This window comes from Candidatus Binatia bacterium (assembly GCA_036504975.1).
Lineage (GTDB): Bacteria > Desulfobacterota > Binatia > UBA9968 > UBA9968 > JAJPJQ01.
In genome coordinates this window covers 1-57358 of sequence record DASXUF010000102.1, presented here as the reverse complement: position 1 = coordinate 57358, position 57358 = coordinate 1, and the positions used below count along the sequence as shown (strand labels likewise).

The window sequence follows — 57358 nt, the reverse complement described above, 5'->3', positions numbered from 1 at the left end:
GCTGCATGGCGTCGTGCGCTTCCGCCGAGATATTATGCTGAGCAACTAAGTGGACCATCTCGCCGTCGAAGCGGATGACGCTGCATCCTGAGCCCTCGCATAGTCGGGCAGCGTTCTTGACGATAGTGTCGAATACCGGCTGAACGTCCGTTGGCGAACTGCTGATGACGGAAAGAATTTCACCAGTGGCGGTTTGCTGTTCCAAGGCTTCGGTGAGATCACGGTTACGAACTTCGAGTTCATTGAACAACCGCACGTTCTCGATGGCGATCACGGCCTGGTCGGCGAAGGTTTCAAGGAGCTTGATCTGCGCCGGAGTGAAGGGGCGCACCTCGATGCGACGCGCGGTCAGCATTCCAATGAACTCCCCCTGCTGACGAAGGGGAGCGGCTAACCAGGTGCGGAAGTTGCCGCCGGTACCCACCGTGGGGAAATCGTTCTGCGCGTGGACGTCGGGAATATGGAGCGTGCCATGCTCGCGCATCCAGCGAACCTGTGGCGCATCGATACTGATCTCAACGCGGACGATAGGTATGGAACCAAAATGAGCCCGCGAAACCATAGTGTCGCCCTCGTGGAGTCGCAGCATCACGTCGTCAATTCCACAAACCCGCGCGGCACTCTCGACGATGGCGTCGAGGACCGGCTGCACGTCCGTCGGCGAGCGGCTGATGATGCCGAGCACCTCGGCCGTTGCCGTTTGATACTCCAGCGCCTCCCGCAATTCCGCGTTGCGCTCGCCTAGCTCTTTAAACAATCGCACGTTCTCGATGGCGATCACCGCCTGGTCGGCGAAGGTTTCGAGCAGCTTGATCTGGCTGTCTGTAAATGGCCTAATTTCCATCCGGCGAATTCCGATCACACCAAGGGCGACGCCTTCGCGCAGCAATGGGGTGGCTAGCCGTGTCCGATGTCCGGAGCGCCTGCTATCGGGAAATTCGGCGCCCGCTTCGTCGATGTCGGGGATGTGAATTGTCTTGCGGTCGACAAATGCTCGACTGGCCAATCTGCCGCGGCCGATCGGCATTTCTTCGCTTGCGGGAACGTCCCCATAGTTAGCGGCGAGCCTGAGAATCTTGCCGTCAAAACGAAAAATCTGAGCATCGATCGAGTCGCACAGCCGCGCCGCGTTTGCGACAACTACGTCGAGAACAGGCTGCAAGTCTGTGGGGGAGCTTGCTATCACTCGCAGTACTTCGCTCGTCGCTGTCTGCTGCTCAAGAGCTTCGCTGAGCTGGCGATTACGATCCTGCAATTCCTGAAACAGACGGACGTTCTCGATGGCGATCACCGCCTGGTCGGCGAAGGTTTTGAGGAGAGCGATCTGCTTCTCCGAGAAAGGACGAACCTCCTGTCGGCGAATCGAAATAGCTCCAATCGCAACGCCCTCTCGCAGCAACGGCGTCGCAAGCATCGTACGGACACCACCACCACCCTGTTGCTGAAGGGGCTTGGCGTCCGGATACTCGGTTTCCACTACCGCTGCGAGATCGGGGATGTGAAGTGTCTGACGCTCTAAGATGGCCCGGCTCACCGGCAGGCCCCGAGCTAACGGCCGGCCGGCCTGTCCGAGTGGCACCGGTCCATGATGCGCGACTGGCTGGACGCTTTCACCATCGATCCGATAGATCACAGCGTCCAATGCATCGCACAATCGCGCAGCATTCTCGGCTACGGTGTCCAGCACCGGCTGAATGTCCGTCGGCGAGCTGGCGATAACACGCAGAATCTCACTGGTGGCCGTCTGCTGTTCCAAGGCCTCGGTGAGGTCGCGGTTGCGCACCTGTAGTTCCTGAAACAGGCGGACGTTCTCGATAGCGATCACCGCCTGGGAGGCGAATGTTTCAAGAAGTTTGATTTGGCTGTCAGTGAACGACCGCACTTCCGCCCGGCGAATTAAAATCGCTCCTATGGGAATACCCTCGCGCAACAGCGGCGTCGCCAGCGTGGTCCGATGGCCGAAGCGCCGCGCATAATCGCTGCCCTGCGGAAATTCGGTTTCCTCTGCCGTGAGGTCGTCGATGTGGATCGTTTGCCGGTCGACCACGGAGCGTCCGGTGACCCAGTCGCGATTGATGATCATGCCTTCCTCGAACCCTTCCATTGCCGGCAGCGAGCCGTAGGCCGAGGCGAGTCGAAGCAAATCGCCTTCGATACGAAAGATATTGGCATCCTTTGCGCCACAGACCCGCGCGGCATTCTCCGCCACGGCAGTGAGCACAGGCTGGAGATCGGTCGGCGAGCTGGCGATGACGCGGAGGATCTCGCTGGTGGCAGTCTGCTGCTCCAGGGCCTCGGTGAGATCGCGGTTGCGCGCTTGCAATTCCTGAAACAGACGGACGTTCTCGATGGCGATCACAGCCTGGTCGGCGAAGGTTGAAACCAGCTTTATGTGCGCGTCCGTGAAAGGGCGGACCTCTCGGCGGTGGACCGCGATTGCACCGATCAAATCATTCTCTTTAAGGAGCGGCACAGCGAGGCTCGTACGCATCCCTTCGTCCCTGTAAGGCTCAGGCACAATACACTCGGGGTCAGAAAGCATGTCCGGGATATGGACCGGCCGTTTTTCAAGTCCCACTCGACGCAGGGCGCTCTCTCGCCCCGGCCGAATCGGCGTCTTCTCTATGTAAGCCTGCAATGCGGGCGAAACGTTATTCCATACGACAGCCCGAAAAGCCTCTCCATCAAATCTGAACACCGCGCCGTTTTGCGCCTCGCAGAGGCGAACTGCATTGTCTAGGATCGTCTGAAAGACAGGTTGAGGGTCGGTTGGCGAACTCGCGATGACACGCAGGATTTCGCTCGTCGCAGTCTGCTGTTCCAAAGCCTCCGTCAGATCACGATTCCTCACCTGCAATTCCTGGAACAGCCGCACGTTCTCGATTGCGATGACGGCCTGGTCGGCGAAGGTTTCCAGCAGCTTAATTTGCTTCTCTGAAAAAGGGCGAACCTCCGACCGGCGAATCGCAATCACGCCAATGGCTACACCTTCGCGGATCAATGGGGTGGCAAGTAAGGTTCGATCCCTCTCCGGACTCCTTCTTTCGGGAAAATCGGCCGCAACCGTTCGGAAGTCATGGATGTGAATTGTTTTGCGATCGACGACGGCTCGGCCTCTCACTGTCTGGCGGCTGATTGCATGGTCTCCCGGCGCGGGCAAGGTTCCATACGAAGCTGCGCGCCGAAGCTGGTCGCCGTCAACGCGGTAAATATGAGCGTCGTCGGCAGCGCAGAGACGGGCGGCGCTCACGGCGATCGTATCCATCACAGGCTGCACATCTGTGGGAGAACTACTAATGACACGCAGTATCTCGCTCGTCGCGGTCTGCTGTTCCAGAGCCTCGGTGAGGTCGCGGTTGCGGACTTGCAGCTCTTGGAACAGCCGGACGTTCTCAATGGCGATCACCGCCTGGTCGGCAAAGGTCTTGAGCAGTGCGATATGCCTTTCTGAAAAAGGACGAACCTCCAGTCGCCTAACGTTGATCACGCCGATGGCACTACCCTCTCTGACCATCGGCGTGCTAAGGAAAGTGCGTGCGCCGGTCCGCTTTTGAAAAGGCTCGCTTTCGGGAAACTCCGTTTTGACCGCCGCCGCAAGATCGTGAACATGGACGGCCTGTCGTGTAAGAGCCGCTTGACCCGACGGATTTCTTGGGCTGAGCGGGGTCAAGCTAGGGGCCGGCATGGATCCAAAGGAAGCGACCAATTTGAGACCGCTGCCTTCAACTAACCGAATCTGGGCATCACTTGCTTCGCAAAGCCGTGCGGCATTTTCGGCGACCACGTCCAACACCGGCTGAATATCCGTCGGCGAGCTGGCGATCACTCGCAGGATTTCGCTGGTCGCCGTCTGCTGCTCCAGCGCCTCTGTGAGGTCGCGGTTGCGAACTTGCAGTTCCTGGAACAGCCGCACGTTCTCGATGGCGATGACGGCCTGGGAGGCAAAAGTCTCCAGCAGTGCTATCTGCTTGTCGGTAAAAGGCTTCACCTCCATCCGGCGGATGACGATCACGCCGATCGGTGCCCCTTCCCGCAGCAACGGCGTCACAAGGTAGGTGCGCAGACCGCGCCCCAGGGAGACCGGTCCGCTGTCGGGAAACCTTTCCGCCTCGGCCAGTATGTCCGGAACGTGGACGGTCCTCCGCTGGTGCATGGCCTCGTTGCCCGGCGTGCGCAAAGCCAAGGGTCTCTGTGCCACTCCAGTGGGAATCGTCCCGTAGTGCGCGACCAGCGACACCGTGTCGCCCTTGAGAAGACGAATGGTCGCGTCGTCGGACCCACACACCCGAGCTGCGCTCTGGGCGATGGCATCCAACACCGGCTGTATATCCGTCGGCGAGCTGGCGATGACGCCCAGGATTTCACTGGTCGCAGTCTGTTGTTCCAACGCCTCTTTGAGTTCCTGGAACAGCCGCACGTTCTCGATTGCGATCACTGCCTGGTCGGCAAAGGTCTGAACCAACGCAACCTGCTTGTCGGTGAACGGCCTAACTTCACGCCGCCATGTCGTGACGACACCGATAAGCCTCTCTTCACGAAGCAAGGGAACGGACAAAACCGTCCGGACGTTCTCCTTTCGGTACACTTCAAGCGAAGGGAGGGAGAACTCCGGGTCTGCCAGTAGATCGGTCACATGGACCGTCCTCCGCTCCAGGGCCGCCAGTCGCGTCGGGGTCTCGCGGCTCGGAAGGCGGCTACCCTTGAGAAATTCCGCGAACTCGGGTGTGGCGCCGTGCTGGGCGACGGTCGTCAGCGTCTCGCCATCATAAAGCGTGACTTGAGCGATGTTCGATTCGCACAACCGGGTAATGCTCGAAAGTATAGTCTGGAAGACGGGCTGTAGATCGGTGGGTGAACTGCTGATAACTTTCAGCACCTCACTCGTCGCGGTCTGCTGCTCCAGCGCCTCGGTGAGGTCGCGGTTGCGGGCTTGCAGCTCTTGGAACAGGCGCACGTTCTCTATGGCGATCACCGCCTGGTCGGCGAAGGTTTTAACCAACTCGATCTGACGCTCCGTAAACGCTTCGACAAAGTCGCGCCAAATCGTGATGACTCCGACCGCCGTTCCTTCTCGAAGCAATGGCACTGACAGGAGCGTTCGTGCTCCGGTGAGGACCGCCTGGGGGGGAGGAGGAGTCTCAAGTTGTTCGTCAAGAACCTGAAAAGATCTTCTCTCAAGAAATGCGCGACTGGACCTGACAGGGACGGATCGGAGGATAGCGAGCTGTTCAGGGGTTTCGCCGTAATGGGCAACCAGTCGGAAGAACTCACCATCATACTGACGAACATGACCTTGCTTGGCGCCGGCAAGTCTCACCGCATTTTGTATCACCGTATCCAGCACAGGCTGAATGTCGGTCGGCGAGCTGGCGATGACGCGCAGGATCTCACTGGTCGCGGTCTGTTGCTCCAGCGCCTCGCGAAGTTCCGAGTTGGAGGTTTCTAGCTCGCCGGTTTTGTTCTTTAGCTCCTCGAATAGGTTGATGTTGTGGAGAGCGACGCCGATGTGGTCCGACATCGAGCCGATCAGCCGCGTCTCTTCGGGCGTTAATTTTCGCGGCTGCTCGCCGAGGCACACGATCAGCCCGGCAAAAGCTCCTTTGGCCTTTATCGGGAACACCGCAAAGAAAGAAAATCCCGCGTCTTTCGATCCCCTCGTCCGGCTGAACTCCCGATAGCGGGGATCGGTGTTCACGTCCTCGAAGACCATCGGCTCCCCCGTTTCGGCGACCCTACCCATGATCCCTTCCCCGCGCCGAAAGACCGTAGCGCCTAACGCTTCCTCGCCGGCTCCATGCGAGGCCTTTAAAATCAGGCTCTCCGTTCCGGGATCGAACAGGCGGATCCTCACTGCATCGAAACGGAAGATTTCGGTGATTTTCCGCACCACCTCCTGGAGCACGGGATTGATCTCCAATGATTGACTGGCCGCGGCCGTCACGTCGTGGAGCGCTGCAACCTCGCGGTTTCTCGCCTGCGACTCTTGGAACAAACGGACGTTCTCGATCGCGATCACGGCCTGATCGGCGAAGGTTTTGAGGAGCGCGATCTGCTTGTCGGTGAAAGGCCGCACTTCCGTCCGGCGGATATTGATCGCGCCGATAGGAACACCTTCACGCATCAGCGGCACCGCCAAGCCGGTCCGGACACCCATGGCGATCCCGCGGGTCTTGAGTGCGGGGAAGTCGGCTTCGGCTGCCAGGAGGTCATGGACATGGACGGTCTTTCGGTCAATGATCGCACGGCCTGCTACTGAGCCACGATCGACGACATCACCCTCACCCAACGCATGCGCGGTCGGGATCTGTCCAAAGTGGGCGACGAGGCGTGAGATATTGCCATCGAGACGCCGAACAAGGGCGTCATCTGCGTCACATAGCCGGGCCGCAGTCTCTGCGATGGTCATCATCACAGGCCCGAGCTCGGTCGGAGAGCGGGCGATCATGCGCAGGATCTCGCTGGTAGCGGTCTGTTGCTCTAAAGCCTCGGCGAGTTCCTGCTTCAGCGCCTCGACGTCATGTCCCACCACAGCGCGTGACTGCTTCGACGGCGGGCGCTTTTTCTTAAGAGCAGGTTTCCGGGAATTGACGCTGGATTTCTTGGACATCTTCTTGGAAATCGGAGTCCTCCAAAGCAAAAAGCCCGGCTAGGAAAGGCGGCCTAAAAGTATGCGATACAGAGGTAGGCGTCAAGTTCGAAATCCGAAGCCCGAAATCCGAAACAAACCGAAAATACTAAATCCGAAATTTGAATTTCGAAATCCGAAACAATCCGAAAGACCCAAATTTAAATTTTGAACGAGATACCTCCCTCTCCCTCACCCTCTCCCGCTAGCGGGAGAGGGAAGGTGGGAGGGCGCGCCAAGACGCCAAGCACGCAAAGTTTTTAATTCTTAATCTTCTCACTTGGCGGCCTTTGCGCCTTTGCGCGAACGACCCTCTCCCTCACCCTCTCCCGCACGCGGGAGAGGGAAGGGGTGAGGGCACGTGACCTTTGTGTCCTTCGTGGTGAGATAGTATTTTTTGTTTTAGTTCACGCACTCTGCGCCCGCCTGAGGCGCGGGTCGAGCGTGTCGCGGAGCGCGTCGCCCAAAAGATTCGACGCGAAGACCACCAAGCTAATGGCGCTGCCCGGAAAGATGACGAGCCACGGCGCCTTTTGCGCGAACTCCGCCGCCGAGACCGAAAGCATCCGTCCCCAAGACGGCCAGGGCTCCGGCACGCCGAGCCCCAGGAAGCTCAAGGCCGCCTCGACGAGAATGGCGCTGCCGAATTGCGTCGTCGTCAAAACGATGAACGGTCCGACGGTGTTGGGCAGAATATGGCGAAAGGCGATGCTCAGGTGTCCGACTCCCAGCGCGCGCGCCGCCTCGATATACGCGAATTCGCGAATGGCGAGAACGCTGCTGCGGATGACCCGCTGCGCCATGGGAATGATGGGCACCGAGATGGCGACGATAACGTTGCCGACTGAGGGTCTCAGCGCCGCAGTCATCACCAGGGCCAGGATCAATAGCGGCAGCCCCTGTAGAATTTCCATCACGCGCTGCAAAAAGAGATCGAGCCAGCCGCCTGAGTAGCCCGAGAGAAGGCCGATTACCGCGCCGAGCGCGGCGCCGAGCAAGGTCGATCCGAGTCCCACCATGAGCGAGACTCTGGCGCCATGCACGATGCGGCTGTAGATATCCCGTCCGAGATTATCCGTGCCGAGCCAGTGGGCCCGGCTCGGGCGCGCGAGCGTGTGCTCGGCGTCGGTCCGGATCGGGTCGTGGGTCGCGATCGCGTCTGCGAAAACCGCCGTCAGAACCATCGCGAGGATCAGTAACCCGCCCAAAGCGCCCAGCGGTTTCCGGCGACAAGAATCAATGAAATTTTTCGCCGGCATGTTGCTCACCGGGTTCCATAGCGGATGCGCGGATCGAGATAACCGTACAGGAGATCGACCGAGAGATTCACCGCGACCACGACGATGGCGATGAGCATGACGAGATTTTGCGCCACCGGATAATCGCGCCAGAGAATCGCGTCGACGAGGTAGCGCGCCACGCCGGGAAGATTGAACACGGTCTCGGTGACGACCAGCCCGCCGATCATGAAGGCGAACTCGAAGCCGGTCACGGTGATGATGGGAAGCATGGCGTTGCTCAGCGCGTGGCCGAACACCACGGACCGCTCACGCAGCCCCTTGGCCCGCGCTGTTCGAATGTAATCCTCGCGCAGGACTTCCAGCATCGCGGAGCGGGTGATGCGCATGATCAGGGCGGAGCCGCGGTAGCCGACCGCCAGAGCGGGAAAGATAAACTGAAGGAGATGCGCGCGCAGATCCTGAAACGGCGAGACGTAAGTCATTGCCGGAATCCATCCCGCCCAGGAGACCAGAAAGAGAATGATCAGCATGCCGAGCCAGAACGAGGGCATGGAGAGGCCGGCGAGACTGAAGATGCGCAGGACATAGTCTAGGGCGCTGTCCTGGCGCGCGGCGCTCACCACGCCGGTGAAAACTCCCAGGACGACCGCGATCAAAATTGCAAGGACGGCTAACTCGACCGTGACGGGAATGCGCGGCTTGACGATCTGCCAGGCGGGCACGTCATAGCGGTAAGACTTCCCCAAGTCCCCTTTCGCGATGTCCCTGAGCCAGCGGCCGTATTGCACCGCGATCGGCCGGTCCAAGCCCATCTCGCGCGCCAGCGCGGCCTTGTCCGCCGGGTTCACGAAGCCTGCCGCGGAAAAGATGATATCGACGATATCTCCGGGAACGACGCGCAGCATGACGAAGATCAAGACCGACATTCCGAACAGGGTCAGAACGGCGGTGAGCAGACGCTGGAGAAGGTAAAAGAACACGGCGCGTCACTTATCGAGCCAAACTTCCTGCATCCGTCCGTAGTTGTAAATCGACTGGTGCGGCACGACGTTCTTCACGTGCGGCCACATGACCACGTACTCTTTGCTCCAGCCGAGCATCATGCGCGCGCCGTCGAGCTGGAGGCGTTTGTCGATCTCATTGACGAGCTGCAGACGCTTCTTCTGCTCGAGAGTCTGCGACTGCTGCTCGATCAGCCGGTCCATCTCTTCGCTGCAGTAGGCCGAGTAATTGCGGGCCGAGACGCATTTGAAATTCTCGTACAGATTGGCGTCCGGATCGTCCGGGCCGATGCCGGTCGCGTTGACGGCGACGTCGAATTCCCGCCGCGTCATCTTCGCGTGCCACACGCCGGTCTCCACCTGCTCCAGCGTGGCCTCGATCCCCACTTGCTTGAACTGGTCGATGATGAAGCCGGAGATGTCGACGTAAATCGGGATCGCGCGGGTCGAGACGGTGAACTTGAGCGGCTTGGACGGCCCGTAGCCCATTTCGGCCAGGAGTTTTTTCGCTTCGGCTTTGTTTTTGGCCGCATCGCCAAAGCCCGGGATCTTTTTCTGCTCGGCCTCCGGCAATCCCCACACGCCATACGGCTTCGGCAGCATCACGCCGCCGATAATCGCCGCGCCCTGCCTGCCGGCCTGGATGTAGCCCTTGCGATCGACGGCGAGACTGACGGCGTTCCGGATCTTCGGCTCCTTGAACAGCGGCCGCGTGAGGTTCACCAGAATGTGGTCGTTGACGTTGGTGCTCGATTCGACGAGAACGAGCTTCGGCACGGCGCGTTTCGTCGTCTCGGCGTTTGTTTTCGCGACTTCCCAGATAAACGGGATGTCCTGCCGGCCCGCCTGCAGGGCCGCGTAGCGGGTGGAGCGATCTTTGATGATGGTGTAGCGGATGCCGTCGAGATAGGGCCGGCCCTTGACGAAGTAATCGGGATTTTTCACCATCTCGATCAGCTCGCCCTGCCGGTACTCCTTGAGCTTGAACGGGCCGGTGCCTAGGCACTTGGAGCGCAGCTCGGTGACCGGAACGTGAGCGGGATAGATCGGCGCGTAACCGGAGGCCAGCATGAGGATGAGCGACTGCTGCGGACGCTTGAGCCGGAAGACCACCGCGTCGGGCGTGCTCGCGTCGATCGACTCCACGTTCTCGTACCAGAGCTTGCGCGGGTTCACACGGAGCTTGGCCGTCACTCCTTCGACTTCCCGAATGGTATCAAAGGTATGTTTCACGTCTTTCGAACTAAAGGGCCGGCCGTCGTGCCACTTCACGTCCTTCCTGAGAAAAAAGACCAGGCTCCTTCCGCCGTCCTGTAACGTCCATTTCTCCGCCAGCTCCGGGATGATCGTCTCCATGCTCTCCTGCTTCTTTAATGGATCAAAGAGAATCAGGTTGTTGTAGCAGGGCATCATCGGCCAGACCGTCGAGATCGTGACCTCTTCGTGGAGTGAGAAGCTGGGCGGCGCCTCGGTGAGCGTGGCATTGAGAACGCCGCCCGCCTTTGGCACCTGAGCGGCAGAAGCCGCTCCCGCAATCAGAACGGAAAGGAGTCCGACAAAAATTAGCTCGGAGATTCGCTTGCCCATGACGTGACCTCCTGGCAAAAAATTTTCTCGTCTTGGCTGATCTACTCAAACGGCTATTTGGGTTGTAGCTTGTACGGGAGCCTCTCCATCACGGCGCGGCGTCGATGATCATGGCGATCACGGCGTCGTTCTTGATGAGAATTCGTCTCCATGATGCCTGCGCCTCTCTCGCGACTAACACAGACAAATTTGGGATGTCAAACCGACGGCGCCGGTCCGAAAAGCTGAAACCCGGCGCGCTTTCTGATACACATGGTTTGACAGCGACTCCTTTTGAGGGTAGCTACGAACTCATATCACGCGCGCTGGAGAGGAGAAAACGTGGCACGAGTCGGTTTTGCGCTAGGCTACGGCAAATTTACCAACGTGAGAGAGATCGCCGCCTTGATGCGGCAAGCGGAAGAGCGCGGCTACGAGATGGCTTTTTTCTCGGAGACCATCGAGATCATGCGCGACTCGGTAACGGCGCTGGCCGCCATTGGTTTGGCGACGAAGAAGATGATTCTCGGCTCCACTCAGATCGTCCGCCTCCGCAGCCCGCTCGTCATGGCGCAGTCACTGGCGAGCCTGGACGAGCTGACCGGAGGGCGGATGACGATGGCGCCGGGCGCCTGCACGAAAAGTCACCAGCGAGTGCACGCCCTCGATCCGGACGTGACCGCCACGCCGGCACAAGTGCTGAAGGAATACATCGAGTCGATGCGCCTGCTTCTCACCGGCGAGAAAGTTTCCTACCACGGCCAGTACGTCAACTTCGACAACGTAGGATTAGGCTGGAAGCCGATTCGCACGTTCATTCCGATTTACGCTCCGGCGACGAGCACGACCGGCCTCAAGCTCGCCGGGCAAGTCGCCGACGGCGTCGTTCTGAACGCGGTCTGCTCGCCGGAATATACGGTGAACGCGCTCAAGATCATTCGCCAGTCGGCCGAAGCCGCGGGCAGAAATTTCTCCAAGTTCGAGGTCGCGCAGATCATCAACTGCTCGGTCGAGGACGACCATAAGAAAGCGCTCGATCAAGTCCGCTGGGAAGTGGCGACAAAGCTCGATCCGGTCCAGATCTCCTTCATCGCAGGGCCGAAGATGCGCGTCGGCGAGCCTTACATCAGGAAGGAAGACATTCCACTGTTCGAGAAGGCCCACGCCGCCGGAGGAATGGACGGACTCATCAAGGCGATTCCGGATTCCTACGTCGAGGGCATGACCGCGAGCGGGACGCCGGATGAGGTGAAGAAGCGCGTCCAGCAATACCGCGACGCCGGCGTCAAGATCCCGCTGCTCCGTCCCGCCGCCAATCACCAGACGCAGCGGGTGCTCGACCTTTTTTCGCAAAGATGAAAAAAGGCCCATTTTAGATTTTGGATTGCCGATTTTGGATTCAATCTAAAATCGAAAATCTAAAATCCAAAATTTATGTATCGTGTGGGCGTGGACATCGGCGGCACCTTCACCGATCTTCTTTTGATCGGCGCGGACGGCCGCGCCGTCATCGGCAAGACGCTGACGACTCCGGGCGATCCCAGCTTGGCGGTAGAGGCGGCACTCGGGCCGGCGCTGGGCGATGGTTCGACTTCGCTCACCACAGGCGGCACGCTGGTCCACGGCACGACGCTCGTCACCAACGCGATCATCGAGCGCAAAGGCGCACCCACTGCCCTGCTTACAACGTCGGGTTTCCGCGACGCGCTCGAGATCGGCCGCGAGCAGCGCTACGAGCTTTACGATCTCAACCTCGATTTCCCCAGGCCGCTGGTGCCGCGCTATCTACGCTTCGACGTCCCCGAGCGCGTCGCCGCCGACGGCAGCGTGCTCGAGCCGCTGGACGAAGCTTTCGTCCGCCGTCTGGTCGGCGAACTGCGTGACAAAGGCATCCAAGCCATCGCCGTTTGCTATTTGAACAGTTTTCGCAATCCCGCCCACGAGCGCCGCACAGCGGAAATTATCAAAGAGACAGCGCCGGAGATCCGCGTCTCGCTGAGTTGCGAGGTCGTCGCGGAAATCCGCGAGTACCAGAGAACGAGCACCACGGTCGCCAACGTGTACGTGCAGGAGCGCGTCGCCGACTATCTTCAGGAGCTCCGCCGGCGACTCGACCGGCTCTCGTTTCAGGGTAATTTTTTCGTCATGCTCTCGAGCGGCGGCATCGCCACCACCGAGACCGCGGCGCGCTTTCCCGTGCGCCTGCTGGAGTCCGGCCCGGCGGCGGGCGCGCTCGCCGCGGCCCATCTCGGCGCGCGCGCGGGATTTTCCGATCTTCTTTCCTTCGACATGGGCGGGACCACGGCAAAACTGTGCGCGGTGGAAGACGGCAAGCCGCTCAAGGCGCACGAGTTCGAAGTGGATCGCGTATATCGCTTCAGAAAAGGCAGCGGTCTCCCGGTAAAAATTCCCGTGATCGACATGATCGAGATCGGCGCGGGCGGCGGCAGCGTCGCGCGCGTGGACGCGCTCGGCTTGCTGAAGGTCGGGCCGGAAAGCGCCGGCGCCGAGCCGGGTCCGGCCTGCTATGGCCGCGGCGGCGAAGAGCCGACGGTGACCGACGCCGATCTGGTGCTGGGTTATTTGGACGCAAATTATTTTCTTGGCGGCCGGATGAAACTCGATCTCGAGGCTGCGCGCCGTGCGCTGTCGCGTTTGGCGGAAAAATTAAGATTGAGCGTCGAGCAAGTCGCCTGGGGCATCCATCAGATCGTCGGCGAAAATATGGCCAACGCGGCGCGCGCCCATCTCGGCGAGCGCGGCAAGGACCCGCGGCGCATGCCGCTCTACGCCTTCGGCGGCGCCGGCCCGGTCCACGGTTATCGCGTCGCGGAGATTCTTCACCTACCCGCGCTGATCTCGCCGTTCGGCGCGGGCGTCGGCTCGACCTTTGGACTCCTCGCCGCGCCGCTGGCGTTCGATTTCGTGCGCAGCTCGTACAGTCGTCTCGACAACATGGAATGGACTTCGGCCAACACGCTGCTGGCGGAGATGGCCGATGAAGGCCGCGCGATCCTGGAAAGCTCGGGGCTATCGCCGTCGGACATTCACTATGAGCGCACGGCGGACATGCGTTACGTCGGCCAGGGACATGAAGTATCCGTGCCTCTGCCGGACGGCCGGTTGAGCGACTGGCACATGGGAAATATTCAAAGCGCGTTCGAGGAAGTCTATCGCAGCCTGTACGGACGCAAAGGACCGGAGGTTCCTCTCGAGGTAATCAACTGGCGCGTCGTCGCGGGGGGACCGAATCCGGCGATGGACTTTCGTTTGCCCCGCGAGACTAACGGCGGCAAACGCGCGCTCAAAGGAAACCGGCGCGCCTATTTCCCCGAACAGGGCGGCTACATCGAGACGCCGGTGTACGATCGCTATGCGCTCGGGCCCGGCGCAACTTTCAGCGGCCCCGCGATCGTCGAAGAACGCGAATCGACCTTGATCGTCGGCGCGCGCGGACACGGCCGCGTGGATGAGCATCTCAACGTCATCGTGGAATTTGCCCATGGTCGGTAACTCCATAGACCCGGTTACTCTCGAAGTCATCTGGAACCGGCTGCTCTCGGTCGCCAACGAGCAGCAGGACGCGCTGATCCGCACCGCCTTTAGTACAATTGTCCGCGAGAGCCAGGACCTCGCCTGCGGCGTGTTCGACACGAAAGGGCATATGATCGCCCAGTCGATCACCGGCACGCCCGGCCACATCAACGCCATGGCGAGCTCGATGCCCCATTTCCTCGCAGCGTTTCCGCGCGAGAAGCTCGCGCCCGGCGACGTACTTATCACCAACGACCCCTGGATGACCGCGGGACAGATCAACGATATCACGATCACGACGCCGATTTTTAAAGACGGACGGCTGGTCGCGTTCTTCGCCAACACCTGCCACGCCGCCGATATCGGCGGCCGGATTCTTTCCGCCGAAGCGCGCGAGGTCTACGAGGAAGGCCTACGGCTGCCGATCATGAAGCTCTTCGAGCGCGGCGAGGCGAACAAAATTCTGCTCCAGATTATCCGCGCGAACGTGCGCCAGCCGGACGAAGTCGTGGGCGACCTCTACGCGCAGACCGCGTGCAACGACGCCGGCGGCCGGGCGTTGCTCGAGATGATGAAAGAATTCGGGCTCGAAAGCATCGATCCCGCCGCCGAGGAGATCATCCGCCGATCCGAGGCCGCCGTGCGGGAAAAAATCCGCGCGCTGCCGAAAGGAGAGTGGCAAAGCGAGACCTGGAGCGACGGCTTCGAAGAGCCGATAGTGATTCGCTGCCGCGTGGCGGTCGAGGACGACGAGATTCTAATCGACTTTGCCGGTTCATCGCCCGAGAGCGCGCACGGCATCAACGTCGTGCTGAACTACACGCATGCCTACGCGAGCTTCGCCGTCAAGGCGGCGATTTATCCGGACGTACCGCACAACGAGGGAAGCTTCCGCCCCGTCCGCGTGAGCGCGCCGCCGGGGAGCATTCTGAACGCGCTCGAGCCCGCGCCGGTGGCGAGCCGCCAGGCCGTCGGCCATTTCGTGCCGAGCGCGATCTTCGCCGCGCTGGCAGACGCCTTGCCCGGGCGTCTCCTCGTGCCGGGCGCCGATCCGATCTGGCTCAGCGTGTGGCGCGGGCAGAATCCGCCGTTTACGATGACGATCTTCCAGGTCGGCGGCACCGGCGCGCGGCCGACGAAAGACGGCCTCAGCGCCGTCGGCTTTCCCAGCGGCGTGGCGGGCGTGCCGGCTGAGGTGATCGAAAGCCTTTCGCCGCTGGTGATGCGGCGGCGCGAGCTGCGCGCCGATTCCGGCGGCGCCGGCGGCTGGCGCGGCGGTTTGGGGCAACTCACGGAATTTACCAGCCGCGGCGAAGGAGGATGGAGCGTCAGTTCGATCGTCGATCGAACGAGATATGCCGCGCCGGGTCTGCTCGGCGGCAAGCCGGGCTTGGCCGGCGAGCTGGCGCTGGATAACGGCGCGCGTCCGAATCCCAAGTCACAGATCGAGCTTGCGCGCGGCCAGGCCGTTCATCTGAATCTTCCCGGCGGCGGCGGCTACGGCGACCCTCTCAGCCGCGATCCTGAGCGGGTGCGTCAGGATGTGATCGCGGGTTATGTGACGGTGGAAGCCGCGGCGCGGGACTACGGCGTGGTTATTCGCTTCACCGGACGCGATGACGAGCTGGTGCGTTTGCCGGAGCAGTGGGTGATCGACGTAGAAGAAACGGCGAAAGTCAGAAAAAAGATGAAGGATGAGGGCTGAAGGATGAATTCCGGATTCCGAAGTTTCAATTCAATCCAAAATCCAAAACCTGTCCTGAGCCAAGTCGAAGGATCTAAAATCCAAAATGGGGAGGGGCGATGGAGTTGAAGGGGAAGGTGGCCCTGGTGACCGGCGCGGCGACGGGAATCGGCGCGGCCACCGTGCTCGCGTTAGCGAGGGCCGGCGCCGCCAGCGTCGCGATCAATTACCGGACGGCGAAGAAGGAGGCCGAAAAAGTCGCGGCGCAGGCGAGTAAGACCGGCGCGCGCACTTTCTGTGTGCATGCGGACGTGAAGAACGATGACGAAGTGCGGCGCATGTTCCGGGAAGTTAAAAAGCATTTCCGCCGCCTCGACGTGCTCGTCAACAACGCGGGCGTGACACACTGGGTTCCGGTGAAAGATTTGGCGAGCTTAACCGACGAAGTCTGGGACGACATTCTCGACGTCAATGTGAAAGGCGCGTTCCGCTGCGTTCGCGCCGCCGCGCCGCTGCTGGTGAAATCGGGCGGCATGATCATCAATGTCGCCTCGATCTCCGGCGTTATCGCGCCCGCGACGATGTCGTCCCTCGCCTACGGCACGGCCAAAGCCGCGTTGATCCATCTCACGCGCGGTCTCGCCGTCGCACTGGCGCCCAAGGTGAGAGTCAACGCGGTGGCGCCCGCGTTCACCGACACACCCTGGATGAAGAAACATTACGCGGCCGACTACGATCGGGTGAGGGCGAAAGCAGGTTCGGGTTATCCTCTGAAGCGCATCGCCAGGCCGGAAGACGTAGCGTCGGCCATTGTCGGCCTCGTGACGGGCGGCGACTTCGTTACGGGACAGACATTGATCGTGGACGGGGGCTTGAGCCTAAGCTAGGATACGGGAGTCATCGTACTCATTCTCTCCAAGGCCTTTGTCCCTCACCCTTCCCTCTCCCTCAGGGAGAGGGTTAGAGTGAGGGGTTCGTAAGACTGAAGATTAGCCGATGGGTAGAACCGACCTGATCTCCGAGATGCACCGCCACAGGCTCGTGGCCGTGGTGCGTTCGAAGAGCGCCGAAGAAGCGTTGGAGACGGCTCGCGCGGCGGCCGACGGAGGAATTAAATTCATCGAGATCACGTTCAGCGTGCCCGGCGCGGTCGGAGTCATTGCCGAGCTCGCGAGGCGCAGCGACATATGCGTCGGCGGCGGCACCGTGCTTTCACCGGATGCCGCGCAACAGGCGATCGCCGCCGGAGCGCAGTTCATCGTCTCGCCCACGCTGGAGCTGAACCTCGTCCCGATCTGTCGCGGGGCCGACGTCGCGTGCATCAGCGGCGCGGCGACGCCGAGCGAGATCGTTTCCGCCATGCGCGCGGGAGCGGACCTGGTGAAAATATTTCCCGCCGATTGCGTCGGCGGCCCGCACTTTATCCGCCAGATCCTCGGCCCCTTCCCCGACGTGCGCCTCATGGTCTCCGGCGGCGTGGACGAGAGCAACATGAAAGAGTATGCCGCCCTCGGAGTCACCGGAATCTGCCTTGGGAGCGCCGCGCTGCACGCGTGCCTGCTTGAAAAAGGGCGTGACGGGCTGGCCAAGTATGCACGGAAATTTGTAACCTTGGTGGATGAAGCGAGCCGCGCGCAGAATGCTAAATGATGAATGTCGAATTTTTGAATTGGAATTCAAAACTCAAAATTCATAATTCAACATTGGTGTAATTATGCCCGACATCACACTCACCCTCGCCTGCGAAGATTACGACCGCACGCGCGCGCTGCGCGACGGGACGATCAAACCGGAAGGCATCGATCTTAACTACTTGACCCTGCCCGTCGAAGAGATCTTCTGGCGCATGTGCCGTTACGAAGAGTTCGACGCGGCGGAGCTTTCGATGGGGGCGTTTCTGGTCGCCGCGGCTCAAGGCCGGTGCTCGTTCGTCGCGATTCCGGTTTTTCCATCGCGGACTTTTCGCCACCGCTGCGTTTTCGTCAACACCGCCTCCGGCATCGAGCGGCCGGAAGATTTGCGCGGCAAGCGCGTCGGCGTGCCGGAGTACACGATGACCGCCGCGGTCTGGCTCCGCGGCCTCTTCCAGCACGAGCACGGCGTTAAGCCGGAGGAGATCCTCTGGTTTCAAGGCGGCGAGGAGCAGCCCGGACGCAAGGACCGCGTGGATTTCGAGATCCCGCCGGGAATTCGTCTGGAATCGATTCCGAACGACAAAACTCTCAACGACATGATCGAGAGCGGCGAGATCGCTGCCTTGATGTCTCCGCGCATGCCGTCCTGCTTTCTCCGCGGCTCGCCGCGCGTCGCCCGGCTGTATCCCGATTTCAAGCAGGCGGAGATGGACTACTTTCGCCGCACCGGGATCTTTCCGATCATGCATGTCATCGTAATCCGGAGGAAGATCTACGAGGAGCATCCGTGGATCGCTCAGAGCCTTTACAAGGCTTTCTGCGAAGCGAAGGATCACTCCTTCAGCCAGCTTTATGACTCCAACGTTCTCCGCATCAGCCTGCCGTGGACGGTCGCGGAATACGAGGAAACGCGGGCGCTGATGACCGAAGACTATTGGCCGTACGGCTTCGCGCCGAACCAGCGCGTGCTGGAAATTCTCCACGGCTATCTTCTGGAGCAAGGCTTGATCAAACAGAAGCTCGACCTTCAAAGTCTTTTCGCGCCGGGCACGCGCGAAGCGTTCAAGATCTAAGCGCAACCGCTCGATGCAGCCATGAACTCAGAGCAACCGCGCTTTGCCGACAATCAGCAGCATCCGTGGGTGGCGGTGGATGTCGTCATTTACACGCTGAGCGAAAGTGCGCTTCACTGCCTGCTCGTCCAAGTCAAAGAAGGTTCCTTCGCCGGCAAGTGGGCCTTTCCCGGCGGCCTCGTCGGCGCGGAAGAGTCGCTCGACCAGGCGGCCGAGCGCGAGATTTTCGAAAGGACCGGAGTCAAGCAGAGCTACATCGAGCAGCTTTACACGTTCGGCAAGCCGGAGCGAGATCCGGCGCTGAGAGTCGTGTCCGCTTCCTATCTGGCGCTGGTGCCGAATTCGAACGTCGCTCTCAACCCGGCGCCGCGCTACGCGGACATCAAATGGTTCGCCGCCGACCGTCTGCCCGAGCTTGCCTACGACCACGACCAGGTCGGCCGCATCGCGCTCCAGCGCCTGCGCTCCAAGCTGCAGTACACGAACATCGTCTACAGCCTGCTGCCGAAAGAGTTCACACTGGGAGAGCTTCAGGAAGTTTACGAGACGATCCTGCACCGCCGCTTGGACCGGCGCAACTTCCGCAAAAAAATTCTGGCTCTGGGCCTGTTGAAAAAATTGCCGCAGAAGCGCCGCGGCACCCACCGCCCCGCCTCGCTCTATGCTTTCCGCCAAAAACGGCCGATGGTTATTGAGATGGTGTAGCAGGCTCTCTGCGTCTAGCTTTGGTCAGCGGTTGGATCGTATACGCCTGATTTCGATCACAAGCAACCCCTCTTCGGGATCATTGAGAAAGGCATCGACCGTTTGGCGGCGAGCTTCGAGCTCCGAAGCTATGACATCCGTCCCGGCGTTCCCCACTGACAACCAGATCACCTTCGGAGGGGGGCCGAATAAAAAGCTGAGCTGGCGAAAGTCGTTATCCTTGGAGACAATAACAAGCCCTTCACGGCCAGCATACTTCCAGATTGCTTGATCGGGATGGCCGCCGAGGCCGACAATATCGACGTGCTTGCTTCCCCGATAGAGTTACGAAGCAGCTTGATTAACCGCTCGCTGAGGTTTTCGTCGAAAAGAAGGCTCAATCAGCAGGAGGAACCGCCAGGCGACGCTCGCGCGCTGCCGCAAAGGAAAGACAGGCGTGAATGTCGTCACGGGTGAGTTTGGGAAAGTCCTTTAGAATCTGATCTTCCGTCATGCCGCCAGCTAAATACTCCAACACATCATAAACAGTGATCCGGGTACCCTTGATACAGGGCTTACCGCCGCGAATCCTCGGCGTAACGGTGATGCGATCCTTCAAGTCCATGCGCGTACTTTAGCCTCACGCTCTCCAATGTGCAAGCGCGCCTAAATTCTCTCTAGCCATACGGCTTGCGTTCGTGTCAGGCGTGTCAAAGTACCGCAGCGTCTTCGTCGTTTCCTCCAGGTTTCAGCCTGCAAAAAAACTTGTCGCCACGCCGGTCTTACCTTCGCATCGGATAAATCTGAAAACGGATAGCGGACCAGGATGATGTCATTCTTTGAGGAGCTGGGCATAGACATCATCCTCGGGATTGTCCCAGATTGTATCGAGTGGAGCCTCGCTTGCCTGCAGCCAGAACTCAACCTCCTCGTCGGGCAAGAGCGTCACCAGAACTCTGGAACCTTCAGGAAGGTTGACCTGCTCCAACGGCTCGATTTTCCCCTTATGGATGACGGCTCTCAATGTCTTCGACATGGCATGTCCTCTTACTCTTATAGGAAGATGTCGGCGCAATAATTCAAGTATATCTGAAACACCGTGTCGCCGCAAAACACGTCAGACGCCGCGGCACCCACCGCCCCGCCTCCCTCTACGCCTTCCGGCAAAAACGGCCGATGATTATCGAGATGGTGTAGGTTTTTCACGCAGCGTCATCTGGCGGGCGCTCTCGGACGCGCCAGCCGATCGCTTGCGTGAAGGTCGGTCTTTGTGGAACGGGCATCGCCATCGCGACGGCCGGCGGCAATGGCGGCTGCCAATCTCCTAAACGGAGGTGATGCTTTGCCTTTTCGCGAAGGCGCACGGCTTTTCGCTTACTTCCTTTTTCGGTATGGTAGTCGGCAAGACGCCAGTAACGGTCGCCGAGAAATAAATGCACTTCAGGTTTGGGCTCGCCGCGGCGTCCGGCAGTTAAAATACGCAGGAGAACGAGAACCCAAACAACATCTAGGCGCAGTTGCCAAACAGATGCCGGATTCACAATAACCCCCTGCTATTCGCCCCAACTTCCTCTGGGTCTCAACACCACGATCTCCGTCTTCTTGGGAAGCGTGGCCTTGCTGACGAGAAGCGTGTCAGTGTTAAGCCTACGCGTCGCTAGACCCTGCACAAATGATTCGAGGATATAGCTGCTGTCGCGGTAGTGCATCGGAATGGCGATCTTGGGGTTGAGCTGCGCCAGCACTTCGCGCGCGGTCTCGGGCGGCATGGTGAAGACGCCGCCGATCGGAATCAGTGCGACGTCCACGCGCCCCATCTGCTTCACCTGCTCCGGCGTGAGCGTGTGGCTCAGGTCTCCCAAGTGGACGATGCAAAGCACGCCGAGATCGAACATGAAGGCCGCGCCCTTGAGCGCGTTGCCGAACGCTTGCTGATAAATGGGCAAGTTGTAAATAAAAACATCCCTCACGTTCAGACTGGTCCGGTTCCATTCGGCGCCGTAGTGGGAAAGGCCGCGCAGGATGATCGGATTGCCTTGCGCGATTTCCACGGCATTATGGTTCGGATGCTCGCGCCCTACGGTGACCACGTGCGGCGAGACGTTCGGCGTCGGGTACATGCCCGGCGCGAGCGGGTCGGTGACGATCTTGGTGCCCTTGCTCGTCGTGATCTGAAAAAAGTTGTGGCCGAAGTATTGAATGACGGCGTCGGCCTCGGCGGCGTAGGCGAGTGCAGAGCCGCGGCGCGTGAGATCCAGGTCGCGGCACGCGGCGCCGGCCATTGCGTCCCAGCCCAGCATAAGCCCGAAAATGATAACGAAAAAGACGGCCGATTTTTTCATGGCCTTTGACGGGAAAAAGGCTCTTTAAATCTCGGCTCCGACGCCTTGAAAAAATCGGCCACATACTCCGTATCGGGCTCGCGCAGCAAATTCTCGGCCGTGTCCACCTGCTCGAAGCGTCCGGCCCTCATCACGGCGATGCGATCGGCCAGGGCCATAGCGTCGGAAAGAGTATGAGTGACGTAAAGTGTGGTCAGGCGGTTCTCGCGGTGAAAGCTCAAAATCTCCCCGCGCATCTTAAGCCGGTTCGGCGGATCGATATTGGAGAGCGGCTCGTCCATGAGCAAGATACGCGGCGAAGTCGTCATGGCGCGGCCCAGCGCCACGCGCTGTTGCTCGCCGCCGGACAGCTCGCCGGGCTTGCGCTGGAAGAATCGCTCGTCGATGCCCAGCTTCCGGGCCATCGGCCGGATGAAGTCGCGGATCTTTTCCCTGGACCATTTGCGCACTTTTAGCGGCAAGGTGAGATTCGTGTAGGAACGCTCGTCGAAAACCCTCATGTGCGGCCAGAGCGCGAAGTTCTGGAAGATCATCTGCACGTTCCTCTTGCCCACGGGAACGTCGTTGACCGGAACCCCGCCCATGTAGATGGTTCCGCTATCGGGCGTCTCGAGGCCGGCGATGAGCCTCAGCGTCGTCGTCTTACCGCAGCCGCTCTCCCCCACGATCGCCAGGAACTCGCCGTCGTGGACGGTGAGATTGGCCTCATCGACCGCCACCACCGAGCCGAACCGCTTCGTCAGGCCGCGCAACGCGAGGGAAAGCATCGCCCCAATCGTAGTAAATGAAAGCTGAAAAGACAATGTCCCGTCCTCCCGTTGCTTGGAATCCGTCTTTTGGAATCCGAAACTTGAGACCTGCCATGCCGCCGCAAGCGCGGATAACTTGACTCCCAAGCTGTTTACGGGATAGTTTTCGAGCATACTTTCTACATCGACTGATTCGTGCGCTGAGCCGCTGATTAAGGCGAGGAGGTCCTATGGGACGAGTGTTGTCGCCTGAAGAATTGATCTCTGACTTGCAGGACACTTTACAAAAACGCCACCCGAGGCCGCATCCGGTCCGGCAGCTCCTACTCACCGGCAGGCTCACGAAGGACCAACTGCAGGGATGGGCGAGAAACCTGTTCCACGAGTTTCGCAACATTCATCGTTTCTTCGGCGTCCGCTACCAAAAGTGTCCGGTGCCCGAGCTGCGCCGGGCGCTGCTGGAAAATATGATCGAGGAAGAAGGCGAAGATCTCATTGGCCGCAAGTATCCGAGCCATGCCGAGCTTTGGGTGAGGCTCGGCGAAGGGCTGGGGATTCCGCGCGAGGAGATGCTGAGCTACGAGCCGCTGCCGGGCATTCGCGCCGGCCTGGAGATGTACGTGCAGCTCGTCCAGCAGAGCCACTGGGCGGTGGCCATCGGCACCGGGCTCGTCTTCGAGGGCGGCGGGCCGAAGCGAATGAAAGAGGAGCGCGAGGCGCTGGAACGATATTACCCGTGGATTCCCAAATCCGCGGTCGATTTTTTTCGCGTGCACGAATATCACGACGAAGGGCACGGCGATTTCTGCGTCGACGTGATCCGGGCGCACTGCATGGAGGAGCATCTCCAGAACGAGATGCGTGCCGCGGTGAAAACCCGCGCCGACATCATGTGGCTGCAGAACGAATCGATCTACCAGGCGTTCGTGCGGCCGAGTCTGTCGCCGGAGACGATCAGGGAAGTGGAAGGCAGGTTGGAGTAGCGCAACGGTTGAATTTCAGGGCGGCTTCGTAAATAAAAAAACATGGCAAAGACACCCATCGACCTCAGAAGCGATACCGTCACCAAGCCTTCGCCGGAGATGCGCCGGGCGATGGCCGAGGCCGAGGTCGGCGACGACGTTTTCATGGAAGACCCGACGGTGAACCGTCTGCAGGCGCGCGCCGCCGAGATCTTCGAACGCGAGGCGGCGCTTTTCGTCCCTTCGGGCAGCATGGGCAACCTCGTCTGCCTGCTCGCGCACGCGCGGCCCGGCCAAGAAGTCATCTGCGAAGAGAACTCCCATATCTACACCAACGAGATGGCATCGATGGCCGGAGTCGCAGGACTTCTGCCGCGCTTGATCCCGACCGAAGACGGCATCATGACCTGGGAGCAGGTCGGCCGGATGATCCGGCCGAAAATGTACGCGCGCGCCCAGACCGCCTTGGTGTGTTTGGAAAATACTCACAACCTTGCCGGCGGCACCGCTTATCCGACGCGCCTCGCCCGCGAGATTTGCGACGGCTCTCACACCGCCGGGCTCCCCGTCCACCTCGACGGCTCGCGTATTTTCAACGCCGCTGCCGTCCTCGGCGAAGCCGTGGGCGAGATGACCAAGAAATTCGATTCGGTTCAATTCTGCCTGAGCAAGGGATTGGGCGCGCCGGTGGGATCGATGATCGTCGGATCGGCGGCTTTTATCGAACGCTGTCGTCCGATACGGAAAATGTTGGGTGGCGGCATGCGCCAAGCCGGAGTCCTGGCGGCGGCGGGCCTGGTCGCGCTGGAGAACGGTCCCAGGCGTTTGCATGTGGATCACGAAAACGCCAAATTTCTCTCCCAGGAGCTTGCGCGCATACCCGGCATCCGGCTGAACCCGGTCAAAGTTCAAACCAACATTGTGATCTTCGACGTGCGCGAAACCGGACTCTCTTCGGCCGATTTTCTCGCGACGCTTGCGCAACGGGGAGTGTTGGGCGTGCCGCTCGATCAAGAAAAAATCCGCATGGTGACGCACCTGGACGTCGATCACAACGACGTCGCAGAAGCCGCCGCGGCCGTCCGCCAGCTGGTGGAAGAACTTTCTTTCCGTCGCGCCAGCTTAAAACGCGCGACATAGCTTATCGTCAGTGATCCGATTTGAGCGGCCGAGGCGCGTAGGCCAACCCGTCTAAAAAAAGGGCAGAACGAGCGCGCTGCTCGATCTGCCCCCTCCAAGAAGAGATAAAAGTTTAACTAATTAAGGGCTGCTCGGCGGGCTCGGCCTGCGGTGGGGCTTGTTCGTCGCGCCGACCCCGAGCAACAGATCATGATTCGGCTCCAGATAGTTCCGCCGCGAATCCTTCAGCGTCGTTGTCCCGCGGCCGAAGAAAACCTCCAAGCCGCTCATCACGCGATATCTCGACCGGTGATCGAACGTCCCGCGAACCACGTTCACCGCTACCCCCGGCATCGGCAAAAACGACAGTCCGAATACCGGCCCGACGCCGGTCTTGAGATCGCCGCCGCCCGCGAACGAGTTCGCCTGGATGCCGATCATCATTTCCACGTTGTCTTTGCGTAAAAACGGGGCCCAGTCCGACGCCGAAAAAAAGCTCGCTGTCGCCTGCAGCTTGTTCACTCCCCACTCCGCGTGTCGCCCGTCTCTCTGCGCCGGTGACACCGGATGAGCGTACCACAAATTCAAATTCGCCTGGGGCAGATAGATCGCCACCGACGGTATCAAATGCACAAAGTGATTCTGCCGCAAATCCCTGTACTGATAGCTCACGAGCCCGCCGAGCTTTCCGCCGTCCCAACCCAGCACCGGACCCGCGGTCGTGCCAACTCGCCCGCCCTGTCCTCCCATGAAGCTCAACGTGCCCTGAACGCCAAAGTTTCCAATCAAGGGCAACACTCCCAATCCTTCGGCCAGGAACCGCCCGCCGGCAGGATGCCCCTGCTCTTTCTCAGCCCCACCGGATAACTCCACTTTCCCGAAGGGCTCCAACCCCGCAACGTTCGCCGTCGGCGCAAGAAGAAAAACACAGATGCTTATGACAGCCAGATTCGTGAGAAAATTTTTCATGGCCCCCCCTGACTCAAAGTCCCTATTTTTTAGCATCGAGACCTCTTCCAAGTCAAGTAGAATGCGGGGAAGGCGCTGCGCATTGACAGTTTTCCGCATCGTAAGATACAACAGGGACGTTTCAGGACACCTGCCGATAAATTCTCTCGAAACTGGCATGCACCGAGCCCGAATATCTCCGGCACTACTCGCTTTGATCGCGGTCGCTTTGCTGAGCATGATCGCCTACGCCAACAGTTTGTCGAACAGCTTCCAGTTCGACGACTACGAAGGCATCGTCGATAACTTCGCCTTACACGATCTCGGGAATATTCCTTCCTATTTCACCAATCCTAATCTCTTCCGCTTTACCAAGGCGGATTGGCGGCCGGTGCTACAGATCACCTACGCCGTGGACTATGCCATCGCCGGTCCCGCTCCGACGATGTTCCACGTCACGAACATTCTCTTCCACGCGGGAGCCGCCTGGTTGATTTTTCTGATTGTGGCTGAAATCGCGCGAAGTCGGCCGCTGCTCGCAGCGGACGCCGCGCCGATTCCGGCGGGCTGGCTCCCCTTTACTGCGGCGGCTCTATTCGCCGTTCACACCGTCAACACACAGACGGTCAACTACATTTGGGCGCGGAGCTCCCTGCTCGCGGCTTTCTTTTATCTGCTCTCTTTCTACTGTTACCTGCGCGGGCCTCTGAACACCGAAGGCAAAAGTGGCCGACCGTGGCACCTGGGCGGCTTTTTTACTTTTGCTCTCGGCATGGCGACCAAGGCCACCATGGCTAGCCTGCCGGCGATGCTCGTAGTTTATGAGGTCCTGTTTCTCAATCCCGCAGGGCGCAATCCCTTGATGCTGTATCTTAAGGAGCCGCGCCGATTGCTGAAATATTTGCCTCTGGCCTGTATTCTTCTCGCGTACCTCGCCATACGGTCGAACCTTTTGCCGAATACGGTAAGAAATCTCGTCGCGCCGCCGTGGGTCAGCCGCAGGAACTATCTGCTCACTCAATTTCGCGCCTGGATCTATTACCTCAAGCTCTATGTTTGGCCGGATCCCTTGATCCTGGATTATCCCGGATTTGGTTGGTCTTCATCGCTCGGGGATTTGCGGGTTCTCGCGTCTCTGGCGCTCATCGCGGCGATTGTCATCGTCGCCTGGCGGGCGCGTCGGAGCGCGCCGATTTTAACTTTCTTCACGTTGTGGTTTTTCATCGCCCTATTGCCGGAAGCCAGCATCGTGGTGCGGGCGGACAAGGTTACCGGTCATCGGCCTTATCTAGCCTATGCGGGCGTATCGGTCGTGGCGGCCGTTCTCAGCCTCCTGACCGCCGGTTGGCTTTGGCGCCAATGGAAGCGGTCGCGTCCGCGCGACGGCAGCTTTCGCGTGGGTTACGCAATTGCGATCGGGATCGTGCTCGTCGCTCTCACCGGAGCCACGATAAGACGCAATCTGGATTGGCGCGATCCGATGACCCTATGGACCGACGCGCTGCGGAAGGATCCGACCAATCCACGCGCCTATACGACGCTCGCGCTTGAGTACATGGATAGCGAAAACTACGACAAGGCGCAGCAATTGCTCGACAAGGCCATCGCAATTTCCCCGAAAAATTCGTCCGTCTACTTTTACCGCGGTTATCTGAACTCGTTGTTGGAAAGAAACGAAGCTGCGCTGGCGGACTTCACGAAGTCCATCAATATCGGGCGGCGCGCCCGTCCTTTCGTATACCGCGGCGACGTTTATCGGAAGCTGGGACGTCACGACGAAGCTCTAGAGGATTACCAACACGCGCTGCGGCTCAATCCCCGGATGTGGGAGGCCTATTTCGGCGTCGCCATGGTCCATTGGGAAAGAAAGGAGCTGGATCCGGCCACCGCGGCTTGCAGAAAACTGAACCAGATGAATCCACGGGAGAGGCAAGGTTACACTTGCCTCGGCAGTCTGTTGATGCATCAAGGCCACTTTGACGAAGCCTTCAAGGTTTATCGCAGCGGCGTCAGCCGCTTTCCCAACGACGGCGCGCTCTGGTACGGACTGGGGACCGCTTACGAAGAGTTGGGACTCTACGGCGAGGCACAGAACGCCTTTGCCAACGCCGGGGCGCTCATGCGCCGACCGCCCGCAGAAAAACAGCGGCAACGCACTCAGGCCGCGAACTAAGCTTAAACAGGATTGCCTGTTGTAACGGAATTTTTTCCTGTCCTCCATTTCCCTACTTCCAAAACGGTCCAAAAGTTTCAAACTGTGTCATCCATGGTCTCGTTTAACCATATCCAGCCTGGGTACACTCGATCCGGCATTTAGATATATGAACGCGACATTCACAAAAACTCAATTTAATCGGTAAGTTATATTGCTATCGCCGCATTTGGCCCCGCCGTTGCTCTAAAGCCTCCTCAGAATGTCCAAAAAAACACAGAGCATCGCCGATAAAGGCAAACCATCCGAAAGGATGGGACGCAAAGCTACTGGCCTAAGTCCTGAGCGTTCAGGATACGGCAGCAGGGTTACCGAGCGGATCGCAGTTCCTCCTGGGAGCAGCGCGTCCCTCACTGACGCGGACATGCTTACAGGAGGTATCCGATGTTTTATTCCAATGTTTCGGCCAAGCTTCTAGCCGCGCTTTTTTTCTTAGTTATAATGCCGCTGGCATGGCCCGCGGAATCCCGCGCCGCCCTGTTGCTGTTGAGCTGGGGCGACAACTCCAACAACGAAGACGGCTTTAAGGTTGAGCGCGCAACCGGCTCGAGCGGAACGTTCGCTCAGATCGCGCTCGCCGGAGCCAACGTTACTTCTCTCACCGATTCCAACGTCACGGCGGGAACGAATTATTGCTATCGCGTGCGCGCCTACAACACCGGCGGCGACTCCGCGTATTCCAACACGGCCTGCGCCACGGCTGCCGTCACCACGGTGAACCTCTCAATCGCTAAGTCGGGAGCCGGCAGCGGAACGGTGACGAGCGCGCCTTCGGGAATCAACTGCGGCGTGACCTGCGCGGGAAGTTTTGCCACGAGCACGGCGGTGACGCTGACCGCGACCGCGGCGGCGGGATCGGTCTTTACCGGCTGGAGCGGCGATCCCGACTGCTCGGACGGCTCGGTTACGATGAACGCCGGCAAATCTTGCACGGCGACTTTTCAGGTTCAAAGCTCCACTCTGTCGGTTAATCTCATAAACGCGATCACGAGCGCAGGAACCGGGAGCGGCTCCGTTACAAGCTCGCCTGCCGGCATCAACTGCGGCGTGGATTGCTCGGAAACTTACTTGAACGGCACTTCAGTGACTCTCACGGCCGTTCCCGCCTCCGGCTCGGCCTTCACCGGCTGGAGCGGCGCCGGTTGCAGCGGCACGGGAACCTGCACCGTAACGATCGCGAGCGCGACCTCTGTCGCTGCGACCTTCGTCCGGCAGGGCTTCACCTTGACCGTAATTAAATCCGGCAATGGTACGGTAACGAGCGATCTTTCGGGAATCGATTGCGGCTCGGCCTGCTCGGCCAGTTACGCCGGCGGCGCTTCGGTTACCTTGACGCCTACCCCGGTCTCAGGCGCGAGCTTTCTCGGCTGGACTGGAGCCGGCTGCAGCGGGACCTCGAGCTGCACCATCATCATGACGGCCGATACTGCGGTTACGGCCGCTTTCTCGGGTCATATTGCCGCGTCGATCGGCGTGTTCCGCCCCCAGACTGGAGAATGGCTGCTTGACCTCGACGGCAACGGCGCTTTCGGCGGCTGCAGCGTGGATCGTTGCGTCCAAGGATTCGGACAGCCGGGGGATCTGCCCCTCGTCGGATCGTGGACCAACACTGAGACAACGCTCCTCGGCCTCTTCGACACGAACACCGCCGCCTGGCACTTGGATTTCGACGGCAGCAACGCCCTGGACGGTTGCGAGCTCGATACCTGTGGATATATCTACGGTCTACCTGGAGATCTTCCGGTAGTTGGCAAATGGACCAAAAGTGGACAGACAAGAATCGGGTTTTTCCGCCCCAGCACACGCCGGTGGTATCTTGACATCAACGGTAACGGCAACGTTGACGGCTGCAAAAAGGGCGATCGTTGCACCAGAGTTTTCGGTCAGGATGGAGACCTGCCGGTGGTCGGCGACTGGAACGGCAAAGGCAGAACCAAGATCGGCGTCTACCGGCCGAGCACGGGTCAATGGGTGCTCGATAACGGTAATGGTAGGGTCAACCAGTGCGGCCAGGACCGTTGTGCCATCTCGTTCGGCTTGCCGGACGACCTTCCGGTCGTCGGCGACTGGAACGGCGACGGCAAGGACAAAATCGGCATCTTTCGTCCGACCACCGGAGAATGGCTGTTGGACTTCAACGGCAACCGGGAATGGGATGGCTGCGATGTGGATGCTTGTCTGACCTTCGGTCAGGCCGGCGATCTGCCGGTGGTGGGAAAGTGGTAGCAGCGCGTAGATAGCTCGGCTCTCTTTATCCGGAGGGCCAAAGCTCCTATGCTGTGACCATGAGGAGCGATGATCAAAAAACGAGACGGGGCCGGCCCCGTCTCGTTTTCGTTTGGCCTCTGGGAATTAGGCAACTCAGCGGCGAATAGAATTTCGTTGGGACGGGCGATGGCGCCGATCTTCTTGGCCGCGTGGCCCTTCAGCTCGTCTGCCAGAGCAGCGGAATTCTCGTCACCAGCCTTAAGCGAGACAAAGGCCCAGATCGCCTGGCCCTTGACCCTTCGAGGGTCTCAGGGTCATGGTGAGCAAGTCGAACCATGATCTCGTGCTGTTTGCCGATGACTGCTGCCCCGCTTCTTCTATTTGATCACTTTGTCCGCCCGGTAGAGCACCGACTGCGGAATCGTCAGGCCGATCTGCTTGGCCGCTTTCAGGTTGATGATGAACTCGAACTTCGTCGGCTGCTCGACAGGAATGTCGGCAGGCTTGGCGCCTTTGAGAATCTTGTCCACGTAAGTAGCGGCGCGCCGGTCCAAGTCGAGAGAGGTCACGCCGTAGGACATAAGCCCGCCGGCTTCCACAATTGATGGCGCGCTGTATATCACCGGCAGCCGGCTCTTTACCGCGAGTTCTAAAATCTGTGTTTGGTGGGCCGTGCCGACGGCGCCCGCCACCATCATAAGGACTGCCTCAGCCCGCCCCTTGCTTGCGGCTCGGAATGCGGTCTCAACATCCTTGGGATCTCTGGGATCTCGTATGTCTAGGTATTGAAGCTTCACTTTCAACGCCCCTGCGGCGAGCTCCACTTCTCTTAACGACTGTGTGTTGTCCGGGCTGGTCGAAGTCCCGAAGACGGCCACACGCGAGAGCTTAGGAACGATCTCCTTCAAAAGCTCCAGTCGTTTTCCGCTTAGCTCCGGGGCAAGGCTTGACAATCCAGTGATGTTTCCACCAGGTCGTGCCAGGCTGTCGACGAAGCCGCTTCCAACAGGATCGCCAACGTTCATCATCACAATGGGAATCGTGACCGTTGCTTCCTTGGCGGCACGGGCTGCCGGCGGACCAACTGTGATAATGATGTCTACCTTGAGACGCACTAACTCGGCCGCGAGCGCGGGGAGGCGATCGAGTTTCCCCTCATGATGTCGCCACTCAATGACAATGTTTTTGCCCTCGACGTACCCAAGCTCACGCAGTCCCTGGCGGAATGCCTCGATGCGGGCCGGGTTAACGGAAGGGGAGATGCCGCCTAGGTATCCTATCCGGGGGATTTTCGCTGGCTGCTGCGCCTCGGCGATTGCGCCCACACCCAGGACAACTACGATGAGAAGAAGCGTAAGAGTTTTTCTCATAGCTCCTCTCCAACTTATGACGCATTGAGGACCTTGAGTCACGTATTCAGGCATTTCCGACAAGATTCTTCCCCCAGGCTAAATTGTTCCGAGGAGTTCAAAGTATCGCTCTCTGCTCATTCTTGCGGAGCGGAGATTGTTCCGGATAATGAAGACCGGAACTTGGTCGTACATGGGGATCACTATAGGTCTTGGAATGCCGGGCTTTGTGTAGACGAGATGATCGCCGTGCGTTCGCTGAAGCTGGAACCCGTCCTTCTCAAATACTCTGACGAGGGTTTGATAAGGAACGGGCGTGATTTTCGGCATGTCAGCGCATTAGAGCCAGCCGTGTTTTTTCCTGCACGACAATCTCCGGCGCCTTCCAGCCTGTCGCTTCCTTGGTATACCCCGCTTCCTCCAGGATATCCTGGAGGGTCCCCATGCGCTGTGCCTCTTCGATGAACAATGTCACCGCCTCCGCAAGATGAGCTTTGGCCTCCTGGATGGTCTTACCGCAGCTTGAAAGATCAAGCTCGGGCGCATAGGCCACGAAGGTATCCCCCTCTTTAAGGATCTGAGTGGTAAACTGAATGTCCATCTTCCCTCACTTTTCTGCAAGCTCGGGCGACATAGCTCATTTGTAACACGCTCCTTTTGCGAACTTCAACAAGCATGGTTCGACTAAGCTCACCGCGGAAAGTGGCACAGCGCCACCCTCATTTGATCACCTTGTCCGCTCTCGCCAGCACGTTCTCCGGAATCGTCAGACCGATTTGCTTAGCCGCCTTCAGATTGATGAAAAACTCGAACCTCGTCGGCTGCTCCACGGGGAGATCGGCGGGCTTGCTGCCTTTCAGGATCTTGTCCACGTAAGTGGCGGCGCGCCGAAACAAGTCGGTACTGCTCACGCTGTAGGTCATGAGGCCCCCGTCTTCCACAAATTCTTGCCTGTCGTATATCGCCGGCAGCCGACTCTTTACCGCGAGCTCTACGAGCTGTTTTCGATGAGAAGTGAGGACCTGGCTCGTCAGCGGGAGAACTGCGTCCGCACGCCCCTTGCTTGCGGCTCGGAATGCAGTTTCAATATCCTTGGGACCTAGTACGTCTAGATATTGAAGCTTCACTCTGAGTGCCCCCGCGGCGAGTTCCACCTCTCTTAACGATTGCGCGTTGCCCGGCCGGGTCGAAGTCCCGAGGACGGCCACGCGCGAGAGCCTGGGAACGGTTTCCTTCAAAAGCTCCAGTTGTTTTCCGCTTATCTCCGGGGCAAGGGTTGACAATCCAGTAATGTTGCCGCCAGGTCGCGCAAAGACTGGCGACGAACCCGTTTCCAACAGGATCACTATCCGTCGCCATGACAATGGGAATCGTAGAAGTTGCTTCCTTGGCGGGACGGGTTGCTGCCGGACCAGCCGTGACGATGACGTCCACCTTGAGACGCACGAGTTCGGCCGCAAGCGCAGGGAGGCGATCGGGTTTTCCCTCTGCATATCGCCACTCAATGACAATGCTCTTCCCCTCCACGTACCCAAGATCGCGCAGACCCTGCCGGAATGCGTCCATGCGAGCCGACACAGCTGCAGCGGAGAGAGAAGTTAGGAATCCTATCCGCGGGATCTTTGCCGGCTGCTGCGCGGCGGCCATTCCCACACACCCCACAAGCAAGACAAAGACCGCAAAGAGCCTAAGAATGTTTTTCATAGGCGGTCTTTCCCTCTTTGCTTCTTTTCGGGGTTTAGTGCGAGTGTATTATTCACCCTCTCCCTGCCAGGGAGAGGGTAGGGGTGAGGGTCTCTTAGGGCCTCAACGATTTTTTCCAGCACCGCGTCGATATCTTCCAGCACTTGATTGTCCCAAAAACGCAACACTCGGAAGCCTCGGCGTCCCAGGAAGGCAGACCTTCTCTGATCCACTTCGGCTCGCATCGCGTGCTGACCTCCATCGAGCTCGATCACTAAGCCATATTCCAAGCAGCAAAAGTCAGCAATGAACCGGCCGATAGGATGTTGGCGACGGAACTTCGCACCGCGGAGCTGTCGTGCACGCAACCGGGCCCATAGTCTACGTTCTGTCTCAGTCTGGTCGCGGCGCAGTCGGCGAGCCTGGTTCCTCGGTGTGGAGGCGTTTAGTTGCATTCCGGTTCTCCCTCACCCTAGCCCTCTCCCTCTGGGAGAGGGGAATACACCAACTTAATCCAAAATCTAAAATTCTTTTCTGTTGCCTATCGCCTTCCTTTCCTATTCTACCGCTCCAAACCGCTTGATTTCTTCCAGCACCTCTTTGGGAAGGTCCTTTGGAACCTCTCCGCGTTTAGCCTTTTCCGTTTGCACCATTTTCCGTATGGTTTCTACTACCTCCGGGTTGGCCAGCGTCGTGACGTCGCCCACGTCCATGAAGTTAGAGACAGCGGCAATGACCCGACGCATGATCTTTCCCGAACGGGTCTTGGGCATGTCGGGGACAAGCCAAACGTTTCGCGGACGGGCGAATTTACCGATGATTTTGTCGATCGCGTCTTTGACCTTTTCGTCTACTCCCTTGCCGGGGTTGTAGCCCGGTTTGAGAGCAATATACATCTCAGGGATCCGACCCCTTAACTCATCTATCGCCGGCACCACCGCTGCTTCGGCCACTTCTTCTACGGTAAGAGCTGCCGCCTCCAGCTCTTTGGTGCCCAACCGGTGACCCGCGACATTTATTACGTCGTCCACTCTGCCTAAAATCCGGAAGTATCCATCGGCGGCTTGCGTGGCGCCATCTCCTGCGAAGTAAGGCCAGTCGCGCCAATCCTTGCTATTTTTATTTTTGCAATATTTTTCGTAATAGGTCTTTACGAAGCGCTCCGGGTCCCCCCATATGGTCTGGAACACCCCTGGCCACGGATTCCTAATACAGATGTTGCCCGCCTTACCGCTCCCGGCCTTAAGCTCATTCCGTTCCTCATCATAGATTACTGGATAGATACCGAGCACACCGGGGCCACAACTTCCAGGCTTCATCGGTCGCAGCGCCGGCAACGTGCTGCCAAGGAAGCCTCCGTTTTCCGTTTGCCACCAGGTGTCCACGATGATCGCTTCTCCCTTACCCACTTCGTGGTAGTACCATCGCCACACCTCCGGCTCTATCGGCTCTCCCACGGTGGTCATGTGTTTGAAATGATAATGGTACTTCTTGGGCTCCTCAGGACCCGCTTTCCTTAGCATGCGTATCGTCGTGGGCGCCGTGTGGAATATATTCACGCCCAGTCGCTCCGCTATTCTCCAGGGCCGCCCGGCATCCGGGTAGGTGGGCACGCCTTCATACATGACGCTGGTGGCGCAAAGAGCCAACGGACCGTAAACAATGTAGGAGTGGCCTGTGATCCATCCTATATCGGCGAAGCACCAATAAACGTCCTCCGGGTGAATGTCCTGATAATACTTCGACGTGCCTGCAACATAGGCCAAATATCCCCCGGTGCTATGCTGACACCCCTTCGGCTTCGCCGTTGTACCGCTGGTATACATCATGAACAGAGGAGCTTCGGCCGGCATCGATACGGGATCGACTCCTTTGCCGCGAAAGTCTTTGAGCAAATCATCAACGAAGTAATCACGACCCTTCACCATGGGCGTCGGGGAGGAATACTTTCCGGGATAACGCCTCCACACCAGGACTTTATCCACACGAACGCCGTCCTTCGCTGCCACTTCAACCGCTTCGTCGGCTTTGATTTTTTGATCGAGCAGCTCACCATTTCGGTAGTAGCCATCCATAGTGACGAGAATATGACTGCCGGAGTCCGCTATTCTGCCCCCGCAGGCGGCGCCGCTGAATCCGCCAAATACCTGAGAGTGGATGACGCCAAGCCTGGCGCAAGCGAGCATCGAGACCGGCAGCGCCGGCACCATCGGCAAATGGAACGTTACCCTATCGCCGGCCTTGACTCCGCAAAAGTCTCTGAGAAGCGCAGCGAACTCATTCACTCTTACATAAAGCTCCTGATAAGTTATGGCCTCGGTAGTCTCCTCCTCCAGCTCCGGCACCCAGATAAAGGCGGCTTTGTTTTTATTCTTCTCCAAGTGCCTGTCCACACAGTTGTAACAGGCGTTTAACTTTCCGCCGACAAACCACTTCCAGAAAGGGGGGTTGCTGGTATCAAGCGTCGTATGCCAATACTCATCCCAGGAGAGCAGATCAGCATACTCCTTGAAGCATTCAGGGAAATTCTTCTCGTTAAAGCGCTCGAAAATTTCCGGATCAGAGGCGTTGGCCTGACCAATAAACTTCGGCGACGGGTAGTAATAGTCTTCTTCCTTCCAGTGCACTGCAATCTGAGCTTCGGTGACCTCAAGCCCTTCGTTTCTTTCGTCTGCCATAACTCCGTCTACCTCCTTTACTAAAATGGAAGCGAGATATATAATTTTTTAGCCCCGGCCTCGTTACATAGACATCGTAAAACATGGCAAGTCTGTCAAGTCCCTCCGAAATAGACGGGTCTTTCCTTTTATAGAGCGAAGCGGATTTTATTCAAGCGGGGTATGATTGGCAAGCTCCATCGCAAGCGTCCACCTGGGTGTTTCTTGAAGGGCCGATGCGCGGGACAAGGAGCATCAAGCATATGAAAGTGAGACTCTCAGCATTTTCGTTGAGTGTAGGACGGCTGTATCGCATCGGCCCGGAAAGAGACTCCCGGGTGGATCGATGCTGTCGGCGTTTTTCAGCACCCTCAGGTCTCGCTGAGGGCGACACGGGCAGACTTACGGTAGACCCTCAAGCTCAGGACCACCGCCGCGCAGGCAAAAAGCGCCAGGAGAGTCGCGGCCATGAAGATGCTCTGCGGCGACAAGAAGAAGCTGGGGCTGGCCACGATGGCCGGGGTGGCTTGCTGGGGAATCATCCAGATACGGTGCACGACGTTGAAGCCGGCGAAGAGACCCAGGAGAGAACCGAGCAGGCCACCCAGCAACGCGGGCATCAGCAGATCGGCGAGAGAGACGCCGACGAGATGGCGCGGCATGGCGCCCCTCAGGCGGAGGAGAGCGTAAATGCGCCGGCTCTCGGTAAAATTGATCGTCGAGATCGAGACCAGCGCCAGCAGCGCGATCAAGAAACCTCCCAGGACGTAAAGACGCATGTTCTCCTGCGACAGGGAGACGAACATGTCCCCCTTCATCTTTTTGACTTCCTGATCGAGCAGACGCAGCGGCGCGCCGGGAAGCAACGCGCGCACCTGCTGCTCGACCTTGGCCGTGGAGTAGCCCTCTTTGACTCTGATCAGTAAGATTACCCGCGAGACAAAGCCGCGCAGCTCGCGCGCGATCGGGTTTTGAACGTCGCTCACGACAAACGGATAGATGGCAAAGAGGTCGGTGATGTAGCTGAGATTGGTGGTGCCGGCCTCGCTGAAGGAGCGCAATGCGCCGGGCAGAGTGTTCACGACTCCGGTCACGGTGCTCGGCACCGGCTTCGGCATGAGCTCCAGCATGATGGGGTCGCCCGGCTTCGCTTTCAGCTCGTCCGCCACGTCCTTGGAGAGGACCACGCCCTCGGCGGCGCTGCGAATCGATTGGCGGAAGCCCGCATGCACACCGATCTCATTTTCATAGTAGCTGGTGTTGAGGTAAGCATCGGTGTCGAGGTAATAAATGACCGCGTTTTTCGGCAGTACGGCGGAAGTTATAAATTCATAGACCGGCGCCGCGGAACGCACTCCGTCGAGCCTGGCGATTTTCTCGATCAACGGTTTCACGCCCGCGATGGATTGAGCCAGGTCGGGTTTATTCTCCGCGCCGAAATCGGCCGGTTCGGCCATGACGTTTAAATCCGAGCCGACGCGCATCTTCACGGTCCTCAGCGTCGTGTCGGAAAAAATATCGAAGGCCGATTGCGGATAGAGCGTGGCGCTCAACACCAGCGCGGCGATCGCCATAATCGAGGCGACACGATGCGGCTTCAACTCGATGTTTCTTTGCGCCAGCTCGCTCATTCGACCGGCGGTGCGATGCATGACGGCGGAGAGCGCTTTAACGCGCGGCACCAGATAAGCCACGACGGATGCGAAGCCGTAAATAAACAGCGCGGGGGCGGAGAAGCTAACGACAAAATCGACGAAGCCGGCCTTGCCGGAGAATTTGAAAAGCCACGAGGCCAGGCCGTAAACGCCCAAGAGCAGCGACAGCAGCGGCAATACGCCGATCCGCGGCTGGATCGTGCCGGCTTCCGAGGAGGCGACGCGCGCGACCGCCTCGCGCGGGCCGATGGACTGGACGTAGCCGACCGCTCTTCGGCCTGCCAGCCAGGCCATGAAGACGCTCACCAGAACGTAGCCCAACAAGGTCGATGGATCCAGGATGACGCGGAACAGCTCGCCGATGCCGCCGCCGGTTTCCGGACGGCGCAGGGCGAGAAAGACCAGCGGCCCGAGAAAATAGCCCAACAGCCCGCCGAGGAGACCGCCGCAGATGATCGCGGCCTGCATGCAGTTGCCGAGGATTTTTCCCGGCGCGCCTCTCAGCCGCAGCAGGCCGAGGAGCCGCCTTTCGTTCAGCGCGACGAGACGGGCGATGCTCGAGCCAAAGATCCAGGTGACCCAGAGAAGCGGCGCGGAAATGAGGAGGCTCACCCAGCGGAGGAAGCCCGCGACCTCGACGCCTTTGGTGAAAAGCGCCAAGAGGTCGCTCTCGATGGCGATCCTGTAGGGCGCGCCGCGCTCGGAGAATTGCTCGACCAGAGATTGGATGCGGCCGAGCGAGCCCTGGAGATCCCAAAAGGAGAGCAGCTTGTCCCGTTGAATCGACGCGAGATAAGTTACGAAGGGAAGCCAGTAGCCGGCGGTCTGGGGATTTTTTTCAAAAAATCCGACAAACGCATCGACGACGTTTTTCATCTCTTCGGGCGAGACGACGATCAGAAAGGCGTTCGTTGGAAACGTCGGCGCGGAGCGGGGGCCGAGCTGGTTGACGCTCCATTTGAGGAGCTCCGCCCGCTGGATCTGTCCCAGCTCGGAGACTTTGAGATCGTAGAAAGGCTTTGCCCGGCCTCCCGCCTCTCCCGAAATGAAAATTTTTATCTCGCCGCCGCGCGCGATCGGTGCGAAAGGATAGCCGCCGTCGAGCATGACGATGGTCGCCTGCTTGCCGGACGGGGGAAAAAAGCCGGGCGGCATGAGATCGGGCGAGCTGCTGGCGAGAAAGAAGAGCCAGCTCATCGGCGCGCGCCGGCCGTCGATCTCCACCTCCATGGCTTTCTGAATGCCGATTTTTAGGAAAGTAAATGTCTCTACCTTGCGGATCGTCTCGTGGCCGGCGACGATGTCTCTAAAAACTTGCGCCTGGGACGGATCGGTCCCCATGAAGGCGCGGATGTCCCAGGGCACCTTGGCCACTTCGCCGGAGACATAGCTGCTGAGGCCGTAGAGCGAGGAGAGGTTGAGCGCCGAAAGCGTCGCCAAAGCGAGCAGCGTGGTGAGAAGCATGGCGCGAAAGCCGCGCGCGCCGACGAGCCAGAAAAACTTCATAGATCCCTCACCCTAACCCTCTCCCGCATCCGCCAGAGGCGGATCAGCCTCAGGCTAAAGCGGGCGAGGGAACCGATTCTCACGGTTGTCCTCCGAAAGCGAGCCCGCCGCACTGAGCGATGAGCCTCCATCCTTAAACAGATTCCGTCACCCTCGCCCAGAGGGAGAGGGTAGGGATGAGGGTTTTCAAGTTAACCCCCGTTCAGCCTCCCGTCCTCCATGTGATAGACCTTGTGAACTTTGTCGGCGACTTTGGAATCGTGTGTGGCCATCAGGACGGTCTTGCCGTATCTCTCGGCCAGCGAGACCAGGAGGTCGGTGACGACGATAGTGTTCTTGCTGTCGAGGTTGCCGGTGGGCTCGTCGGCGAGAAGCAGCGGCGGATCGTTCGCCAGCGCCACAGCGATCGCGACGCGCTGTTGCTCGCCCCCGCTCATTTCGTCGGGCCGCTTGCCGGCTTTGTCCTTGAGACCCACCAACTCCAGAAGCGCGCGCGCCCTCTCCTTGCGCTCGGCCGCGGACACGCCGGCGATCATCAACGGCAGCGCGACGTTCTCCTCGGCCGTCAAAATCGGGATCAAATTGAAGAGCTGAAAGATGTAGCCGGTCTTTTTCAGGCGATACTGCTCCAGCTCTCTTTCGGAGAGTGAGTTGATGATCGTCGGGCCCTTGGGCTCCTTCAAGCGAATCTCGCCGCCGCTCGGTACGTCCACTCCTCCCAAGAGGTTGAAGAACGTCGTCTTGCCGCAGCCGCTCGGGCCCATGACGGCGACGGCCTGACCGGCCGCGACCCCGAGATCGAGTCCTCGAAGCACCAGCGCCTCGATGTCGCCGGTTTTGTAAACCTTGGTGAGTCCGGAGACTTCGATCTCGGCGCCGCCCGATGAGAAAAGTCCGTCCTGTCCCGCCATCTCTTCTATTCGCCCCCTGTCTTTCTGAGGATGCGGTTCACGTCCCAGCCGCGCTCGAATTCCCTGGCCCGTCGATCGTCCGCGCCGGCATCGGGCCCCAGGATGTCCGCCTTGATGTTCTGCGCCTTGGCGAAGTCCTTGTGGGCGTAGACCATCTTGCCGCCGATCATGGTCAGAAGCGGCTGCATCTCTTTCAGTTGTTCGGCCGGGACTTTCATGATGTCGCGATCCCAGACGACGATGTCCGCCCACTTCCCCGTTTCGATCGAGCCGAGTTCTTTCTCTTTAAGGACGTAGCGCGCGGCCCAACGGGTGGAGAGGAGGAGAAACGTCTCGCGGTCCAGCTTTTCTTCAGGGGCGTAGACTTTGTCCTTGGAGTCCGGACCGGCGCCGGTCAAGTCGGCCCACATGGAGATGCCGGGCGTGCGCATCGATTCGTTGACGACTTGAAGACCCGCCTTGAGCATTTTGTTCGTGGGTATGGCCCACTCCCGCGCGACTTTTTCTCCATGCATAACCGCGGTCTCGAAGCGTCGGGGTCCGGCCTCCTGTCCCGCGTAGCAGCTCATCATGATGCCGAGCTTCTTGATGCGCGGCCAATCTTTGGGGTTGACCATGCCGCAGTGGTCCATGGTCCATTTAAGCTCGGATAGAGGCCGGCCGCGCTCTTTTTCGATCTGCTCGGCGAGATCGAGAAAAGCGGAAGTCGCCGCGTCGCCCTCGCTGTGCATGCCGGTGATTCTCAGACCCAGCTTGCCGATCGCCATGATCGCGTCGCGGTGATTGAACAGCTCCGGTTTTTTTATTTTGCATTCGCCGTAGGGGCCCCAGGGGGTTTTACGCTGCTGCGGGATCGAGGTGCAGTGCCGGCCCTCGCGGATCGACAGCGAGCCGTCGAGGCTCCCCGGCAGCACGCCGATCATCCAGATCATCTCGCTGCCGTGGCCGATCGGGGCGGTAAGCTTCAAAAAATAATCTTCCGGATGGGGAATATCGCGCGCGTTGGTGTCGGAGTAGGCGAGCCGGTGAATCATCTTTCCCTGGCGGTCGAGGTGGAGATAGCCGTCGAGCTCGAAAGAGAAGATGCGCGTCGAGACCGTCGTAACGCCCATGCTTACCTGCGCCACCATCTGCTTGGCGTAGGGGTCCGCGAGCACGCCGCCGAAATATTTCTGCCGCGGGAGAAAGGTCCACTCGATGATTCCGTCCGCGTAAGAGTCTTCGACGATGAGTCCGGTGTAGATTCCCTTGGCGTCCTTGACCAAGCCGGTGAGCCCCTCGGGAAAGCGCGCCAGGATCATCTCCAGCGCCTTGGTGTTGATAACGAGGTTGTCCTCGACGCCCTTCTTCAGGAGGAAGACCGGATTATTGGCGGAGACGGTGTCGAGGTCCCAGCGGGTCGTGTCCTTCAAAGCCTGCGTCCAGCGGGTGTCGATCCTGACGTAAACCGGCTCGCCGGCTTTGTATTTGGCGACGGCCTCCTTCAGTTGTTTCAATCCGACCGCTTTGCTGTCCCACTCGACCGACGGCACGTAGAGGTCCTTGGGCAAAAAATCGCGCATCGCCGAGTCCTGCATGTGCTTGTGCGTCTCGATCAGTCCCGGCGTCGCCACTTTTCCGGCCAGGTTGATTTTCCGCGTCGCCGGTCCGGCGAGTTTGAGGACGTCCGGGTCCTTGCCGACCCGGATGATGGTCTTGTCCCGTATGGCCACGGCCTGGGCCACGGTGAAGCTCTTGTCGTCTTTGTCCATGGTGAGGATCTTGCCGTTGTAGAGAATCGTCTGCGGATACTGGACCAGCGGGTCCGCGGCCGGCTTGGCCTGGGAGTAAGCTCGCTCGGCGTGAAAAAATAACAGCCCGACCAAGATCGCCGGCAAGATAAATTTTGTTCTCCGTCTATCCATAACGCTTGCCTCCCTTCTCTTCTTTGCCTGGTTGAATCGAACGCGATCTTAGTTTTGCATGCGAAGTTTTGTCAAGGCCTTTCGCGCCTATTGTGAAACCCAATGGCCGCCGGTTTTGCCATTGATCCTTGACGACAAAAACCGTTTCGCAGTATTCAATCGTCGTGCTTCGTTCAACCGACCGCCGCGCGCCTTACGCCCTGCTGCTGACATGTCTAGGCTTGCTGTTTTGGCCCGCCTCGGCCGGCGCGGAGCACGATCAGGACGCGCTCATCGCCTATACCCTGACTCCCGAGCGCGCCAAACTTTTTCTCGACGTCGGCGAGAAAGTTATTTTTATCGATCTGCGGCCGGCGACGGAATTTCGCAAGAAGAGATTGCCCGGCGCCCGCTCGGTCCCCAAGTCGGACTTGGAAAAGCAGTTCGGCAAGATCCCGCGCGCCGGCCGGGTCATCATCTATTGCGATTGCCCGGCGAAAGAGATCGACGCCGCGTACGCCTTTCTCGAAGCCAAGGGATACCGCAACGTGAGCGTGATGGAAGAGGGATTTGCCGGCTGGGTGAAACGGAAATATCCGGTTGAGAGCGGTCTCATAAATTGAATCGAATCCGGCTGAGCTTCATTTGTCTCCTATTGCTTTTCCCGTCGATGGGTTTTGCCCACGCCTACCTGGTAAAATCCATCCCCGCCGGCCGCGCCACGCTGCTGCATTCGCCGTCGAGAATCCAACTCTGGTTCAACGAAAGGCTGGAGCCGCGCTTCTCGAAAGCTTCCGTCGTCGATGCGGGAGGGACGCCGGTCGATCTCGGCGACGCTAAAGTAGCTGAAGAAGATCCGAAGCAACTCTCCATCGGCGTCAAGTCGCTTCCTCCGGGGAAATACGTCGTGCGCTTCCGCGTCCTCTCCGTGGACGGCCACACAGTGGAGCAGGATTTTCCGTTTACGATCCGGGAGAGCCGGTAATTGTGACCACCCTCGCCGCCGCCATTAGGTTTGTCCACCTCGCAGCGCTGTCGCTGCTCATCGGAAGTTTCGCCTTCGATTATTTTGTCGAGCGTCCGGCCTTGACGAAAACGGGCGGCGAGCAACCGGCCAAGGTTGAAGCTTTAGAGCGATTTCGGCGCGGGCTCGTCAGGTGGAGCCTTCTCGCCGCTTTCCTCGTCGGCCTGGCTGGCTTTTTTATTCAGACCGCTTCGGTCACGGGGTCTCTCACACCGGCCGCTATCTGGGGAGTCCTCATCGGCACGCAATCCGGGATGGTCTGGGTTTTTCGCGCCGGCCTGATGCTTTTGCTGGCGGCGCTGCTTTATTTTCCGCGAGAGAAAAACAATTCAAAGTACTTAAACAACAGCGTGCTGGTTATCGCCATGGTTATTGTCATGGCGCAAGCATTTTCCGGACACGCCGCTGCGGGAGAGGGAGGGAAGCTCGCTGTCCAACTTGTAGCTGATAGCCTGCACGCGCTCGCCGCGAGTGTTTGGCTCGGCGGACTGGTTTCGTTCGCGTTTTTTCTTGTTTGGTTGCGGCGAGCCGACGAGCAGTGGAGCAAAGATGTAGGGAAAGAAGCGACTCGCCGCTTCTCAGTTCTCGGCTTAGCGAGCGTTGGCATTCTCGTCGTCACCGGACTTTTCAACGCATGGAACCTCGTGGGCGCCGTACCCCCGCTGGTAGGAACAACTTACGGTAAGCTCCTGCTGGCAAAGCTCGGCCTGCTTCTGCCGCTGATCGTGATCGCGGCCATCAATCTATTGGAGTTAAAACCGGCTATTCTTTCCATGACGACGCGGCGCGGCCTCGAGCAATCGAAGAATCTTTTCCGTCGACTCAAACGGAACGTTGTCGCCGAAGCGAGTCTGGGAGCGTGCATCCTCCTGATCGTCGGCGCGATGAGCGTAACGCCTCCCGCACGCCATATTCAGCCATCGTGGCCGTTCTCCTCTCGCTGGAATTGGAGCGCGGTTGAAAAAAATCCCAAGATTCGCTCCGAGGTCGCACTGGGAAATTGGCTGGCCGCCACGGGATTCATTGGAGTTTGCTTTGCTTTGGTCCGCCGCCGCAAGCGTTACTGGTTGGCGGGCGCGGGACTGGCCGCTTCCGCCTATGGCGGGATCGTCGTCTCTTCCGCACTGTCGATCGACGCCTATCCGACGACGTACGGCAGACCTTCCGTGCCCTATCAGGCGATCTCCGTCGCCAACGGGCTGCGCCTTTACCAGGAGAGCTGCGCGACCTGCCACGGGATTTCCGGATACGGAGACGGCCCCAGCGGCAAAGAATTGAAGCCGAAGCCGGCGGCGGACTTGACCGCCAAGCACACGGCCGACCACACGGTTGGAGATCTTTTTTGGTGGCTCAACCACGGCATCAAAGAAACGGCCATGCCCGGATTTCACCAGAGTCTGAGCGAAGAAGAGATTTGGGACTTGATCAATTTTCTCCGAACTCTCTCAGCGGCCGAGCAGGCCCGCTCCATGGCTCCTCTGGCGGAGCGCCCATGGCTGGTCGCGCCGGATTTCGTTTACGGAACCGCGCAGGTGGAGGGCGAGGCGCTCAAGGACCGCAGAGGACGGAATATCGTTTTGCTCGTGCTCTTCGCGGAGCGATCAAAGACACGGCTGGAAGAGCTGGCCCAGGCCTACGAAAAGCTCCGCAGCCTTGGAGTCGAAGTGCTGGCGATACCTCGAGAACAAGAACAGCGGACCCATCCATCCGTCGGTCTTCTGCCCGTCGTGACGGACGGCGGTCAGGAAATATTTGCCACGTACGCTCTCTTCCGGCGGAGCTTTTCCGCCGACGGAACGCTTCCCGATCCGCCGATCCCCGGGCACGTGGAATTTCTCATCGACCGCCAGGGATACGTGCGCGCGCGCTGGATACAGGGCGAGGATATCGGCTGGTCGAAGATGGAAAATCTTTTGCAAGAAATTGACGGGCTGAACAAAGAAAAACCCTCGGCGCCCGCGCCGGACGATCATGTGCACTGAGGGAACCGGCAACGTGCTTGACTCCGACTCCACCGGCATAGTACACGGCTCAAGCGCATGCAACAGGAATGAACTTCATGTCATCGAAAACCCTCACCCCTTCCCTCTCCCTCTGGGAGAGGGCGAGAGTGAGGGAATTGTCTGAGCTGAAATTCATCGCTTAGTGCTCATGACCGCGCTTCGACGAAACAACATTCCGAACCGAAGGAGATTCCCATGACGCAAAGGGTTCTTCTGGCGCTACTCGTTTTCTTCGTCGGCCAGGCGTCGGCGCAGACTCTCCCGCCGGAGATCGTCCGCTACGCCGACATGATCCTGCACAACGGCAAGATCGTCACCGTCGATGACAAGTTCAGGATCGTCCAGGCGCTCGCCGTGCGTGACGGAAAAATTCTCAAGGTGGGAGCGGACAAAGCAATCCTTGCTCTGGCGGGCCCCAAGACCAGAAGAATCAATTTGTCGGGGCGGACCGTCATTCCCGGCCTGATCGATACGCATTCGCATCTCCACGAATATTCCCTCGACCGCTTCGCCCGCGAGATGAATCCGAGGCTCGTCGAGACCAGCATCGCGGGGCGCACCGAGGAGGAGTTGCTCGAGCGCATCGGGGAGCTGGCGCAGAAGACCAAGCCCGGCGAGTGGCTGATCGCGCGCATCCGGCCGCGCGCCGTCGCCGACGGCTTCGTCATCAACAAGACGCGCTTCGACCTCGACAAGGTCGTCCCCAACAACCCGGCCGTCATCCACGTCACCGACACCAAAGCGATGACCAACAGCAAAGCGCTGGCGGAGCTGCTCAAACGGTACGATGCCAAATTGTTGGATTTGCCCAAGGACGCGAAGGGCGAATTCACCGGGCGGATCGGCTCCGGCGTGAGCCTCATCTTCGACGAAGAGATCATTCCCAAGCCCAAGCCGGAGGAGCTGGCGCCGATCTATCTGAGAGAGCTTCAACTGTGGGGCGCGGCCGGCATCACGACCTGGTCTTCTTCGCTGGGATCGGAAGCGATCTCCGCGTTCAACTATATGGAGAGCAAAGGCCAACTGCCGCTTCGCGTCGCCTACACCAACGAGGCCGGCTACCGCGACAACGTCTACGCCGAAAACTACGTCAAGCGCTCCGGCAATCTCATCGGCCACGGCACCGACCGCATGTGGCTGATCGGCGTCTCCGCCGGCTCGAGCGACTCTTCCTATCCCGGCGTCTGCACGACGCTGTCGCCCGATCCTAAAATCAAGGCGCGCGAGGACTGCCGGCTGACGCTGGACAACGTGCGCGGGCGCGCCGTCTACGAGGCGGTCAAGGCCGGCTTAAGAATTTCCGGCACGCACAACGCGGGCGACAAGGCGGTCGATGTCCTCCTCGACATCATCGAGAAGGCGAGCCAGGAGGCGGGATTGGCGCTGGAGCAAGTGCGGGAGAAAAAGCACGTGCTCGACCATTGCACCATGGTCCCGCGGCCGGACCAGATCGAACGCGCGAAAAAGTTCGGCATCATGTGGAGCTGCGCGCCCAAGTATCTGCTGCGCGCCGACCGGGTCGCACGCGATTACGGCGAAGCGACCGCGCACAACTGGGTGGTCCCGGTAAAAAGCATTCTCGACGCCGGCGGCAGGGTGACGTGGGAGCAGGACGATCCCGACCTTGGAATCAAACCGTTCTCCGGTTTTTATGCGTTGATCAGCCGCAAAGACGAAAACGGCAAAGTCTGGGGCGCGAAAAACGCCGTGGACCGGAAGACGGTGCTCCTGATGGCGACGCGTTGGGCTTCGGAGTACGTGCTGCGGGAAAACCTTCTCGGCTCGCTGGAGACCGGCAAGTGGGCGGATATCGTCGTTCTCAACAAAGATTTCCTCACCGTCCCGGAAGCCGAGATCCCCGGCATCAAGAGCGTCGCCACGATCGTAGGAGGAAAGATTATTCACAGCGAGCTGCCATGATCGCAGTCGCGTCCGGGAGCGTCGGCGCGGCGCTTTGTTGGAGACCGCTTGGCGCGCTGGTTTGTCTTACCCTGTGGCTGACACCCGCGGCGCATGCAGGGCACGACGACGAGTTCATTCCGACCATCCCCGCCGAGCGGGTTAAAGCCCTGCTAGATAGCGGCGAGAAAATTATCTTCATCGATCTGCGTCCGCCGAGCGAATTCCAAAAGGGTCGGCTGCCCGGAGCGCGCTCGATTCCCGTCGGGGAGTTGCAAAAAAGATCCGCCGAAGTGCCGCAGTCGGGGCGGGTGGTCCTCTATTGCGGCTGCCCGCCCGGAGGCGTAGACGAATCCTACGCTTACCTCGCGCTTCGAGGGAAGGGCTACCGGAACGCGATCGTCCTCGAAGAAGGGTTCGCGGGTTGGGTCAAGAAAAAATATCCGACGGAGGCCGGCCGATGAAGCGCTTCATCATCACAATCGTTATGTCCATGATCGCAATGCTGTCGTCCGGCACGGGCGCTTGGGCGCAGAAAAGTCTCACGGCGGTGCGCCTCGGCATCGCCGGCATCAGCGGCACGAACAGCCATCCCTACGTGGACAAACAGCTCGGCCTTTATCAAAAGCACAACATCGACCTGGAGCTGATCGCGTTCCAGGGCGGCACCCAGTTGATCCAGGCCATGCTCGCGGGCGATCTGCCCCTGGCGTTCTCCGAAGGCGTCACGGTCCTCGCGAGCAATATCAAGGGCGTGAATCTTCTCTTCATCGGCGGAATCGTCAATACGTTTCCCTTCACGATCCTGACGAAAGCGGAGATAAAAACGCCGGCCGAGCTGCGGGGCAAAAAAATCGCCATCAGCCGCTTCGGCTCTTCCTCGGACGTCGCGGTGCGGCACGCCGTCGAACGTTACGACTTGAAGCCGGAGAAGGACGTGGTGATTCTTCAGGTCGGCGGCCAGAGCGAGCGCTTCGCGGCGCTCCGGGCGGGCGTCGTGGACGCGGCGATCGTCAGCCCGCCGTTCAATCTCGTCGGCCGCCGGCTCGGCTTCAACGATTTGATCGATATGTCGGAGTCGGGAGTCGCCTATTCGCACCAGCAGATCGTCGCCCGAAAAGATTTTCTCGAACGCCAGCCCGAACTGGTCCTGCGCTTTCTCAGGGGCACAATCGAGGGTTTGGCCTACTGGAAAGATCCGTCGAAGAAGGACGTCGTTACGCAAAACATCGCCAAGTTTTTGAAATTAGACGCGCAAAAAGACAAGGACCAGCTCGACGAAACCTTCCGCTATTACGGGAAAGTCTTTCCGACGAAGCCGTATCCCACGTTGGAAGGTCTGGAGCTCTCGGCGTCCATGCTGAAGAAGGCACGCCCGGACGCGAAGGACTTGCAGCCGAAAGATTCCCTGACGAACCGTTTCATCGCCGAGCTGGAAAAGGAAGGTTTCCTGGCAAAAGTCTTCGGCGGACGCTGACGTTAAAAATTTCGCGATTTTCGTAGTACTGGGGGATTTACTCGCGCCAAGACGCCAAGAACGCAAAGTAAAAATAATTTTTTCTTGGCAGCCCTCGCCTTTGCGCGAGACTATAACCTAGAATCACCAATCTTCCTTCTCGAACTTCATGCCGCTCGTCTCGGCCGCGTACTTGATGTCTTCCATCGACCACGGGTTGCCGCAGGTGACAACGACCGTGCTCGACGGGTCGAACCGGTCGCGGAGCGATTCGCGCGAAAACTTTTTCGGCAGGGCCGGCTTGACGGTTTTTTCCAACGCCGCCTTCGCCTTCGCGGTGTCTCCGCCTTTCGCCGCGATCTCCTGCAAGTCCTGCTCTTCTTTGATCGGCATGCCCAATAGATAGCGCAGCACGTTGTTTGCGCGCCCCGTGCCAAGCTTGGGATCGCCGAGATCGCGCTGGGTCGGCCGGCTGACGGTCGGCACGTAGACGAAATCGAAGCGCTCGGCCGCTTCGAGCGCCAACAAGTCTTGATAGTAATCCAACTCTTCGTAAGTCCGGTTGGTGTGGAGCAGCGTGTACTTGACGGAATCGGTCTTGCCCGATTTCGCCTCAAAGTCGATCTGCTTCACCATCGAGATAAACGGCGCCAATCCGGTCCCGGTGCCGACCAGGATGACGTTCTTAAAACCCGCGGCGCGCTTGTCGAGCGTGAAGTCGCCGGCGATCTTTTCGTAGTAGACCATCTTGTCGTCGCCGCCCGGCTTCATCCGAAACATGGACTCGGTGAGCCGCCCCGGCACGACGCCGTCCATTTCGAGAATGACGTAGAATTCGAGCCAGCCGTTTTGCTCGGTCTCGAACGGCGCCGAGGAAATCGAATAAGAATGGGTGACCGCCCCGCGCTTCGGCTTTCCCTGATCGTCGAGGACGATTGCGTATTCGACTTTTCCGCCGTCCTTGACGATTTTCTTCGTCAACCTGCAGTCGTTCCGCTGCAGCGCCATGTACTGCCCGGCCTTGTAGCCGGGAAACTTGCTATCGGCCTGGGGCATCATGCGAAAGATCGCCAGCACGTCCGAAGAATATTTCCAGTCGGTTACGGTTCCGATCTTCTTATCAGCCATCGCACTACCCAGCTTTCATATTTTCCAGTTTGAGTTTCGAGTTTAATCTGAACCCCGAAAACGCGAAATCTGAAACTGTCTTTTGGAGAATCGTGGCCCAAAGCCCGGAGTGCCGGACCACTCGGCAAGATCAGATGGGAATTCTATTGAAGCTCCTTCGTTCCTTCGAATTCGGGTTCGGTGCCCCTCGAGTCTTTGTGCGTGAAGGAGACAAGCTCCCACAACTCCCCTTCGGCGGGCCCCTTGAGGATATAAAAGTTTCCGTCGTCGCCCAACACGCGATAATAGCTTCCCTGCGGGCTGTACCAACGATCCATGATATCGTCGATCTTGATGGAACGCCCGCCCAGGATAAACCTGACCGGCCTTTCTTCGCCTGTGGAAACGATATCGGTATCTACTTTGACCTGCATGTCGACTCTTTCGCGCACGTTACGAATGCTATATATACAACAAACTTTCTTCAATTCAAGGGAAACGAATGAAAAAGAGGATTTTCGATTTAAAAAAGAACCTGGTTGTAGCGTGTAGAATACTCTCGCAAGAAGAACTCGTCCGCGGCTTCGGCCACGTGAGCGCCCGCATCCCCGGCACGGACCTGTTTCTGCTGACGCCGCGCGTTAGTCTCGCCCTCGTGAAGGAAAAGGACCTGTTGACGCTGGATCTCCATGGCAAGGTCGTCGCGGGGAAATCGGCGGCGCCGTTCGAGGCGGCGCTGCACGCGGCGATCTTCCAAAAAAGAGTTGAGGTGCAGGCGATCGCGCGCATCCATGCCCGCAAGGCCAACTATTTCTCGGTCACGGACAGGAAAATCGAACCGGTTCACAATCACGGCAGCTTTTTCCACGGCGGCGTGCCGCTTTTTTCCCAGACCCCATTGATCTCGACTCCGGCACTCGGCGCGGAGGTCGCGGAAACTCTCGGACAAAATCCGGCGGTGCTCTTGAGGGGCAACGGTCAGGTCACCGTGGGAAGGACGATTCCCGAAGCCGTGATGATGGCGATTTATTTGGAAGAGGCCGCGGACATGCTTTACGGCGCGCTGCAGATCGGCGCGCCAGTGTTTCTTGGCTCAGAAGAATCGGTCTTGGGAAAGAAAGAAACGCTGCCTCCGGTGGATCTCGAGCGCGCGTGGAACTACTACAAGAACAAAATATACCGCAAGTAACAGGACCAAACGGTCTGTTTCGTTGATACTGTAGAATTTTAATGCTAGCGTAGCCCGACCTAGAAAAATAGTTTTGATGACACCATGGATCTCGGTCTCGCCGCTCTTGTCTTTCTCGCTTTAGCCTTCGACTTTATCAACGGCTTTCACGATGCGGCCAATTCGATCGCGACCGTCGTGTCTACGAGGGTTCTTTCGCCTCGGTATGCCGTCGTTTGGGCCGCCTTTTTCAATTTTATCGCCTTTCTCGTTTTTGAACTACACGTCGCCAACACCGTAGGAAAGGGCATCGTCGACCCCGCCATTGTCGATCGGCACGTCATTGCAGCTACGTTGATTGGTGCTTCTGCGTGGGACCTCATCACGTGGTATTGGGGGCTGCCGACCAGTTCATCGCATGCGCTGATGGGAGGTTTTATCGGAGCCGCGCTGGTTAAAGCTGGCACTGGGTCCCTGGTGTGGGCAGGCGTCATAAAGACAACAATCTTCATGGTACTCGCGCCAATTATCGGAATGATCCTAGGATTGCTGTTGGGCGTGATAGTTTACCGGTTATTTCAGCATCAGGCTCCAGGTCGCGTAGACGGGCTATTTCGCAAAGGTCAACTGATTTCCGCTGCATTATACAGCCTAGGGCACGGCGGAAACGACGCGCAGAAAACGATGGGAATCATCACGGTGCTGTTATTCTCAGCGGGTGTATTAGGTGGGAAGTTCCACGTTCCCTTGTGGGTCGTCCTCTCTTGTCATGCGGCCATGGGCCTCGGAACTCTCTTCGGAGGGTGGAGGATTGTCAAAACGATGGGTCAGAAGATTGTCAAACTAAAACCGGTTGACGGATTTTGTGCGGAAACTGGAGGAGCCTTGACGCTTTTTACCACGGGGGCGCTCGGAATCCCCGTGAGCACGACTCACACGATTACAGGATCGATTGTAGGGATCGGATCTCTGAAGCGTCTCACGGCGGTGAGATGGGGAGTGGCCGGCCGTATCGTCTGGGCCTGGATTTTCACGATCCCTGCGTCGGCCGCCATCGCCGCCGTGTCTTACTGGTTGACATCGGGTATCTGGCCGGTCACTCCCTGAGAAAAATTCTCTACTTTTTCCCCATCTCGAAATTGACCTTGGCGTCTTCTTTGGCTTTGACCGTTACCTTCTGAGTCACCGGCTTCGTTTTAGCCGCTTCGTTGGCTAGAGTCTCGTGCCAAACCTGGACCGTGTAGGTTCCGGGCGGCACGTCGGTCAGCTTGAAGCTGCCGCTGTTGTCGGTGACGGCGACGTAGGGACTTTCCGTCGCGACGAGCCAGCCGCTCATCCAGCCGTGCACGTCGCACTTGATGTTGATGATCTCCGGCTTGTCGATTTTCTGTTCCATCGTCTTCTTGAACTTCGGCTGGGCTACGTTGAACGGCGTATTCACCTTGCTGTAGGAGTGAATGTTGTGCAGGATGCCGTCGGGATTGCCGATCTCCAGCGTGCTGCCGGCGGGGAAGGCCAGAACGTGCGGGTGATATTCGCACTCTTTCTGATCCAGTTTCACCTTCTTCTGCTCGATCTTCTTGCCGCTCTTGATGTCGGTGATCGAAACCACGGCGTTGACCAGGTTGCCGCCCGAGACGATGAGAGACGGATCGGTCTTGGCGCTTTTGCCGCAGACTTCTTTGTCCTTGCTGACCTCGAGCTTTTTCGGCGCCGGGGCCGTGCCCGCGAATTTGACCGTGCCCGAAATGCTTCCGCCATCTTTCACGTCGCCGCCCGTATAAGCTGACAGATAAGACGGCGAAAGCGCCAGCAACGTGACCAGCGTCGATGCCAATAGATTAACTTTCTTCATACCCCCTCCTTAACACTTAGATGATAAAGCATAGCAACTTATTCAACTTCTTCAACGCGATGCGACTTTTCCTTTCGGCGCCGGCTTCGCAGGCGCCTTTTCTACCGACGGGCCGGGGCCGCCCTTTCCAAGGGACATAATATAGTCTCTCAGCGCTTCGATTTGGCGGTCGTCCTTGCCGCCGAGGATATTGTCCGGCCCGCCGGGGAAGAACGACGGCATCTTGGTTCCCGGCTGAACTTTTTGCGGGTCTTGCAACCACTTGAGTATCCAGGTCGGGCTCAGACGGCTTCGGGCCAAAGTGAGATCGGGCGCCCAGCCTTCCACCGGCCCTTCGGGCTTTCTGTCGCCCTGCTGATGGCAGCTAAAGCAGTTGAAATAATCTTTCGTGATGAGGACGCGCGCCGCGTCGAGATGTTCTCGGGGTATTTTCCGCTCGTCGAAGTAGGCGTATGGAATTTCCACTTTGGACAGGCCGTTGAAGTAACCGACTAGTTGATTGACCTCGGCGTCGTTCAACTGGAACGTGGGCATGCGGAGCTTGAGCCACGGACGGAGACCGATAGGCTCTTTGATGAAGCCGAAGAGCCAGGGCGATTGAACTTTCTCGCCTTCGCCGTTGAGCACCGGCGGCGCCAACGCGGGATTCTCCTCGTAGTAGCGGCGGATGAAGCCGCCTCTCTTTTCGATCTCGTGACAGCCGACGCAGTTGTACTGCTGCATCAGCCTGCGGCCTTCGACGACCTGGACGACTCTTTGACCGCGCTCGGCCATATAGCGCGCGGGGACTTTCCGATCCTGAAAGCCGGCGAGCAAGGTCCTAAGCGCCTTGATGTCCTCGTCGGCCAGATCGAACTGCGGCATGACCTGCTCGACGCGCTCGGTCGCGTAGGTGCGCGGCGTCTTGAGCTTGTTGGTGGTCCAGTCGTCCCAGGTGTTCGGGATATCGGTGTGGTTGCCGAAAAATAATTCTTCGAGCTTCTTCGAGCCGAAGGTCGTCAGCTCGACGCCGATGCGCGACTCTTTTTCCATGCCCTGAATATCGTGGCAGCCGAAGCAGCCGTACTTCCGCGTCAACGATTCGCCGCGTTTGATGTTCTTGGCGTCGGCGAGCTTCTCCGCGATGCCGGCGATCGGCTCGGTTGTCGCGCCGAGAGTCATCAGATAACCGGTAATCGCCGCCGCTTCCGCATCCGTTAGGCGGAGACTCGGCATGTGGGTCTGCGGGAAGTAGTCGCGCGGATTTTTGATCCAGTAGTAGGTCCAGCGCGCGCCGACTTTGCCGGCGACGTCCTTTAAATTGGGCACGAGATCTTTTTCTTTCCCGACGGTGGTGCTAAATTCTCCCTCGGCGAAGCCGTGGCAGCCCTTGCAGCCGATCGATTCGACCAGCGTCTTGCCTTGGGCCGCAAGACTCTTGTCGCCGTCGCGGACACCGGCGGGCATGGGATGCTCCTGCAGCCACTTGTCTCCTTCTTCTTTGGCGAGCGACCAGAGAAAAGCGGCGATCGCCACCGCCTCGTCCTGCTTGAATTCGAAGTTCGGCATCCGCGTGCGCGGACGGAATTTGTGCGGGTTCTCGATCCAGCGCACCATCCAGCTCGGATCGACCTTGGCGCTGATGCGCTTCAAGCTGGGGCCGATTTTCGGAATGTCTTCGTAGCCCTTGACGAGATGGCAGCCGGTGCAGCCGATCTGCTCGAAGATTCTCTGCCCTTGCGCGGCCAAAGGCGCGTCTTCGAGCGCCTGCACGTTGAGATGGCAGGACGTGCAGCTCGATTGAACCTTGGGCCCGCGAAGCAGCGGATGTTCCCAGTAATTGTGTTCGCCGGGCGGGGTTTCTCCGTGCGCTTTCATGGCGCCGCTCACGGCCGGCCCCTGCCCGTCGTGGCAGCCCGTGCATCCGAACTTGTCCGGCGGATGGGCGTTGTCGGCGAGCAGGACTTCGCGGCGCGGATGCGTGCGGTAGGGCTGCGGGTCGTTTTCGAATCCGGGACGGTTGATCGCCGTATGACAGGTCTGGCAGCGATCGACGCGGGCGATCGGCTGGTCGAACGTATTGCGGTCGAACTCGTTCAGCACGACCTGGCGTATGTTGGGAATTTTATAAAGAGGGATGGGCCCAAGCTGGACGAGGGTGGCGTTCTGGATCGTCGTCAGCCATTTATCGCGCTCGGCGGTCTTTTTGGCCAGCTCGTTCTCCAGATCCTTGATGCCCGCGTTGATCTTCTTGATCTCGTCTTTGATCCGTTCCTTCTCCTGGCGCGCCTTTTCGACTTCCGGATCGAGCTTGGCCTTGCGCCCTTCCAGCTCGCGGATGGTTTCTTCATAGGGCTTGGTGGATCTTCCCTGCTGCAGCGCGTGGTCGTGCTCGTACCACGCCTCTTCCAACTCGCTCTTGATGAACTTGACTTTCTGGTCGAGATCGCCAAAGCGAACCGTGGCGCTTTTTTCCTGGCTCTCCAGCGCCCTCAGCTTTTTGGATAATTCGCCCTTCTCCAAGCTCTCCTGCTCGGCTTTGAGCTTTTTTACCAGCTCCTGGTAGGCGGGATCGGCCTGGAGCTTCTTGTCCTCTTCAGCGTAGGCCGCTTTGGCTTTTTGGTAATCCAGCCGGTAGAAATTCGCCTGATATCTCTTCCACGGCCGGCGCGTGATGTTGTCGTCCCAAAACGACCATAGAGTGGCGACGACGAGCAGCGCGCTGCCAAGCAGGAACACGCTGCCGTAAGATTTCTTTTCCTCTTTTTCGTCAACGCCGCGAACCGCCATCGTCGTTACCTTCGATTGAATTCCCAACCCTCCGTTCACCCTTCGACAAGCCCGTCCTGAGCCAAGTCGAAGGGCTCAGGGCGAACGGGGAGTGTTAAAATGGGTGAAGATTTTCCGTTCGTGCTGAGCCTGCCTGTCCTGAGCAAAGCCGAAGGGTCGAAGCACGAAAACCGATTTTTTGTTACGCCGTCCTTCTCTCGAGCGCCCGGCCGAGCGAGAAAAGCCCGACCCCGACGAGCGTCAGCACGATCTCATCGGCCATCGAGCGGCCCTGATTGATAGCCACGAAAAGCGCATACCCGACATCCGCAATTCCCAGGGCCTGGAAAGTTTTAGCGACGTAGAACATCGGGGGATCAGATATTGATCCACTTCGTGGCGAGGATGTACTTAACGTTAAGGGCGAGCCGCAGGAACATCTTCACGGGAAGCGCGAGCATCGTGACCATGAGAAAGGCGGTGATCCCAAAGCGCACGGGTCCCCACCGCTCCATGAACTCCTTCCCTTTGACCCGGAGCACCCAGTAATAGAAGAGCGCCATACCGACGATGAAATAAGCGACGACACAAAACAGCCCGAACGCCGCGGACCAGTAGTAATCCCGGAAGCCCACCAGATACGGAAGATCCACGTTGGTCAAAGCCTGGACCTTGTGCGGATCCCAGTGCTCCCACGGCCAGAACAGGTTCCAGCCGGGGCCGCGAAAGAAGGTCCCGATTATGATCATGCTCACCCAGAGAATATGGAAGCCGAAAAAGAAGGTGAGGATTTCGTACTTCCGGTCCTTAAACGTGTAGTAGCCGTTCCCGGCCGGATTGATGTCGATAAAAGGAATCACCATCAGGCCGATGATGATGAGCGTCGGCAGGACGACCCCGGCGTGCCACGGATCGTAGTAAACCAACATCTCCTGCAAGCCGAGGAAGTACCAGGGCGCCTTCGACGGGTTGGGCGTGCGCGTGGGGTTGGCCGGCTCCTCGAGCGGAGCATCGAGGAGCAGCGCCCACAGCGTGAGTACGACCACGACGAAGATCGTGACCAGGAACTCCCCGCGCACGAGATGGGGCCAGGTGTGGATCTTGTCGTCGACCGACGCGGGTTTTTTCTTTTCTTGGGCCTCGTCCGCCATTTTTAACCCTCAACCCTGGAACCTTTTAACCCTGCAACCTTCCTTTAGAGCGACGGGCCGGAAAATCCGTCGCGCCGGATGCGCCAGAAATGAACCGCCATCAAGAGGCTGGCCACGAGCGGAATGAAGATGCAGTGCAGGATATAGAAGCGCAGCAACGTGTGCGGTCCGATCTCTCCGCCGCCGAAGAGAAACGCACGCGCGTCATAAACGGGATTTGCACCGACAAACTCGTGAAACGGTCCTTCGTGTCCGAGGAGCGGCGAGGCGCGCGCCATATTGGAACCGACCGTGACCGCCCAGATCGAGAGCTGGTCCCACGGCAGCAGATACCCGGTGAAGCTCAGCAAAAGCGTCAGCACCAGCAACAGCACGCCGACGATCCAGTTGAACTCGCGCGGCGGCTTGTAGGAACCGGTGAGAAAGACGCGGAACATGTGCAGCCAGACGAAAACGACCATCGCGTGCGCCGCCCAGCGGTGCATGTTGCGCATCAGCATGCCGAAGGGCATGTCTTGTTCCAGGTACTGCATGTCGGCGAAGGCGTACTCCCCCACGGGCCGGTAATAAAACATCAGATAGATACCGGTGACGACGGTCATGAGAAACATGAGAAACGTGAGCCCGCCCATGCACCAGGTAAAGCGCATTCTGACGCCGTGACGGCGCACTTTCGCCGGATGGAGGTGGAGCCATACGTTCGCCGTGACCATGAGCACCCGGTTCCGCGGCGTGTCCTCGTAACCGTGGCGGAAGATCGCTTTCCAGACATGGCTCTCGACGATGTCTTTTTTTACTTCTTCCAGTTTGTCTTTAAGCGCCATAGCCGTTCCGTTTAGACCTTGAGAATGCTTTCCGGATGCTGCTCGTTGGGCTCGGGTCCCGCCTCCATGCGCAAGATCTTGCTCTTATCGACCACGAGCTGCCCGTCGTCGCCGACCGTGACCTTCAGTCGATCCAACGGGCGCGGCGCCGGCCCTTCGAAGTTGAGCCCCGACTTGTAGAAGCCGCTGCCGTGGCACGGGCACTTGAACTTGTTTTCCGCCGCGAGCCAGCGCGGGGTGCATCCAAGATGCGTGCACTTGGCGAAGACCGCATAGATGCCGTCTTCCTCGCGCACGATCCAGACGCGCTGTTCTTGCTTGTATTTCTCGCTGACCTCGCCGATGGCATAGTCGGAGGGCAAACCGGCTTTGAACGTCGCCGGCGGCTGGAAAAGAACGCGGGGAAACGCGGAGCGGATAAAGCCGACCAGGCTGAACAGGCCGAAGATGCCGAAACCGCTCCAGCCCAAACGGGTGAAGAAATCGCGCCGCGACCAGATGCCTCTCTTGACCTCGGTTTTTTTTACGTCGTCGGCCATAGCCGCCCTAACGTTTGAGCCAGCTCAAGATCCCGCCCCATACGACGAAGATCACGCCAAATAACATGAGCGTGAGCCCTACGGGTCCGAAAACAAAAGACAGCCCCGTTCCCAGCGCAAAGATGAGAACGCCGGTTCCCAGCGGATTGAAGGGACGAATCGTTCCATCGGTTTTTTGTTCGCTCTCGCCCCTCTCGAATATCTCCTCGCGGATGAGAGTAAAGGCGAGATCTTTGAGATCTTCTCTTTTTTCAGGTTCGGCACTCTGGATCAGGCGGCCAATCTCCTGCGCTAGCCGCTCGACTTCCTGCTCGCGCGCTTGATGGCCGTTGGAAGAATCGGAAGCCATCGAGATTAG

General features: G+C 59.1%; 47 protein-coding genes, 2 pseudogenes and 1 riboswitch. Of the genes and pseudogenes, 19 read left to right on the top strand and 30 right to left on the bottom strand.

Features of this window, described 5'->3' with window-relative positions; translation table 11 throughout:
* The 4 genes from VGL70_13380 to VGL70_13365 form a co-directional block, all read right to left on the bottom strand.
* Positions 1-6607, bottom strand: a 6607-nt coding sequence (locus tag VGL70_13380; protein HEY3304516.1) for a GAF domain-containing protein, incomplete at its 3' end; no start/stop codon positions are given.
* Positions 6608-7032: 425 nt separating this feature from the next.
* Positions 7033-7884: an ABC transporter permease gene (locus tag VGL70_13375; protein ID HEY3304515.1), complete on the bottom strand. Its 852-nt coding sequence runs from the start codon at positions 7882-7884 to the stop codon at positions 7033-7035.
* A 5-nt stretch (positions 7885-7889) separates the two neighbouring features.
* On the bottom strand, positions 7890-8846 hold the full coding sequence (locus VGL70_13370; GenBank protein ID HEY3304514.1) for an ABC transporter permease: 957 nt from the start codon (positions 8844-8846) through the stop codon (positions 7890-7892).
* A 6-nt stretch (positions 8847-8852) separates the two neighbouring features.
* Positions 8853-10454: an ABC transporter substrate-binding protein gene (locus tag VGL70_13365; GenBank protein ID HEY3304513.1), complete on the bottom strand. Its 1602-nt coding sequence runs from the start codon at positions 10452-10454 to the stop codon at positions 8853-8855.
* 321 nt (positions 10455-10775) lie between these two features.
* Here VGL70_13365 and VGL70_13360 point away from each other — a divergent pair, with 321 nt between their 5' ends.
* The 7 genes from VGL70_13360 to VGL70_13330 all read left to right on the top strand — a co-directional run bounded on the left by VGL70_13360 (position 10776) and on the right by VGL70_13330 (position 19063).
* The gene (locus VGL70_13360) at positions 10776-11792 is read left to right on the top strand and encodes an LLM class flavin-dependent oxidoreductase (protein HEY3304512.1); all 1017 of its coding nucleotides are present in this window, start codon (positions 10776-10778) and stop codon (positions 11790-11792) included.
* 75 nt (positions 11793-11867) lie between these two features.
* Entirely contained in the window at positions 11868-13946 is a 2079-nt protein-coding gene (locus VGL70_13355) for a hydantoinase/oxoprolinase family protein (GenBank protein HEY3304511.1), read from the top strand.
* Complete coding sequence (locus tag VGL70_13350; GenBank protein HEY3304510.1) at positions 13936-15672, top strand: hydantoinase B/oxoprolinase family protein; 1737 nt, start codon at positions 13936-13938, stop codon at positions 15670-15672. Before VGL70_13355 ends, VGL70_13350 begins: the two co-directional genes overlap by 11 nt.
* A gap of 98 nt (positions 15673-15770) precedes the next feature.
* A complete protein-coding gene (locus VGL70_13345) occupies positions 15771-16538 on the top strand; it encodes an SDR family oxidoreductase (protein HEY3304509.1) in 768 nt (255 codons plus the stop codon).
* A gap of 109 nt (positions 16539-16647) precedes the next feature.
* Positions 16648-17301 carry a bifunctional 4-hydroxy-2-oxoglutarate aldolase/2-dehydro-3-deoxy-phosphogluconate aldolase gene (locus tag VGL70_13340; protein ID HEY3304508.1) on the top strand — a complete coding sequence of 218 codons (654 nt, stop codon included), beginning with the start codon at positions 16648-16650 and terminating at the stop codon, positions 17299-17301.
* A 64-nt stretch (positions 17302-17365) separates the two neighbouring features.
* Positions 17366-18358: an ABC transporter substrate-binding protein gene (locus VGL70_13335; GenBank protein ID HEY3304507.1), complete on the top strand. Its 993-nt coding sequence runs from the start codon at positions 17366-17368 to the stop codon at positions 18356-18358.
* 21 nt (positions 18359-18379) lie between these two features.
* Entirely contained in the window at positions 18380-19063 is a 684-nt protein-coding gene (locus VGL70_13330; protein HEY3304506.1) for an NUDIX domain-containing protein, read from the top strand.
* Between the two features lie 376 nt (positions 19064-19439).
* Here the strand turns inward: VGL70_13330 and VGL70_13325 are convergent, their stop codons facing one another.
* The 6 genes and pseudogenes from VGL70_13325 to VGL70_13300 all read right to left on the bottom strand — a co-directional run bounded on the left by VGL70_13325 (position 19440) and on the right by VGL70_13300 (position 22151).
* Positions 19440-19667, bottom strand: coding sequence for a DUF433 domain-containing protein (locus VGL70_13325; protein ID HEY3304505.1), 228 nt, complete (start codon positions 19665-19667; stop codon positions 19440-19442).
* A 149-nt stretch (positions 19668-19816) separates the two neighbouring features.
* A pseudogene (locus tag VGL70_13320) lies at positions 19817-19897 on the bottom strand (MazF family transcriptional regulator).
* Positions 19875-20078: an antitoxin family protein gene (locus tag VGL70_13315; GenBank protein HEY3304504.1), complete on the bottom strand. Its 204-nt coding sequence runs from the start codon at positions 20076-20078 to the stop codon at positions 19875-19877. The pseudogene VGL70_13320 and the gene VGL70_13315 overlap by 23 nt, the downstream one beginning before the upstream one ends.
* 166 nt (positions 20079-20244) lie before the next feature.
* Entirely contained in the window at positions 20245-20583 is a 339-nt protein-coding gene (locus VGL70_13310; protein HEY3304503.1) for a hypothetical protein, read from the bottom strand.
* A 12-nt stretch (positions 20584-20595) separates the two neighbouring features.
* On the bottom strand, positions 20596-21384 hold the full coding sequence (locus tag VGL70_13305; GenBank protein HEY3304502.1) for an MBL fold metallo-hydrolase: 789 nt from the start codon (positions 21382-21384) through the stop codon (positions 20596-20598).
* Positions 21381-22151 (bottom strand): ABC transporter ATP-binding protein, encoded by a 771-nt coding sequence (locus VGL70_13300; protein HEY3304501.1) that lies wholly within the window; start codon positions 22149-22151, stop codon positions 21381-21383. Before VGL70_13300 ends, VGL70_13305 begins: the two co-directional genes overlap by 4 nt.
* A gap of 212 nt (positions 22152-22363) precedes the next feature.
* On the opposite strand from VGL70_13300, the gene VGL70_13295 reads away from it, so the two are divergent.
* Together VGL70_13295 and VGL70_13290 are read left to right on the top strand one after the other, a co-directional pair.
* A complete protein-coding gene (locus VGL70_13295; GenBank protein ID HEY3304500.1) occupies positions 22364-23116 on the top strand; it encodes an iron-containing redox enzyme family protein in 753 nt (250 codons plus the stop codon).
* Positions 23117-23158: 42 nt separating this feature from the next.
* A complete protein-coding gene (locus tag VGL70_13290) occupies positions 23159-24235 on the top strand; it encodes a GntG family PLP-dependent aldolase (protein ID HEY3304499.1) in 1077 nt (358 codons plus the stop codon).
* Positions 24236-24355: 120 nt separating this feature from the next.
* On the opposite strand, the gene VGL70_13285 is transcribed toward VGL70_13290, so the two are convergent.
* Entirely contained in the window at positions 24356-25183 is an 828-nt protein-coding gene (locus VGL70_13285; protein HEY3304498.1) for a hypothetical protein, read from the bottom strand.
* Between the two features lie 157 nt (positions 25184-25340).
* On the opposite strand from VGL70_13285, the gene VGL70_13280 reads away from it, so the two are divergent.
* Positions 25341-27335, top strand: coding sequence for a tetratricopeptide repeat protein (locus tag VGL70_13280; protein ID HEY3304497.1), 1995 nt, complete (start codon positions 25341-25343; stop codon positions 27333-27335).
* Positions 27336-27599: 264 nt separating this feature from the next.
* Positions 27600-27690: riboswitch (cyclic di-GMP riboswitch) on the top strand.
* A gap of 68 nt (positions 27691-27758) precedes the next feature.
* Positions 27759-29600 (top strand): fibronectin type III domain-containing protein, encoded by a 1842-nt coding sequence (locus VGL70_13275; protein ID HEY3304496.1) that lies wholly within the window; start codon positions 27759-27761, stop codon positions 29598-29600.
* Here VGL70_13275 and VGL70_13270 read toward each other — a convergent pair.
* The 10 genes and pseudogenes from VGL70_13270 to VGL70_13225 form a co-directional block, all read right to left on the bottom strand.
* Positions 29564-29875: pseudogene (locus tag VGL70_13270) on the bottom strand (hypothetical protein). The gene VGL70_13275 and the pseudogene VGL70_13270 sit on opposite strands and share 37 nt — an antisense overlap.
* Before the next feature lie 84 nt (positions 29876-29959).
* Complete coding sequence (locus VGL70_13265; protein ID HEY3304495.1) at positions 29960-30952, bottom strand: ABC transporter substrate-binding protein; 993 nt, start codon at positions 30950-30952, stop codon at positions 29960-29962.
* Positions 30953-31030: 78 nt separating this feature from the next.
* Positions 31031-31261, bottom strand: a complete 231-nt coding sequence (locus tag VGL70_13260; protein ID HEY3304494.1) for a type II toxin-antitoxin system HicA family toxin — start codon at positions 31259-31261, stop codon at positions 31031-31033.
* A 1-nt stretch (position 31262) separates the two neighbouring features.
* Positions 31263-31532: a type II toxin-antitoxin system HicB family antitoxin gene (locus VGL70_13255; protein HEY3304493.1), complete on the bottom strand. Its 270-nt coding sequence runs from the start codon at positions 31530-31532 to the stop codon at positions 31263-31265.
* A gap of 118 nt (positions 31533-31650) precedes the next feature.
* Positions 31651-32424: an ABC transporter substrate-binding protein gene (locus tag VGL70_13250; protein ID HEY3304492.1), complete on the bottom strand. Its 774-nt coding sequence runs from the start codon at positions 32422-32424 to the stop codon at positions 31651-31653.
* A 207-nt stretch (positions 32425-32631) separates the two neighbouring features.
* Positions 32632-33069, bottom strand: coding sequence for a DUF559 domain-containing protein (locus tag VGL70_13245; GenBank protein ID HEY3304491.1), 438 nt, complete (start codon positions 33067-33069; stop codon positions 32632-32634).
* 102 nt (positions 33070-33171) lie between these two features.
* On the bottom strand, positions 33172-35292 hold the full coding sequence (acs, locus tag VGL70_13240) for an acetate--CoA ligase (protein HEY3304490.1): 2121 nt from the start codon (positions 35290-35292) through the stop codon (positions 33172-33174).
* Positions 35293-35642: 350 nt separating this feature from the next.
* Positions 35643-38432, bottom strand: a complete 2790-nt coding sequence (locus VGL70_13235) for an ABC transporter permease (GenBank protein HEY3304489.1) — start codon at positions 38430-38432, stop codon at positions 35643-35645.
* 191 nt (positions 38433-38623) lie between these two features.
* Positions 38624-39343, bottom strand: a complete 720-nt coding sequence (locus tag VGL70_13230) for an ABC transporter ATP-binding protein (protein ID HEY3304488.1) — start codon at positions 39341-39343, stop codon at positions 38624-38626.
* A gap of 5 nt (positions 39344-39348) precedes the next feature.
* Positions 39349-41247 (bottom strand): amidohydrolase family protein, encoded by a 1899-nt coding sequence (locus tag VGL70_13225; GenBank protein ID HEY3304487.1) that lies wholly within the window; start codon positions 41245-41247, stop codon positions 39349-39351.
* Positions 41248-41411: 164 nt separating this feature from the next.
* Here VGL70_13225 and VGL70_13220 point away from each other — a divergent pair, with 164 nt between their 5' ends.
* From VGL70_13220 to VGL70_13195, 6 genes are all read left to right on the top strand, one after another.
* A complete protein-coding gene (locus VGL70_13220; GenBank protein HEY3304486.1) occupies positions 41412-41849 on the top strand; it encodes a rhodanese-like domain-containing protein in 438 nt (145 codons plus the stop codon).
* Positions 41846-42211 carry a copper resistance protein CopC gene (locus VGL70_13215; protein HEY3304485.1) on the top strand — a complete coding sequence of 122 codons (366 nt, stop codon included), beginning with the start codon at positions 41846-41848 and terminating at the stop codon, positions 42209-42211. The genes VGL70_13220 and VGL70_13215 overlap by 4 nt, the downstream gene beginning before the upstream one ends.
* 2 nt (positions 42212-42213) lie before the next feature.
* The gene (locus VGL70_13210) at positions 42214-44232 is read left to right on the top strand and encodes a CopD family protein (protein ID HEY3304484.1); all 2019 of its coding nucleotides are present in this window, start codon (positions 42214-42216) and stop codon (positions 44230-44232) included.
* Between the two features lie 216 nt (positions 44233-44448).
* Complete coding sequence (locus VGL70_13205) at positions 44449-46173, top strand: amidohydrolase family protein (protein HEY3304483.1); 1725 nt, start codon at positions 44449-44451, stop codon at positions 46171-46173.
* Entirely contained in the window at positions 46170-46616 is a 447-nt protein-coding gene (locus VGL70_13200) for a rhodanese-like domain-containing protein (protein HEY3304482.1), read from the top strand. Before VGL70_13205 ends, VGL70_13200 begins: the two co-directional genes overlap by 4 nt.
* On the top strand, positions 46613-47629 hold the full coding sequence (locus VGL70_13195; GenBank protein HEY3304481.1) for an ABC transporter substrate-binding protein: 1017 nt from the start codon (positions 46613-46615) through the stop codon (positions 47627-47629). The genes VGL70_13200 and VGL70_13195 overlap by 4 nt, the downstream gene beginning before the upstream one ends.
* A 123-nt stretch (positions 47630-47752) precedes the next feature.
* Here VGL70_13195 and VGL70_13190 read toward each other — a convergent pair whose 3' ends face one another.
* Together VGL70_13190 and VGL70_13185 are read right to left on the bottom strand one after the other, a co-directional pair.
* Positions 47753-48736, bottom strand: coding sequence for a hypothetical protein (locus VGL70_13190; GenBank protein ID HEY3304480.1), 984 nt, complete (start codon positions 48734-48736; stop codon positions 47753-47755).
* Between the two features lie 143 nt (positions 48737-48879).
* Positions 48880-49149, bottom strand: coding sequence for a hypothetical protein (locus VGL70_13185; protein HEY3304479.1), 270 nt, complete (start codon positions 49147-49149; stop codon positions 48880-48882).
* A 68-nt stretch (positions 49150-49217) separates the two neighbouring features.
* Here VGL70_13185 and VGL70_13180 point away from each other — a divergent pair, with 68 nt between their 5' ends.
* Together VGL70_13180 and VGL70_13175 are read left to right on the top strand one after the other, a co-directional pair.
* Positions 49218-49904, top strand: coding sequence for a class II aldolase/adducin family protein (locus tag VGL70_13180; protein HEY3304478.1), 687 nt, complete (start codon positions 49218-49220; stop codon positions 49902-49904).
* 84 nt (positions 49905-49988) lie between these two features.
* The gene (locus VGL70_13175; GenBank protein HEY3304477.1) at positions 49989-50990 is read left to right on the top strand and encodes an inorganic phosphate transporter; all 1002 of its coding nucleotides are present in this window, start codon (positions 49989-49991) and stop codon (positions 50988-50990) included.
* Between the two features lie 10 nt (positions 50991-51000).
* Here the strand turns inward: VGL70_13175 and VGL70_13170 are convergent, their stop codons facing one another.
* The 7 genes from VGL70_13170 to VGL70_13140 form a co-directional block, all read right to left on the bottom strand.
* Positions 51001-51738: a carboxypeptidase regulatory-like domain-containing protein gene (locus VGL70_13170; protein ID HEY3304476.1), complete on the bottom strand. Its 738-nt coding sequence runs from the start codon at positions 51736-51738 to the stop codon at positions 51001-51003.
* 51 nt (positions 51739-51789) lie between these two features.
* Entirely contained in the window at positions 51790-54507 is a 2718-nt protein-coding gene (locus VGL70_13165; GenBank protein HEY3304475.1) for a c-type cytochrome, read from the bottom strand.
* A 181-nt stretch (positions 54508-54688) separates the two neighbouring features.
* Positions 54689-54856 carry a hypothetical protein gene (locus VGL70_13160; GenBank protein HEY3304474.1) on the bottom strand — a complete coding sequence of 56 codons (168 nt, stop codon included), beginning with the start codon at positions 54854-54856 and terminating at the stop codon, positions 54689-54691.
* A gap of 7 nt (positions 54857-54863) precedes the next feature.
* Positions 54864-55637 (bottom strand): cytochrome C, encoded by a 774-nt coding sequence (locus tag VGL70_13155; protein HEY3304473.1) that lies wholly within the window; start codon positions 55635-55637, stop codon positions 54864-54866.
* 44 nt (positions 55638-55681) lie between these two features.
* Positions 55682-56461: a cytochrome b N-terminal domain-containing protein gene (locus VGL70_13150; protein HEY3304472.1), complete on the bottom strand. Its 780-nt coding sequence runs from the start codon at positions 56459-56461 to the stop codon at positions 55682-55684.
* Positions 56462-56472: 11 nt separating this feature from the next.
* Positions 56473-57000, bottom strand: coding sequence for a Rieske 2Fe-2S domain-containing protein (locus VGL70_13145; GenBank protein ID HEY3304471.1), 528 nt, complete (start codon positions 56998-57000; stop codon positions 56473-56475).
* Between the two features lie 7 nt (positions 57001-57007).
* Positions 57008-57358: hypothetical protein (locus tag VGL70_13140; protein HEY3304470.1), on the bottom strand; the 351-nt coding region annotated here is incomplete at its 5' end.

What these genes read in the sequence shown, in the direction of transcription:
- VGL70_13350 (HEY3304510.1), top strand. Translation starts at nt 13,936, where the DNA reads ATGGTCGGTAACTCCATAGACCCGGTTACTCTCGAAGTCATCTGGAAC.
- VGL70_13340 (HEY3304508.1), top strand. Translation starts at nt 16,648, where the DNA reads ATGGGTAGAACCGACCTGATCTCCGAGATGCACCGCCACAGGCTCGTG.
- VGL70_13235 (HEY3304489.1), bottom strand. Translation starts at nt 38,432, where the DNA reads ATGAAGTTTTTCTGGCTCGTCGGCGCGCGCGGCTTTCGCGCCATGCTT.
- VGL70_13335 (HEY3304507.1), top strand. Translation starts at nt 17,366, where the DNA reads ATGCCCGACATCACACTCACCCTCGCCTGCGAAGATTACGACCGCACG.
- VGL70_13260 (HEY3304494.1), bottom strand. Translation starts at nt 31,261, where the DNA reads ATGCCGAAAATCACGCCCGTTCCTTATCAAACCCTCGTCAGAGTATTT.
- acs (HEY3304490.1), bottom strand. Translation starts at nt 35,292, where the DNA reads ATGGCAGACGAAAGAAACGAAGGGCTTGAGGTCACCGAAGCTCAGATT.
- VGL70_13160 (HEY3304474.1), bottom strand. Translation starts at nt 54,856, where the DNA reads ATGTTCTACGTCGCTAAAACTTTCCAGGCCCTGGGAATTGCGGATGTC.
- VGL70_13305 (HEY3304502.1), bottom strand. Translation starts at nt 21,384, where the DNA reads ATGAAAAAATCGGCCGTCTTTTTCGTTATCATTTTCGGGCTTATGCTG.
- VGL70_13195 (HEY3304481.1), top strand. Translation starts at nt 46,613, where the DNA reads ATGAAGCGCTTCATCATCACAATCGTTATGTCCATGATCGCAATGCTG.
- VGL70_13250 (HEY3304492.1), bottom strand. Translation starts at nt 32,424, where the DNA reads ATGCAGAGGGAAAACCCGATCGCCTCCCTGCGCTTGCGGCCGAACTCG.
- VGL70_13180 (HEY3304478.1), top strand. Translation starts at nt 49,218, where the DNA reads ATGAAAAAGAGGATTTTCGATTTAAAAAAGAACCTGGTTGTAGCGTGT.
- VGL70_13175 (HEY3304477.1), top strand. Translation starts at nt 49,989, where the DNA reads ATGGATCTCGGTCTCGCCGCTCTTGTCTTTCTCGCTTTAGCCTTCGAC.
- VGL70_13275 (HEY3304496.1), top strand. Translation starts at nt 27,759, where the DNA reads ATGTTTTATTCCAATGTTTCGGCCAAGCTTCTAGCCGCGCTTTTTTTC.
- VGL70_13345 (HEY3304509.1), top strand. Translation starts at nt 15,771, where the DNA reads ATGGAGTTGAAGGGGAAGGTGGCCCTGGTGACCGGCGCGGCGACGGGA.
- VGL70_13230 (HEY3304488.1), bottom strand. Translation starts at nt 39,343, where the DNA reads ATGGCGGGACAGGACGGACTTTTCTCATCGGGCGGCGCCGAGATCGAA.
- VGL70_13170 (HEY3304476.1), bottom strand. Translation starts at nt 51,738, where the DNA reads ATGAAGAAAGTTAATCTATTGGCATCGACGCTGGTCACGTTGCTGGCG.
- VGL70_13290 (HEY3304499.1), top strand. Translation starts at nt 23,159, where the DNA reads ATGGCAAAGACACCCATCGACCTCAGAAGCGATACCGTCACCAAGCCT.
- VGL70_13295 (HEY3304500.1), top strand. Translation starts at nt 22,364, where the DNA reads ATGGGACGAGTGTTGTCGCCTGAAGAATTGATCTCTGACTTGCAGGAC.
- VGL70_13155 (HEY3304473.1), bottom strand. Translation starts at nt 55,637, where the DNA reads ATGGCGGACGAGGCCCAAGAAAAGAAAAAACCCGCGTCGGTCGACGAC.
- VGL70_13300 (HEY3304501.1), bottom strand. Translation starts at nt 22,151, where the DNA reads ATGCTTTCCCTCGCGTTGCGCGGCCTGACGAAGCGGTTCGGCTCGGTG.
- VGL70_13200 (HEY3304482.1), top strand. Translation starts at nt 46,170, where the DNA reads ATGATCGCAGTCGCGTCCGGGAGCGTCGGCGCGGCGCTTTGTTGGAGA.
- VGL70_13280 (HEY3304497.1), top strand. Translation starts at nt 25,341, where the DNA reads ATGCACCGAGCCCGAATATCTCCGGCACTACTCGCTTTGATCGCGGTC.
- VGL70_13205 (HEY3304483.1), top strand. Translation starts at nt 44,449, where the DNA reads ATGACGCAAAGGGTTCTTCTGGCGCTACTCGTTTTCTTCGTCGGCCAG.
- VGL70_13225 (HEY3304487.1), bottom strand. Translation starts at nt 41,247, where the DNA reads ATGGATAGACGGAGAACAAAATTTATCTTGCCGGCGATCTTGGTCGGG.
- VGL70_13355 (HEY3304511.1), top strand. Translation starts at nt 11,868, where the DNA reads ATGTATCGTGTGGGCGTGGACATCGGCGGCACCTTCACCGATCTTCTT.
- VGL70_13330 (HEY3304506.1), top strand. Translation starts at nt 18,380, where the DNA reads ATGAACTCAGAGCAACCGCGCTTTGCCGACAATCAGCAGCATCCGTGG.
- VGL70_13245 (HEY3304491.1), bottom strand. Translation starts at nt 33,069, where the DNA reads ATGCAACTAAACGCCTCCACACCGAGGAACCAGGCTCGCCGACTGCGC.
- VGL70_13185 (HEY3304479.1), bottom strand. Translation starts at nt 49,149, where the DNA reads ATGCAGGTCAAAGTAGATACCGATATCGTTTCCACAGGCGAAGAAAGG.
- VGL70_13375 (HEY3304515.1), bottom strand. Translation starts at nt 7,884, where the DNA reads ATGCCGGCGAAAAATTTCATTGATTCTTGTCGCCGGAAACCGCTGGGC.
- VGL70_13365 (HEY3304513.1), bottom strand. Translation starts at nt 10,454, where the DNA reads ATGGGCAAGCGAATCTCCGAGCTAATTTTTGTCGGACTCCTTTCCGTT.
- VGL70_13145 (HEY3304471.1), bottom strand. Translation starts at nt 57,000, where the DNA reads ATGGCCGACGACGTAAAAAAAACCGAGGTCAAGAGAGGCATCTGGTCG.
- VGL70_13150 (HEY3304472.1), bottom strand. Translation starts at nt 56,461, where the DNA reads ATGGCGCTTAAAGACAAACTGGAAGAAGTAAAAAAAGACATCGTCGAG.
- VGL70_13165 (HEY3304475.1), bottom strand. Translation starts at nt 54,507, where the DNA reads ATGGCGGTTCGCGGCGTTGACGAAAAAGAGGAAAAGAAATCTTACGGC.
- VGL70_13190 (HEY3304480.1), bottom strand. Translation starts at nt 48,736, where the DNA reads ATGGCTGATAAGAAGATCGGAACCGTAACCGACTGGAAATATTCTTCG.
- VGL70_13285 (HEY3304498.1), bottom strand. Translation starts at nt 25,183, where the DNA reads ATGAAAAATTTTCTCACGAATCTGGCTGTCATAAGCATCTGTGTTTTT.
- VGL70_13315 (HEY3304504.1), bottom strand. Translation starts at nt 20,078, where the DNA reads ATGTCGAAGACATTGAGAGCCGTCATCCATAAGGGGAAAATCGAGCCG.
- VGL70_13325 (HEY3304505.1), bottom strand. Translation starts at nt 19,667, where the DNA reads ATGGACTTGAAGGATCGCATCACCGTTACGCCGAGGATTCGCGGCGGT.
- VGL70_13265 (HEY3304495.1), bottom strand. Translation starts at nt 30,952, where the DNA reads ATGAGAAAAACTCTTACGCTTCTTCTCATCGTAGTTGTCCTGGGTGTG.
- VGL70_13255 (HEY3304493.1), bottom strand. Translation starts at nt 31,532, where the DNA reads ATGGACATTCAGTTTACCACTCAGATCCTTAAAGAGGGGGATACCTTC.